The following is a 57,671-nucleotide window of genomic DNA, read 5'->3' as shown; positions in this document are numbered from 1 at the left end:
CCAGGAAGTCGAACGCACCCCGGTTCATCGCCGTACGGATGTTCTGCATGTCGCCATAGGCGGAAACGACCACCGCCCGGGCGTGCGGGGTCACGTCGCTGATGTGGGGCAGCAGCGTGAGGCCATCCATGCGGGGCATGTTGATGTCGGTGAGGACAACATCGATATCGGGGTGATTGCGGAGCTCGGCGAGGGCGCTCTCGCCGTCCGCGGCGAAGACGAAGTTGTAGATGCCTTCGCGGATCTGGCGGCGAAAGCACTGCTTGATCAGGGCGGAGACGTCGGGCTCGTCGTCGGCGATCAGGATCTTGGCCGGGCGCCGCTCGTTCCCGGCGGCCAGCGCGGCGAACGCGGCAGCCATCTCGCGCGCCGACCGGAAGCGCAGTGTCGGGTCCTTGGCCAGCGCGCGCTCGAAGAAACGATCGAGCTCGGGCGACAGCCCGGGGACGAGGCTCGACGCGTGAGGGAAAGGCTCCGTGCAGATGCCCACGACCAGCCCGCCGAGCGTCTTCGCGGCGAACGGCAGCTCGCCGGTGAGCGCGCAGTAGGCGAGGACGCCCAGCGACCAGAGGTCGCTCCGGTGGTCGACGACGGAGCCGCGCATCTGCTCTGGGCTCATGTACGTCGGCGTGCCGATGAGTCCGCCGCCGCCGGTGAGGCGCAGATCGTCGCTCTTCGACAGCATGGTGACGACGCCGAAGTCGAGGAGCTTCACGACCTCCTCGGCCTCGGTCCGAGCGAGGAACACGTTCCCGGGCTTCAGGTCGCGGTGCACGATGCCCGCGGCGTGCGCGGCCGCGAGGCCCCGCGCCGCCTGCGTCACGATCGACGCGACCGCCGGGAGCGGGAGCCGCCTCACGCGATCGAGGCGGCGCTGGAGATCCTCGCCCTCGAGCAGCTCCATCGCGATGTAGGGCCGCTCCTCGTCGAGCCCGCGGTCGATCCCGTAATCGTAGATGTGCACGACGTGCTGATTGCGGAGCTGCGCAATCGACTTGGCCTCGCGATCGAAACGGGCGCAGGACTCCGGCGACTCCACCTGCTCGGCGCTCATCAGCTTGAGCGCGACACGCCGCTGAAGGCGCAGATCCTGCGACTCCCAGATCTGCCCCATACCGCCACCGCCGATATGCCGTATCAGCACGTACTTCCCGGCGATGGTAGGTTCTGCCATGGCGGCCCAATGTTACAGCGGTGGAATACGGGAGTCAACGGAGCAGCGTGCGCTCGTGCTCGCTCTCGCGCGCGCGCTCTGCTCGACATCCATCATCCTCAATACACCGCAACAATCAGCGCGCGGGAGCGTCCCTGTGGGCTCCGGGCGGCTGGCTCGACCGAGGCGCCTACGCGGCCCCGAGCTCCGGGCCTCGCACGCGCTTCGGGAGCGTCACGATGAACTCGGTGAACTCCCCTTCTTCCGTCTCAAAGGTCAGCGAGCCCCCGTTGCCCTCGACGACGATGTTATGACAGATCGAGAGCCCGAGCCCCGTGCCCTCGCCCGGCGGCTTCGTCGTGAAGAAGGGGTTCATGATCTTGTCACGGATCCCCGCCGGGATGCCCACGCCGTTGTCATGGACACGGAGCTCGACATGCCCTCCGAGATCGCGTGTCATGACCCGGATACGCGGTGAGGGCCCCTGTCCGGGCGCCGCGCCTCTCCTGCGCACGGCGTAGCAAGCGTTGTCGACGAGGTTGATCACCACGCGGCTGATCTCCTGCGGGACGAGGCTCACCAGGCCGATGGAAGGGGAGAGATCCAGGTCTATCGCGATCTCGGCCGACGAGGCGCGCGCGCGGGCGCCGTGATAACCGATGCTGACGTAGGTCGCCACGAGCGTGTTGAAGTCGACCTCCTGGGGCTCCCCGCGCTCTCCCCGCGAGTGGTCGAGCATCGAGCGGATGATGCCCTCCATGCGGCGCCCGTGCTCGCCGATCTTCTTCACGTTGCTCGTCAGGTCGCCGAGCGCGTCGGTGAGGTACTCTTCGCGGTCGTCGTCGAGCCCCCGCGCGAGGGTCGATATGTCACCGCCGATGTCGTCGATGAGGCGGGCCGAGAGCTCGGCGAAGTTGTTGACGAAGTTGAGCGGATTCCGGAGCTCGTGGGCGATGCCGGCCGTGAGCGAGCCGAGCGAGGCGAGCCGGTCTTGCACGATCATGCGGTCCTGGGCCTCGCGCAGGCGCTTCAAGGTGGCCGCGAGCTCCTCGTTCTTCGCCTGCAGCTCCCGGGTGCGCGCCTGGACCCGCTGCTCCAGGGTGTTGTAGAGCGCGGCGTTCTCGAGCGAGATGACCGCCTGCGTCGAGAGCATCTGCAGGATGCGCATGCGGGCCGGGGTGAAGGCACCTTTGACCAGGCTGTTCTCGAGGTAGACGATGCCGCGCCGGCCTCCCGGGCGGCCGAGCGGGAAGCAGAGCACCGAGCCGACCCCGTGCGCGGCGATGTGCGGGTCGCGCCCGAAGCGGGGGTTCGCGGCGGCGTCGTCGAGCACGACGCTCTCCTGCGTGCGGGCGACGTAATAGACGATCGAGGTGGGCAGACCCCGGCGCCCCCGGGGCGCGAGATCGGCGATCGGGATCGACCGGAGGACCTTGGCTTCCTCATCGACGGCCTTCTCGCCCTCCACCGCCCACTCGCCGCCCTGCTCGAGGAGCAGGTACCCGACCTCGGCGCCGCTCGTCTCCAGGAGGATCTGCATCAGCCGGGCGAGGAGGCGGTCGAGCTCGATCTCGCGCGAGAGGTCCTGCGAGGCGTTGAGGACGCTGATCAGGTCGAGGACGCTGAAATCGAGCTCGCGGCCGGCCGTCTCCGAGAACTTCGACGCCGCGAGGATGCCCGAGGCGACGTGCGGCACGAGCCCGGGGTGCTGCTTCTCCAGCGCCTTGGCCTTGGCGACCGCGCCCCAGCGCAGGTAGGCCTCGTGCGCGTCGCGCAGGTGCTGCCGCGCGAGCTTCTGGTCGCCCCGCGCGAGGTAGAACCGCCCGGCGACCTCGTGGGCGATGGCGGCCTCGTGCTGGTAGCCGCTCTTCTCCGCGAGCTCCGCGCCGCGCTCGAAGGCGTCGCGGGCCGCGTCGTCCTGGCCGAGCACGCGCGCGCGCTCGGCCCGGATGAGGAGCAGCTTGTGCTCGTAGGTGGCCGGGCAGTGCTCGCGCCACTTCTCGAGCTTGGCGATGTTCCGCTCCATGAGCGCGAAGGTCCGCTCGCGCGCGGCGCTGTCCGCGTGATCGTACACCGCGAGGTGGGCGAGCGACTCGAGCAGCATCCACGGGGCGGCCGACGTCGACCTCTCGACGATGGCGGCGTAGGGAGCGGCGGCCTCTGCGGTCGCCGCGGCCTGCTCGTGCTCGCCGAACACGTAGCAGAGCAGCGTCTTGCAGAAATGGTAGTTGAACATCGCCCCCATGTCGCCGGCCGCGCGCTGCTGCGGGACCCGCTCGGCCTCGACGTACGCGGGGCCGGCGAGCACGACCTGGTCGGCGGTCTTGCCGCGCAGGTTGTGCACGGTCTGCTGGTAGATCTGCATCCAGCCGAGGACCATGGTCTGGCGGAGCTTCGCGATCCCGTGCGCGTACTGCTCCATGTCGGCGGCGAGCGTCCCGAGGTCGACGCCGGCGAGCAGCCGCGTCATGCAGACCGTCACCCCCGCGTTGGCGGCCTGGAACGGCGTGCCGGCCTCGAGCGCGAAGCGATAGGCATCCGAGAACAGCGGCGAGAGCTCGTGGAGCGGTGTCTTCACGTGAATGACCATGAAGCCGCTATAGAGATAGGTGTGCGCGCGAGACCCCTTGTCGCTCAACCGATCTGCGAGCCGCAGCGCCAGCCGACCGAAGCGGTAGGCCTGATCGAGATCGTCCCGGGAGAGGAGGAGGAAGCCGTAGTAGGCGTACCCGAAGGGGGATTGTGGCGCGACCCCGCAGCGCAGCGACATCCGGACGAGCCGGCCGACCGCGATCGAGAGCAGCCTCGCCCCCGTGATCACGGCGATGTTGATCACGTGGTTGAGGAGGGCCATCCTCGCCCGGTCCGCCGGATCGCTGCACTCCGGCAGATCGGCGAGCTCCTCGACCGGCCGGTCGCCGAGGGCCTCCGCCGTGAGGGCGAGCTCCCGCTCGACGTCCTCGGCAGCCGCGTTCTCCGGCATCTCGACGTCGAGCCGCCCGAGCGCGTCAAGGTATACCCGCATCGCGTCGGCGAGCCGCTGCTGCGAGTAGAGGGCGTGCCCCTCCAGGTCGAGGAGCTTCACCTCATCGAGCGCGCTGGTGACCCTCGGCCGGACGACCTCGCACAGGGTCTGCGTCGCGTCGAAGTCGCCCTGGGAGAACGCGGCCTCTGCCGCGGCGAGGTGGATGTCGCGGGCGAGCTCGTAGTGCGCGCTCCAGTCCTCGGCGGCGCCGAGGAGCGCGATGCCCGCCTGACCGTAGACCTGCGCCTGCTGCCCCGCGCCGGCCTGGAGCGCCCTTCGCGCCGCCTGCAGGTTGAGGCGAGCGAGATCGATGATCTCCTCGGGCTGCTCGATCGCCGCCCGCCCCTGGTTGAGCAGCCCCACGATGTCGAACAGCCGGCCGGCCGACTCCTCCGCGCTCGAGCGCTCGAGCAGCCGCCTGCCGACATCCCGGCGGAGGCGCGGCTGCGCCTCCTCGTCCAGCATCGAGACGACGGCCTGCTGGATGCGATCGTGCGCGAATCTACAGCGGAGGGAGGGCCCCGCCGCCGCCATCTGCACGGCGGAGCTGACCTGATCCATCGGGATCAAGAGCCCCTCTGTGGCCGCGCTCCACAGGTCGCCTCCAACCTCCTCCACCGGCCGCTCCGCCGCGATCGCGAGCGTGCCGAGGTCGAACATGCCGCCGAGGCAGCCCGCCACCTTGAGCAGGTCCTGCGCAGCCGGCGAGAGCTTCTGCACCCGGGCCACCATCAGCTCGACGACGTTGTCGGTGATCCCGCGCTGCCGGATGCGATCCAGGTCCAACCGGAAGCCGTCGGCGCTGCGCTCGATCAGCCCGTCGGCGTACAGCGAGGTCAGGAATGCGCGCACGAAGAACGGATTGCCCGCGGTGCGCGAGAGCAGGAGATCGGCGAGCGGGGCGGCTTCCTCGGTGGAGATGCCGAGTGCGTCGCCGACCATCTCTTTCATGTGGTCGAGCCCGAGCGGCGCGAGCGAGAGCCGCTCGACGCGCGCGCCGCGCGCCGCGATCTCCCGGACCGTCAGCGAGAGGGGATGGACGTCGGTGACCTCGTTGTCCCGGTAGGAGCCGATCAAAAAGAGCGGCAGATCCTGCGCGGCGTTGAACAGCTCCTCCAGCAGCTTCAAGGCGTCGAGGTTGGCCCACTGGAGATCGTCGAAGAAGATGCAGAGCGGGTGCTCCGGCGTGGCGATGGCCGCGACCAGATCGCGCACGGCCTGGTTGAAGCGCTGGCGCGCCTCGGTGGGCGGCAGAACCGGCACGTCGGACTGCGGCCCGAGCACGAGCTCGAGGCTCGGGCACGCGTCGATGAGGACCCGCGCTCCTGTTCCCAGCGCCTCGCGCACCCGCGCGCGGAACGCCGCGAGGCGATCCTCGCTCTCGGTGAGGACCTGCTCGACCAGCGCGTGGAGGGCCTGCGCCAGCGCGGCGTGCGGGGCGTCGTCGCGGTACTGGTCGAACTTGCCCGCGATGAAGGCGCCGCGCCGCGCGGTGAGCGGGCGATACACCTCGTGGATGAGCGCTGATTTTCCGACGCCGGAGTAGCCGGACACGAGCATGAGCACCGCGCCCTGATCGACCCGCTCGAACGCTGCCATGAGCGCCTGGACCTCGGCGTCACGGCCGTACAGCTTCCGCGGCAGCTGGAACCGCTCGGAGCGGTCGTGTCGCCCGAGCGGGAACGGAGCGACGGCGCCGTGCTGGCGGAGCTTCTCGAGGCAGCCCGCGAGGTCGGCGCGGATGCCGCGCGCAGACTGGTAGCGATCGTCGGCGCTCTTCGCCATCAGCTTGAGCACGATCTGCGCGAGGACCTCGGGGATCGCCGGGTTCGACGCCCGCGGCGAGGGAGGCTGCCGCGCGATGTGCGCGTGCACCAGCTCGAGCACGTCGTCCGCCGTGAAGGGGAGACGCCCGGTGAGCAACTCGTAAAGGCTCACCCCGAGCGAGTAGTAGTCTGTCCGGTAGTCGACGGACCGGTTCATCCGGCCGGTCTGCTCCGGGGACATGTACGCCAGCGTGCCTTTGAGGCCGCCGGGGCTCGTGAACGAGGTCGACTCCTGCGGGAGCATGGAGGCGAGGCCGAAATCGATCACCTTCACCCGCCCGTCGGCCGGGTTCATCACGATGTTGGAGAGGTTGAGATCGCGGTGGACGACGCGGCGCTGGTGGATCGCCTCCAGGACACACACCACGTCGATGGCCAGCGCGAGGGTCCGCTCGAGCGAGAGTGTCCCGGCGGCGTTCATGGCCTTGAGCGAGGTGCCGCCGAAGTCCTCGATCAAGAGGGCATATCGCCCGCCGTCCTCCTCGACGCCGTGGCTGCGCACGACGCCGTCCACGTCCTTGAGATCGCTCAGGATAGCGTGCTCGTGACGGAGCGACGCGATCTGCGCCTGCGACGGGTGCTGCTCCTTCAGGACCTTGAGCACCAGAGGGAGGCCGTCCGAACGCCGCCTCGCACGGTAGGCGGTCGAGCGGGCACCCTCCCGGAGCCGCTCGATGATCTCACAGCCGCAGATTTCCATCGTCCTTCTCCACCACGACGGGTCAGGCGACCCTCGTCCTGCTCAGATCCCTGCGCGACCGCCGTCGGGGAGGCGAGAGCCGGCCCGCGGCCCCTGCGCCTCTCGACCCGGGGGGTCGGGATCCTCGTCGGGATCGGGGCCCGGGTCACCGATCCAGGCGCACCGGCTCCACGCCCCGCCCGCGATCTCCGCCTGCGCATCGGGCGAGCGCGATCGCGCGAGCGCCGCGCGCTCCTCTTCCGTGAGCGCCAGGTCCTGCCCGCCGGCCGTGAACGCGGCATGCTCGAAGGGGTCGACGCTCAGCTCGGTGAGCAGCTTGAAAACATGATCCATGAGTCCTCCTCTTTCTCTCTCTCTCATTTCTTGGTGGGCTTGGCGGGGCCTGCCGTGTTGCTGCCGGCCTGCGGGGACAGGGAGCGGACAGCGCTCCACGTCGGGTCAAAGGCGACGAGCCCGATGGCCTCGACGGACAGGCGCTCGCGCGACAGCGTCTCGAGCACCGTGCCGTCGCTGCCGGGCTTGTCGAGCAGATCGAGCCCGAGGAGCATCACCTGGATCTCGGACCTGGCAAATTCGAGCACCCTTCGCGTCTGCCGGATGAGCGCCGGCGCGTGCGGGTCGCCCAGCCACTTGAGCCCGACGGCGACGAGGTAGCGGGAGACGACATCCTCCGGATCCTTCTGGAGGCCGGACGTCCCGATGGCGACAGACTGCTCGAAGTGTCCGGCGCTGTGCAGGAGCGTCGCGAGCGGGCGATCGAGCACGAGCCGCCGGTTGACGTCGAACAGGAGCGCCTGGAGCAAGGTATTGCGCGCCTCTTCGAAATCCTTGGGCGTCCCCTGGTTCGCGGTGGCGACGAGGCCGAGGAGGATCGCCTTGAAGGCGTGCGCCCAGGCATAGCGCCGGTTGAGCTCGAACGCCCTATCGAAGCTCTCTCTCGCCCGCTCCGCGGTGATGTTGCCGGAGCCCGTCGTGTTCGGCGCCGCGTGCGCGGCGCTCAGGTCGAGCCTCGGCGCGAGCTTCGGCATCATGTCGAGCCAGTATCTGAACGTGTACGCTGCGCCGCGATGGGCGAAGGTCCAGGCGCTCCCCGGCGAGAGCGTGATCGCCGTATCGAAGAGCTCGATCGATCGGTCGACGAGGCCGTGCAGCTCGTCCCAGCTCTGGCTGGACATGTTGTAGATGGCGTGGGTCCTGAAGGCCTCTGCCCAGTGCCCGACGGCCCAACCGTATCCTGGTTGCAGATTCACCGCGGCCTCGAAATCCTCGCAGCAGCGCTCCCAGTCGTCGATGGCTGCGCGGGCGGCGCCCCGATGAGCGTAGGCCCAAGCGTACTTGCCGTCGATCGCGAGCGCGTCGGTGAAGCACTGGATCGCCGTGCTGTATTCGCCGTTCGTGCGGTGCACCTCGCCTTGCTGGGCGAGGCCAATGAGCTTCGTGCGTTCGTTGTTTGTCATGAGCTCCCTTTCAGTTCACAAGCGCTGGAACCGCCCAGGGCGCGGCGTCGCCATCGCACCCGATGCGCTCCATCGCGTCCGGTGCGCACGTCCCCCAGGATGCGGCCTCCTGAACGCGGATTCCCACGACGACGAGAGATCCATCGGTTGACATGCGCTGTGCCCTGTGCCGGCGTTCACGCGTCGGCCGCACGGGCGATCTATCGCGGCTCCCCCGGACCCCATGGCTCCATGTTTCCCTTAACGTGGCGTCGCTCCAGGATCAATCGAGCGTGCGTCGGTCCCGCGGGCGCCGTGAGCGCGCTCGCGCTGGCCAGCGCCCGCCGCTGCCCAGCGCGCGACCGCGCCGGGCTCGCCCCCCCCCGACCCGCATCGTCCGCGCGGTACGGGCGCGACCGCTGTCGGTGTCACGCGGGCGCCTCGCCGGCGTCTCAGGGCGCGTCGTCGGCGCGTCCCTGGCGGCCGGATCACCGCGGCGCGTGGTGCCGGTCTGCTTGGAAAGCGTGCGGGCGCTGGTCCCGGAGGTCGGTCGAGTCGGGATCCTCGTCCTCTTCGGACTCCGGATCAGGGCCGGGATCGGCGAGCAGAGCGCATTGGGTCCACGCGCCGCCGGCGATCGCGACCTGCACCTCGGGCGAGCCCGGCTGCTCCAGCGCGGTCCGCTCCTCATCGGTGAGCAGCTCGTCCTGCCAGTCAGCCTCCGCCGCGGCCTGCTTGAAGGGGTCGATGCTCAGCTCGGTGAGCAGGTCGAAGAGACGATTCATGAATCCTCCTGTGGTTCAGTCGTTCCTGGATTAAGGCTCTCGACGTTCGCGCGGCGAGAGCGGCCTCGTGCGGAGATCACGCCACGTGGGATCGAAGGCGACGAGCGCGATGGCCTCGACCGACAGGTTGTTTCGCATGCTCGCAATAGACCTGCCGACCTCCCGGCCTTCGAGCACGTCCAGGCCGCGAAGCATCGTGTCGATCTCGCTCCTTGTGGACTCGAGCACCTTCCGGGTGTGGTCGATGACCACCGGCGCGAGGGGGTCATTCAGGTGCTTGAGCCCGACAGCGATGAAATAACGCGAGAAGACATCCGCAGGGTTCTTCTCCGTGGCGCGGAACGCCGAGGCGATGGACTCACGGAAAGTCCCGGCGCAGCTCAGGAGCTTTGCGGCGGCGGCGTGGATCGGCAGCCGCTTGTCGGCGTCGAGCGCGAGCGCGTCGAGCATGCAGTCGCGCGCCTCGAGGAGCCCGGGCGTCATGTCGGGCTGCTCGCGCGCGATGAGGGCGAGGACGCACGCCTTGAACGCGCAGACCCACGCGTACCTTGGATTCAGCGCGCGAGCCTTGTCGAGGTCCTGCAGCGCCCGCGCAGCGGCGTGGCTGCCCCTGGAACTCCGCGCCACCGGCGCCGGCGTGGGGCCGTTGTCCAGCTCCAGGGCCGGCAGCAGCCTGGGCATCACCTCGAGCCAGTACTTGTACGTGTACGCCGCGCCCCGGTGGGCGAAGGTCCAGGCGCTCCCCGGCGACAGCTCGGCCGCTCGCTCGAGGAGCTCGATCCCGCGATCGATGATCGCGTGCTGCTCGAGCCAGTCCGGGGGTGTGTCGGTCCTGCCCAGCCTGTGGCTCGCATGCGTCCGATGGGCCTCCCCCCAGCGCGCGTACGCCCATCCATAGTCGGGCTTCAGCTCCACCGCCTTCTTGAAATCCGCGCAGCAGGGCTCCCAGTCATCGAGCGCCGCACGGGCGGCGCCCCGGTGGGCGTAGGCCCACGCGTACTCGCCGTCGAGCTCGAGCGCCTCGGTGAACAGCCGGATCGCGTCCGTGTGCTGGCCGTTCTTGCGGCGCGCCTCGCCCTCCTGGGCGAGGCGCTTGCTTTGCTTGCGCTTCTCGTTCCTGTCTTCGCCTTCATCCGCCATGAGGTCACCTCGTCAGTGCACAAGCGGTGAATCCACCCCGGCTCCGCCGCCGTCCCAGCCGATGCCCTCCAGCACCTCCGGGTCGACCCGCGCCCGCGCGACCGGCGGCACGTACAGCGTCGAGATGTCGTCCACCGGCGCCGCCGAGAGCGCCGAGAGCGCCACCCGGTCCAGGCGAGGCGAGGCGAGCGGGTGCGCGGCCGCCTCGTAGATCACCACCTCGTGCGCGGCCGGGTAGGTCCGGCACAGGCGCTCGCCGAGGGCGCCGAGCCCGCGGCGGATGCGCGCGGCGTCCGAGGGGTCGAACACGCCGGCGCAGCCGACCCCGCCGATCTGGCAGAGCACGAGCGGCGTGCGGGCGTCGACCTCCCGCCCCCGGATGAGAAAGTCGGTCGCCTCGAAGAGCTGGAGCCCGTCGCGGCCAGGATCCAGCCCGAGATCGGCGAAGAGGCAGTCGATGGACGAGACGCCGGGCAGCATCCGGGCCGAGAACCCCTCGTCGCGCGCCTGCCGGACCGCCTCGTGCGCCGCGCTCGCGAGCACGCCCGGGTGCCCGTAGAACACCGCGCAGACCTTGAGCCCTTTGCGCACCTCTCCCAGGATGCGCTTGACCATCTCCGCGTAGATCGACCGCCGCGGCGTCTTGCCCTGCCCGTAGGGCAGCGACTCGGCCGCCGGGTTCAGGCTGCGCACCCAGCGCGCGGCCCACGCGTCGGCCACCGCGAAGAGCACGCGATCCGCGCGCTGGATGGCGCGCTGGGCTGCGAGGGTCGTCTGGCCGGCCCACTGGATGCCGATGCCCACGACGACGAGAGATCCATTGGTTGACATGCGCTCTGCCCCGTGCCGGCGTCCACGCGTCGGCCGCAGGGGCGATCGATCGCCGTTCCCCCCGACCCCATGGCTTCACATTTCCCTTTAACGTGACGTCGGCCCCGGATCAATCGAACCTGCGTTGACCCCGGTGGCGCAGGGGCGCGCTCGGACCGGCCTGCGCGCGCCGCTGTCTCGGGCGCGCTCGCTCGACCTTGCCCGCGCCGCGACCAGCATCGTCCACGCGGTACGGCCGCGACGGCGGTGGGCGTCACGCGGGCGCGTGGTCGGCGCGTGGTCGGCGCAGGGATTGCTCCGGGGCGCACCTGGTGCGCGCGACCACGGCGAGGCGGCCGGGCTCAGGGAGAATCGGTGCAGCCAACCGGGCGCAGTTCGGCCAGAATTACCGCCAGGGCGGGCAGGGCCTGCGCCTTGCAATGCGCACTTGCCCCAGAGAGCGAGGAGGGTACGCCAGTGTCCGTAGCAGCGAGCCATATCAGCCAGAACTCGGTCCATTCGGAGCCGCCTCCGCCGGTCTCGATCCCCGGTCTCCGGTCGACGATCGCCAACGAGAAGCTCAGGCAGTGGATCGCGGAGGTCGTCGCGCTGTGCCAGCCGGACAACGTGCACGTGTGCGACGGCTCGAAGGAGGAGTACGACGCGCTCTGCGAGCAGATGGTCAAGGCGGGCACGCTGATCCGCCTGAACCCGGAGAAGCGCCCGGACAGCTACCTCGCGCGCTCCGACCCGAGCGACGTGGCCCGCGTCGAGGACCGCACGTTCATCTGTAGCCGGCGCAAGCAGGACGCCGGCCCCACGAACAACTGGGCCGACCCGCAGGAGATGAAGGCGACGTTGCGCCGGCTCTTCGCCGGGTCGATGCGGGGCCGGACGCTCTACGTCATCCCCTTCAGCATGGGCCCGGTCGGCTCGCCCTACGCGCACATCGGCGTGGAGCTCAGCGACTCGCCCTACGTCGCCGCGAGCATGCGCATCATGACGCGCATGGGGAGCAAGGTGCTCGAGGTGCTCGGGGACGGCGACTTCGTCCCGTGCCTGCACTCGGTCGGCATGCCCCTCGCGCCCGGGCAGAGCGACGTGCCGTGGCCGTGCAACGCGGAGCATAAGTACATCGTCCACTTCCCGGGAGAGCGGGCGATCTGGTCGTTCGGGAGCGGCTATGGCGGCAACGCGCTGCTCGGCAAGAAGTGCTTCGCGCTGCGCATCGCCTCGGTGCTCGGGCGCGAGCAGGGGTGGCTCGCCGAGCACATGCTGATCCTGGGCGTCGAGTCGCCGAAGGGCGAGAAGACGTACGTCGCCGCGGCGTTCCCGAGCGCGTGCGGCAAGACGAACTTCGCCATGCTCATCCCGCCGAAGGCCTTCGCGGGCTGGAAGGTCACGACGGTGGGCGACGACATCGCCTGGATGAAGCCCGGGCGCGACGGGCAGCTCTACGCGATCAACCCGGAGGCGGGCTATTTCGGCGTGGCCCCCGGGACGTCGGACAAGTCGAACGCGAACGCGATGGCGGCCATCCGGAAGGGGACGATCTTCACGAACGTGGGGCTCACGCCGGACGGCGACGTCTGGTGGGAGGGGATGACCGACGACCCGCCGCCGGAGCTCATCGACTGGCAGGGCAAGCCGTGGACTCCGGACTGCGGGCGCAAGGCGGCCCACCCGAACGCGCGCTTCACGGCGCCTGCGTCGCAGTGCCCGTCGCTCGATCCGCGCTGGGACGACCCGAACGGGGTGCCGATCAGCGCCATCGTCTTTGGCGGGCGGAGGGCGACGACGGTGCCGCTCGTGGTCCAGTCCTTCAACTGGAGCTTCGGCGTCTACACGGCGGCGACGATCGGCTCGGAGATGACGGCGGCCGCCGCCGGCACCATCGGCCAGGTCCGCCGCGACCCGATGGCGATGCTGCCCTTCTGCGGCTACCACATGGGCGATTACTTCAACCACTGGCTGCAGATGGGGCGCCAGATCGTCAATCCGCCCCGCATCTTCTCGGTGAACTGGTTCCGCAAGGACGACCAGGGCAACTTCCTCTGGCCGGGCTTCGGCGAGAACATGCGGGTGCTGAAGTGGATCGTCGATCGCGTGCACGGCCGCGGCTTCGCCGAGGAGAGCCCGCTCGGCTGGATGCCGCGCTACGAGGACATCGAGTGGCGCGGGATGGATCGCTTCTCGAAGGAGAAGTTCTATCAGCTCATGGCCGTCGATCGGGAGGCGTGGAAGGTCGAGTTCGGCTCGCACGGGGAGCTCTTCGAGCGGCTGTATGACCGGCTGCCCAAGGAGTTCTTGCTGATGCGCGAGCTGCTCCTGTCGCAGCTGTGGCGCTCGCCGGAGCGGTGGGAGCTCGCGCCCGAGCGCTACCTCGACGAGCACGACGACGAGCACGACAACGACAGCGAGCCGATCGCCTAGACATCGCGCCAGGCGAGCCCCCCGCGCCGGCGCCGGTGAGGGGTGAAGCAAAACTGCCCCTCCTCACTTCTCGGCGAGCCGAGCGCGCCGCCGGGCTGAGCGGCGCTGCCAGCGGGCGCGGCCGGATCAGCAATGATCCTCCAGCAACGCGAGCAGCGCGTCGACGTCGATCGGCTTGCTCAGAAGGGCGATCGGGCCCATCTCGCCGATCCGAGCGCTCTTCGCTCCTGCCGTCATGACGACGACCGGGATCACCGAGAGCACGGGATCCCGGCGTTGTTCCATGCGGAACGCGTAGCCGTCCATGACGGGCATCATCATGTCGAGCAAGATGATGCTGGGCGCCTCGTGCTGGGCGAGGTACGCGAGCGCCGCGCCCCCGTGGGGGGCAGTCACCACGCGATACCCCTCGTCCGAGAGCAGCGTCGTGAGGGCATCGACCACCCCTGGATCGTCATCGACGATGAGGACCGTGCCGGGACGAGGCCTTCCCGGCGCTCCGCCGGCGTCCTGCTGCTCGTCGCTCACGCGATCCCCCTCGACGGCGGGCGGTCGCGCGGGTCAGCGCGACGGCGCCGGAGCGCGCGGCAGCGCCACACGAAACGTCGAGCCTTCCCCGGGCGCGCTCTCGAGGTCGAGCGTGCCGCGGAGCGCTACCACGATTTTACGCACCAGCCAGAGCCCGAGGCCGAACCCGCCGCGGTGGCGCGCGGTCGGTGAGAGCTGGACGAATTGCTCGAAGATCCGGCCCTGATCCGCGGGCGCGATGCCGGGCCCATGATCGCGGACCGAGAGTACGGCCTGCCCGTCCCGTTCGGCCACGCTGACCTCGATCGGCGCCCCGGGCGCGTGCTTGACAGCATTGGCGAGGAGGTTCACGAGCACCTGTTCGACCCGCATCCGGTCCCAGGTGCCGACGATCGGCGCGTCCGCGCGCAGCGACAGCGTGCAGCCTGCCTGGCGCAAGCTCTCGGTGAACCGCTGCGCGGTCGCCCGCGCGAGCTCAGAGAGGTCCATTTCCTCGCAGGAGAACGCGAGCTGGCCGGACGAGGCGCGGGAGAAGTCGAGCAGGTAGTCCACGAGCCTCTCCAGCCTGTCGCACTCCGTCTTGGCCTTCGCCAGCCGCTCGACGAGCTGCCCGGCGGCCGAGGATCCTCTCGCGCTGGCCCGCAGCAGGCTCTCGACGTAGAGCTTGAGCGAGGTGAGCGGCGTCTTCAGCTCGTGGGACGCGATCGAGATGAAGTCTTCGCGGATCCGCAGCGCCTCCTCGAGCTCCGCCGTGCGCTGGCGGACGCGCTCCTCGAGCTCCTCGTTGAGCCTGCGGAGCTCCTGTTTGGCGGCCCTGAGCGACGAGCTCTCGATGAGCTCCCACTTCCGGTCGCGCCGGATGATCGCGAACTGATGGCTCCGCACGGCGTCGAGGACGCTCTCGGGGCGGCACTGGCCGAGGCAGTAGGCGCAGAGGCCGACGATCCGGCGCCCCTCGAACGCCCCGTTCAGCCTCGCCTCGTAACTGGCGAAGCTCTTCCAGTCGCACACCTCGACGAAGGACGTGTTCCCGCTCGCCCGCAGCCCCGAATAGCCGCGCTGGAGCGCGAGATCTTGCCGCTCGATCCACATCCGGTGAAGGGTCTCTGTGGTGAGCCCGCCCGTCTTCAGGTACCAGTCGCGATAATCGATGATCTCGAGCTGCCCGCTTCGCTCGAGCGCGTCGACGTCGAGCATGGCCGCCCTGAGCAGGTCGCGCGCCTGCGCCGCGTGGAGCGGCGCTGCCGTGACCCACGTGCACTGCGCATTTCCGCGGATCCCCGCGAGGAAATACGGGACGAGCGTGTCGGCGAGATCCTGCCGCGACGCGTAGAACTGGCAGATGTGCGAACCCCATGGGAGAAAGCCGACTCCCGGGATGCCGCTGTCGACGTTCGCTGATTCCATGAGCCCGTTGGCACCCCCACGCGGCGCGCTATGGCGCCGGCACGGGGCGCGCGCAAGCCTAGCGACGGGCAATTCCGTTTCCGGTCGAGGCGGCTTGATCGGGGCACCCAGACGCCGCGCTGGCGCCTTGTCGTGCGGCACGTGGCCGAGGAGCTCTCCGCGCGCGCGCACGACGCCGAGCGCCGCCTCGATGGCGGCGACGCGCTCCCTTGCGGCGGTACGAACCTGCCAGCGCCGGTCCGCTCAGCCGGGCCACGTCCTGGACTGATCGAGCAGGCGCACGCTGGCGATGCCTCGACCTCCGCGGCCGCGCCGCAGCGCCGGGTGGGCGCGGACGGGCTCGCACATGAGCCAGGGATCCTTGCTCGTCGGCGCCTGAGGGGTTCACCGCAGCGCTGTCGGGCCCCTGCCGTGGTATCTATCGATAGAGGGGGCCTCGGATGGCGCGACCGCGGGGGACCGTGACAGGGAATGCGGTGCCCGGTCTGCGCCGTGCGCTCACGCCGGCCGTGCGGCTGCGTCGTCTCGGCGAGGCGCGCGGACTCGACGAGGCGCGCGGACTCGACCGTTCCGGCGTCGACAGCTCTCATGTCCCACGGAGCCGCTGGGCGCCGGCGCTCCACCGCGTGTCCTCCCCAGGGAGATGCTCCCCATGGAGGTGAGCCTGGACTTCCCCTACGCGATCACCGAGACTCTCCACGAGGGCCAGAAGACCAGCCTGCTGCGCGCGATCCGGAGCGCCGATAGCTGCCCGGTGATCTTGAAGGTCCTCGACCCGAGGCGCAGCCGCCCGAAGGACGTCGAGCGCCTGAAGCACGAGTATGCGATCGGCAAGGCGCTGAGCCACGAGGCCATCGTGGCGCCGCTCGCCCTCGAGACGTACGACGGGCTGCCGGCGCTCGTCCTGGAGGATTTCGGCGGCGAGTCGCTCGACCACTTCATGGACGCGCCCATGAACATCGAGCGTTTCCTCGACCTCGCAGTTCGTATCGTGACCGACGTGGCGGAGCTCCACCAGCGGGACATCATCCACAAGGATCTCAAGCCCCAGAACATCCTCGTCAACGCAGCTACCGGGCAGGTCAAGCTCGCCGACTTCGGCCTCGCGTCCCGCCTCTCCCGCGAGCAGTCGCCGGCAGGGCCTCCCCGGCTCATCGAGGGCTCCTTGCCGTACCTGGCTCCGGAGCAGACGGGGCGGATGAACCGAGCGATCGACAGCCGCACCGATCTCTATGCGCTCGGGGTCACGTTCTACGAGATGCTCGCCGGGCGGCTGCCGTTCGAGGCGCGGGACCCGCTCGAGTGGGTGCACTGCCACATGGCCCGCGTCCCGCCGCCGCCCTCCGCGCTCGTCCCGGAGCTGCCCGAGGTCGTCTCGGCGCTCGTCCTGAAGCTCCTGGCGAAGATGGCGGAGGATCGGTACCAGACCGCGCGCGGCCTCAAGCACGACCTCGAGCGGTGCCTTTCGGCGTGGCGAGCCACCGGCCGGATCGAGCCGTTCCCCTTGGCCGAGCACGACGTCTCCGATCGCTTCGAGATCCCTCAGAAGCTCTATGGCCGTGAAGAGGAGGAGATCGCGCTGCTGCGCGCGTTCCAGCGCGTGATGGGCACGGGAGTCCCGGAGCTCGTCCTGGTCTCCGGCTATTCGGGCATCGGCAAGTCGGCGCTGGTCCACGAGCTGTACAAGCCGATCGTCCAGGAGCGAGCGTTCTTTCTTTCGGGGAAGTTCGATCGATACAAGCGCGACATCCCTTACTTCACGCTCGTCCAGGCCTTCAGGGAGCTCGTGCTGGAGATCCTCGCCGAGGACGAGGACCGGATCGCGGCCTTCCGGCAGCGGCTGCTCGGCGCCCTCGGGACCAACGGACAGCTCATCGTGGAGGTCATCCCTCATCTCGAGCTCGTCATCGGCCGGCAACCGCCGGTTCCTGAGCTCCCGCCGACGGAGGCGCAGAACCGGTTCCGCATCGTATTCCAGCACTTCATCGGGGTGTTCGCCCGGAAGGAGCACCCCCTCGCGCTCTTCCTCGACGATCTCCAGTGGACCGATTCTGCGAGCCTCGGGCTCCTTCATGATCTGGTGACGCACCCCGAAACGCGGTATCTCCTCGTCATTGGCGCGTACCGCGACAACGAGGTGACCTCCTCGCATCCGCTCCTGCGGGCGCTCGATCAGGCGCGGAAGGGTGGGGCGCGCGTCACGGACATCCTGCTCGGCTCGTTGTCCCGGGATCACCTCGCCGCGCTCGTCAGCGACGCGCTGCGCTGCCGCCGCGAGGACGCCGCGCCGCTCTCGAACCTCGTTTATGAGAAGACGGCCGGCAACCCGTTCTTCGCGATCCAGTTCCTCTCCGCGCTGCACGAAGAGCGGCTGATCGAGTTCGACGCGCGCGCCGAGGCCTTCCGGTGGGATGTGGCGAAGATCCGCGAGAAGGGGTTCACCGACAACGTGGTCGACCTGATGCTCGGCAAGCTCGCGCGGCTCGTTCGGCGCACTCAGGGAGCGCTGACGCAGCTCGCCTGTCTGGGAGGCACCGTGGAGGTCACCCTCCTGACGATCGTCCACGGCGGCTCGGAGGAGGACGTGCACGCGGATCTCTGGGACGCAGTTCATGAGGGGCTCGTCTTTCGCTTGAACGGCGCGTACAAGTTCCTCCACGACCGCGTCCAGGAGGCGGCCTATTCGCTCATCCCCGAAGGCGAGCGGGCGGCAGTCCATCTCGGGATCGGCCGGCTGCTCGCGTCGCATACGCCGCCCGAAGCGCTCGAGGAGAAGATCTTCGAGATCGTGAACCAGCTGAACCGCGGCGCCCGGCTCATCACGTCGCGGGGCGAGCGAGAGCGGGTCGCGGAGCTCAACCTCATCGCGGGCAAGCGCGCCAAGGGGTCGACCGCGTACGCCTCGGCGCTGGCGTACCTCGCCGCGGGCGCGGCGCTCCTCACCGAGGAGAGCTGGTCGCTTCGTTCCGAGCTCACCTTCGCGCTCGAGCTCCACCGCGCCGAGTGCGAGTACCTGACCGGCGAGCTGTCGACAGCGGAGGAGCGGCTGGCCGTGCTCTCGCGCCATGCCCGGAACGTCGTCGACTTCGCCGCCGTCACGTGCGTGCGCATGGCCCTTTACATGACCCTGGACCAGAGCGACCGCAGCGTGGAGGCGTGCCTCGAGTACCTCCGGCGCGTCGGCGTCGCATGGTCGCCGCACCCGACGGACGCCGAGGTCCGGCAGGAATACGAGCGGATGTGGCGAACGCTCGGGGACCGCCCGATCGAGGAGCTCCTCGACTTGCCCCCGATGACCGACCCGGACTGCCGCGCGACCATCGACGTCCTCTCGTCGTGCGATGTGCCGGCCTTGTTCTCCGACAAGAACCTGCTGAGCCTCCTGGTCGCTCGCATCGTGAACCTCAGCCTCGAGCACGGAAACAGCGACGCATCATGCCTCGCCTACGTCCGGCTCGGCTCGCTCCTCGGATCGCACTTCGGCGATTACCAGGCGGGGTTTCGCTTCGGCAAGCTCGGCCTCGATCTGATGGAGAAGCGCGCGACGCTCCGCTTCAAGGCCCGCGTCTATTTTGTCTTCTGGTACACCATCAATCCCTGGACGAGGCACGCGCGCACCAGCTTCGATCCGTTACGACGCGGCTTTCACGCGGCGCAGGAGATCGGCGATCTCACGTATTCGTCCTATCTGTCCGCCGTCCTGGTGACGCTCCTCCTCACGAAGGGAGATCCGCTCGACGAGGTGCAACGAGAGGCCGAGGGGGCCCTCGAGTTCACGCGGAAGGCGAAGTTCGGCCTCGTCGTCGACCTCGTCACCGGGCAGCTCAGGTTCATCCGGACGCTCCGGGGGCTCTTGCCCGATTTCGGCTCCTTCAACGATGACTGCTTCGACGAGCGCCGGTTCGAGCGGCGCCTAGAGGGCGATCCGCGCCTCTCGATCGCCGCGGGCTGGTACTGGCTCCACAAGCTGCAAGCGCGCTGCTACGCGGGGGATTACGCCTCTGCCCTCGAGGCCGGGGCGAAGGCGCAGCGGCTCCTCCGGACGTCGCCGGTGTTCCTCGCGCTCACCGAATACCATTTCTATGGTGCGCTCGCGCTGGCGGCGCGCCACGACGCGGCACCTGCATCCGCCGACGAGCGGTCGCAGCACCTCACGGCGCTCGTCACCCATCACCAGCAGCTCGAGGTCTGGGCCTCGAGCTGCCCGGAGAACTTCCGCAATCGCGCGGCGCTGGTCGGCGCCGAGATTGCGCGCATCGGCGGCGAATGGGACAAAGCACAGCATCTGTACGAGCAGGCCATCCGCTCCGCGCGCGAAAGCGGCTTTGTCCACAACGAGGCGCTCGCCTACGAGACCGCGTCGAAGTTCTACCGGACGCGAGGCTTCGACCTGATCGCCGACACGTACCTCTGCGAGGCCCGCGCCTGTTACGACCGCTGGGGGGCGGACGGCAAGGTCAAGCAGATCGACCAGCAGCACCCGCACCTCTGGGACAAGACGCCGCTCGCTCCAGCCGCTTCCATCGCGGTGCGGTCCGAGCAGCTCGACCTGCTCTCGGTGACCAAGGCATCGCAGACCCTGTCGAGCGAGCTCGTCCTCGACAAGCTGTTGCGTACGCTGCTCGCAGTCGTCCTCGAGCAGGGCGGCGCGCAGAGGGTTTGCCTCCTCCTGTACCAGGACGAGCGCCTCTCCATCGAGGCGGAGGCCACCCTCGAAGAGAGAGGGGCGGCGACGACGATCCTCTCGCCTTCGACGGATTCGACGGAGGATTGCTCGCGGTGCGTCCCCGTGTCGCTCGTCCGCTACGTGCAGCGGACGAAGGAGCGCGTCATCCTGAGCGACGCCGCCGCGGACGCGGGCAAGTTCTCCGGCGACGGCTACTTCGCGCGGTACAGGCCCAAGTCGCTGCTCTGCGTGCCCATCCTGAGGCAGGGCGAGGTGGTGGGCCTGCTCTACCTCGAGAACAACCTCGTCGAGGGCGCGTTCACGCCGGAGCGGCTGACCGCCCTCTCGCTGCTCGCCACACAAGCAGCGATCTCCCTGGAGAACGCGCGGCTGCTCGTGAACGAGCAGACCGCGCGGACCGCGGCCGAGGCGGCGGGGCGGCGCGCGGCCTTCCTGGCCGAGGCCGGGGACATCCTCTCCAGGTCGCTCGATTATGGCGAGACGCTGTCGCGTATCGCGCAGCTCTCGGTACGGTCGCTTTGCAGCTGGTGCGTCATCGATGTCGTGGAAGGTGGAGAGATCCAGCGACTTTCCTGGGCGCACCGAGATCCCACGCGGGAGTCGTCGATCCAGGAGCTGGAGCGGCGGTATCCCCCTGGCCGGGACTCGCCCCACCCCGCGGCCAGGGTCCTGCGCAGCCGCGAGCCGCTCCTGCTCCCCGAGATCTCGGAGGCCCTGCTCCGGGAATATTGCGAGGACGACGGGCACGTGAGGCTCCTCCGCGAGCTCGGGACCCATAGTGCCATCATCGTGCCGCTCGTGGCGCGGGGACAACCGATCGGGACGCTGACCGTCGTCTCGTCCGTGCCGGAGCGCCGCTATGGGGATGCCGATCTCGAGCTGGTGCAGGAGGTAGCGCGCCGGGCGGCGATCTCGATCGACAATGCGCGGCTCTACCGCGCTGCCCAGGAGGCCATCCGCGCGCGGGACGAGTTCCTCACCGTGGCGACGCACGAGCTCAACACGCCGATGACGTCACTGACGCTCTCGCTCGAGGCCATCGCGCGGGTGCTCCAACCGGGCCGAGCGTGGGAGCCGCAGGCCATCGCCAGGCAGGTCGACCGCGCGCTGCGGCAGGCGGCGCGCCTGACCCGCCTGAACAACGAGCTCCTCGACGTCTCGCGGATCCACGCGCACCGGCTCTCGCTCGAGGTCGCGGAGGTCGACCTCGGGGCGGTCGTCCGTGACGTGATCGCGCGGCTCAGCCTGGATCTGGAGCGCGCCGGGTGCTCGGTCTCCCTGTGGGACTCCGGCCGGATCGTGGGCTTCTGGGATCGCGCGCGCATCGACCAGATCGTCACGAACCTCCTCGCCAACGCGATGAAGTTCGGCGCGGGCAAGCCCGTCGAGATCTTCGTCAGCGAGGAGGCCGGGACGGCGCGGCTTGCGGTCAAGGATCACGGGATCGGGATCGACCCGGCGCGGCAGGAGCAGATCTTCGAGCGATTCGGGCGCGCCGTGTCCGAATGGCACTACGGCGGGCTGGGGCTCGGCCTCTACATCAGCCGCAGGATCGTGGACGCGCACGGCGGCTCGATCCGCGTCCGGAGCGCGCTCGGCGCCGGCGCCACGTTCCTCGTCGAGCTGCCGTGCGCCGGGCCGCCGCGCCTCGGCGAGTCGAGCGCGCCGCCCGCGTGAGCGGCCGCGCGCGGCGCGGGCGCCCCCTTCACGCCGCCTCGTCGCGCCCGGGGTCGATGTGCACGAGCACCTCGGCGTCGGGCTCGACGGCGAGGATCGCGTCGCGCGCGCGGTCGCTCGTCGCGTGCGCGCGGGCGAGCGGGAGGTCGCCCGGGAGCTCGATGTGCACGTCGACGAACAGCGTGCGCCCGGCGAGCCGCGTGCGCAGCGCGTGGTGGCCGAGGATCTCGCCGCGCCCGCGCATGGCGTCGAGCGCGGCCTCGATCGCGCCGACGCGCTCCTCGGGGGCGCTCGTGTCGATGAGGTCGCGCACGCCGAGGCGGAGGAGGGAGCCCGCCGAGGCGAGGACGTAGATGGCGACCGCGATCGACAGGATGCCGTCGACCCGGGCGAGGCCGGTCGCGTAGGTGAGGGCGACGCCGGCGAAGATCGCGAGGTTCGCGGCGATGTCGGTGCGGTAGTGGACGGCGTCGGCCTGGATGGCGCTCGACCCGGTGCGCGCGGCGACGCGGCCGAGGTAGGCCACGAGCGTCGCGGTGATCAGCGCGGACGCGGCCATCGCGCCGAGCGTGACGGCGGCGAGGCGGAGCGGCTCGGGCGAGAGCAGCCTCCGGACGCCCTCGACGAGCAGGTAGACGCCCGAGCCGCCGATCAGCAGGCCCTGACCGGCGGTCGCGAGCGTCTCGATCTTCGCGTGGCCGAACGGGTGCGAGCGGTCGGGCGCGGCGTGGGCGAGCTGGATGGCGAGCGCGTTCGCCGAGGAGGCGAAGAGGTCCGTGAGCGAGTCGACGGCGCTCGCGGTGACGGCCATGGAGTGGCCGAGCTGGCCGGCGACGAGCTTGCCCAGGGCGAGGCCAGCGGCGGTCAGCGCGGCGATGCGCCCGGCGCGCAGCGCGGCGCGGGCGCGGTCTTCCGGGGCGGGGCGGGTTTCGGGGCCACGGCGGCCGGCGTGGGGATCCAGGCTGGCGCCTGGATCGGGGAGGGCGCCAGGGTCGGCGTCGCGGGCGGCGGGGAGCGATCCGCTCATCGCGGGAGGCTAACCGCGGCGCCCGCGCGCGTCATGCCCGCCGCGGCGGGACGCGCCTCACCGGCGGGGGGCGGGCGCCTCGTCGGCCGGCGCCAGCGACAGGCCCATGACCAGGTCGTCCACGAACGCGCCGTCGTCGCCGCGCACGAAGCCGCGGCGCGTGCCCTCGTGCGCGAACCCGACCGATCGGTAGAGCGCGATCGCCCGGGCGTTGTCGGCCCGCACGTAGAGCTCCACCCGGAGCACCCGCCCTCCGTCCGCGTCGCGGTGCGCGCGCGCCCACTCGAGCAGCCGCGAGAGCAGCGCCCGGCCCACCCCGAGCCCCTGCGCCTCGGGGTGAACGCCGAGCCCGAGGATGCCCACGTGGCGCACCATCCGGAGCTTGAGCCGGAGGAGCGTCGCCTCGCCGACGAGGCCGCCCCCTTCCAGCTCGGCGGCCAGGCACATCGCCGAGCCGTCCGTCGCCGTGAGCCCCGCGCGATCCCGCTGCTCGGCGTAGGCGGCCGCGTCCGCGGGCAGCTCGTCCTCGTGCTTCACGATGCCCTTCCGCGCGCGGACGATCGCCCGCTCGAGGTCGAGCTGGGCGGCGGCGTCCTCGCGCGAGATCTGCCGGATGGTGCAGTGACGGCCGCCCCGGAGCGGGGCTCGACGCGGTTCGAGGTGCATGGTGGGCTCCGAGGCTAGCGGCCGCTGCGCGCCCGGTTCGAGCGGGAAATCCCGGGTTCGAGCGGGAACGGCCCCCGCCTCGCGATGACGCCGACGGACGAGCCCGGCCCGCGGCGCTGGACGCGCGCCACGGCGCGCAGCGGGCTACGCGACGGCGCGGTTCAGCTGCGCAGGTGTCCCCGCCGCCGACGGGCGGAGCTCGACCTTGACCCACCCGGCCTCTCGTCGGTCGAAGGCCTTGTAGGCGTCGATCGCGGACTCGAGGGGTGCCTGCTTGGTGATGATCGTGGTGGGGTCCACCTGGCCGGTCTGCACGAGGTCCACGAGCTTCGGGATGTACTTCCTGTGGTTGCAGTTGCCCATCTGGAGGGTGAGGTTCTTGTTCATGGCCTCTCCGATGGGGAACGTGCGCGACGTCTGCGGGTAGACGCCGATCACCGCGATCGTCCCCGCCTTGGCCACGCACCGGACGGCCCACTGCAGCACCTGGGACGGCCCGTCGCCGGCGCGGAACGTGTCGCCCTTGGTCCGCGCGTCGGGGGAGATCTGCTTGACCTCGAGGTCGAACGCCTTGGCGTCCTGCTTCGCCTGCTTGTGGGCGGGGCCGTCGTGCGGGCGCTCGGCGTCGACGCCCACCGCGTCGATCGCGCGGTCCACGCCGATGCCGCCGGTGAGGCGCATGATCGCCACCAGCGGATCCTCGGCGGAGAAGTCGACCGTCTCGGCGCCCTGCTCGCGCGCCATCGCGAGGCGGTCGGGCACCTGATCGATGGCGATGATGCGCCCCGCGCCCATGAGCTTGGCGCTCGCGATCGTGAACAGGCCGACGGGGCCGCACCCGAAGACGGCGACCGTGTCGCCGGGTTTGATCTCGGCGAGCTCGGCGCCGAAGTACGCGGTGGGGAAGATATCGGAGAGCAGGATGGCCTGATCATCGCTGACGCCGTTCGGCAGCTTGACGAGGCCGACGTTGGCGAAGGGGATGCGCGCGAACTCCGCCTGCAGACCGTCGAAGGGGCCTGACATCTTGGGGCCGCCGAAGAACGCCGTGCCCGCGTGCTTGCCGTTCGGGTTCGCATTGTCGCACTGGGCGTAGTACGCCGCGCGACAGTACGAGCAATAGCCGCACGCGATCGTCGACGGCACGACGACCCTGTCGCCCTTCTTCAGGTTCCGTACGTCGTCGCCGAGCTCCTCGATGACCCCGACCGCCTCGTGGCCGAGCACCGTGCCCGGCTCCATGCCGGGCATCGTCCCGCGGATGAAGTGGAGGTCGGTGCCGCAGATGGCGCTCGCCGTGATCCGGATGATCGCGTCGGTCGATTCCTTGATCTTCGGCTCCTTGATGTCGTCCATCCGGATATCGCCGATGCCGTGAAAGACTACCGCCTTCATGAGTCCTCGCTTTCTCCCTTCGGGGTTGGACCGGTGCGCCAGGCCGCTCGCCGAGGGCGCGGCACGAGGCGTGGCGCACGAACGTCTGGGCGCCTGGACGGCGCTGTCTGTGCTGGTCCCGTGCCAGCGCGGGAGAGGCGCGCGGAGCGCCGCGGACTGAAGAGCGCTCGAGAGGCGAGGCGGTGGAGCGCGGGGGTGGACGCGGCAATGGCGCTCTGCCGAGCCCGGTTGTGTGGGCTGCCCTTCCGAGAGGGGCGTTTGTGGCGAATTGTCCCGGTTGTGGCCAGGTGGCGCTTCTTCGGTGAAGTGTCTGGTCGCTCGCCTGGTAGTCTCGGCCATGCCCAACCTCCCGCCGGGGCCGAGCAGCAAGCTCGGGACGCTGATCCGGTACCTCCGCGATCCCATCGGTTGCATGGTGCCGCTCGCGCAGAGGTACGGCGATCCCTTCTCGTTTCCCGGCGATCCCCCGCTGGTGTGCACCGGCGACCCTGCTGGCATCAAGGCCATCTACACGGCAGAGCCCGACACGTTTGCTCCGCTGTCGGGGGACCTGTCCGTGTTCCTGGGCCAGCGCTCGCTGATCCTGCTCGGCGGCGCCGGGCACCGCCGGCTGCGCAGGCTCACGATGCCGCCGTTCCAAGGGGCGCGCATGCGCGCGTACGGCGAGGCGATGTGCCGCCTGGCCGAGCAGCGCGCGGCGGACTTCCGGCGTGACCAGCAGGTGACCGTCCACGAGGTCGCGCAGCAGATCTCGCTCGACATCATCCTGCAAGCCGCCTTTGGCGTGAGCGAGCCCGCGCGCATGGCAGAGCTGGCCAGGCTGCTCCTGGATCTCATCGACGGGATTTCACCGCTCATCGCGCTGTTCCCGTCGCTGCGGCGCGAGCTCGGCGGGGTCGGTCCCTTCGCCGCGTTCCTGCGGCGGCAGCGCCGCCTGCACGAGCACCTCGACGCGCTGATCACGGCGGCGCGCGGGGCCGGGCCGCGCGACGACATCCTGAGCCTCCTGGTCCATGCCCGCGACGAGGAGGGCCAGCCCATGACCGACGAGGAGCTCCGGGACCAGCTGATCTTGCTGGTGGTCGCCGGGCACGAGACCACGGCCATCTCGATCGCGTGGGCGTTTTACGCGCTGCACCGGCCCGAGAACGCCGCGGCGCTCGAGCGGCTGCGCGCCGAGCTGGCAGCCCTGGGGCGCGAGCCGGAGGTGGAGGCGCTGGACAGGCAGCCGTACCTCGAGGCCGTCTGCCAGGAGACCCTGCGCCGCTACCCGCTCGCGCCGGCGCCTGGCCCGCGCAAGCTGCTGCGCCCGCTCGAGCTGATGGGCTACACCCTGCCGGCCGGCGTCGGCGTGGCGGCGGCGATCGGGGTCGCGCACTTCCGTGAGGACGTCTATCCCGAGCCGCTGCGCTTCCAGCCCGAGCGCTTCCTCGAGCGTGGATTCACGCCGTTCGAGTTCTTGCCTTTCGGCGGCGGAGCGCGGCGCTGCCTCGGCGCGGCCATGGCCTCTTACGAGATGCGGCTGGTGCTCGGCACGATCCTGCGGCGCTACCGGCTGCGCCTCGCGTCGCTGCGACCCGATCCGGGGAAGGTGCGCGCCGCCAACGTCGGGCCGGCGCACGGCGTGCGCATGATCGTCGAGGAGCGGCTGGCCTAGCTTTCCGGGATCGATCAGCGCGCCTCTCGGGTCACGAGCGTCGGTGGATCGTGACATCGACGATCTCCGGCCAGGACGGCGGCCTTTCACCGGATCGCCGTCGAGGGCAGGGCGCCCCGGGCCCGCTGGATCTCTGCCTATCCCGGGTCGCCCGCGCGCACGCGGACCACCTTCCCATCGAACGCTACGGCCATCGCATGGACCGGCGCAGCGCCGCCAGCGCGCAGCTCGGCGGCGTAGTCGCGCGCGCGGATCTGCGCCAGCCCCTCGTCGAGCGCCTGGTCCAGGCTCGCGCGCGGCATGCGGGCGACCTTGAGCTCGAGCACGACGCCGGGCCGGCCGGGCTGCGCCGGCCGGATCATCACGTCGGGCCGCCCTTGCCCGGACTCGCGGTTCGAGCGCACCTGATACGTCGGCTCGAGGGCCGCGAGCAGCCCGGCGACGAAACCGTGATAGACGGCTTCCGGGTCGACCCTCGCCGCGTCGTGGTACGAGAGTACGTCGGTGACGAAGGCCTGGAGCTCGACCTCGAACCCGGCCGCGTCGCCCGAGAGGAGCGCGGCGAGGAGCCGCTGCATGCTGCCGCCCTGGCGCCTGAGCCGCGCCTCCGCCCAGCGGCGGAACGTGCCTGTATAGAGCAGCCGCACCTCGCGGTTCGGGATCTTCAAGGCGTGCGCTGGCTGCTCCCCGGGGCCGCGCGAGCGCTTCTCGGCGCGCAGGTATCCCGAGAAGACCAGCAGACCGAACAGCGCGTCCTCGTTCTGGGCGAGGTCGCCGACAGCCACGTTCTCCTCGAGCACGCGCTCGATCTCGCCTCCTTCCATCAGGACCTCCAGCGCGGGCTGCAGCGTCACGGCGTGCTCCTCGATCACCTTCTGGATGAGGTCGTTGGAGCTCGTGCCGAGCCAGAACGGGAGCGGGTCCTTGTCCTCCCCCTCCAGGAAGCAGAGGATCGACCAGGGGTTGTAGATCACCGCGCCGCCGAAGTCGTACCCGTTGTACCAGCCGCGGATCACCTCCAGCAGGCCGCGCCGCCCTGCCTTGTCGAGCAGGGCCTCCACCTCGGCCTCGGTGAACCCGAAGCAGGTGCTGAAGTCCGAGCGGAGCAGGGAATAGGCCACCACGTTGTTCAGCCCGGAGAAGATGCTCTCGCGCGCCACCCGCAGGATGCCGGTGAGGACGGCCCGGTGGAGGTGCGGATTGCCCTTGAGCCCCTCGGTCAGGAACGTGCGCACGAAGTCGAGGATCCTTGGCGCGTAGCCGTGGAGATACCCGGCGTGGATGGGCTCGTCGTACTCGTCGATGAGCATCACGACGCGCTCTCCATGGAGGCGGTGGAGATGGCCGGACAGATCGAGGAGCGCCCGGCCATACACCGCCTCGGAAGCGGTGCCGTCGAGCACTTCCCTGTACCGGCGCTGCTCGACCTCCCCGAGCTGGCCGCTGTCGAGCACATGGCGGTGCTGGTTGAAGAGCTCGATGATCTTCTCCCGCAAGGCCGCCCAGCAGCGCTCGAACGTCTCCTGCTTCGCTCCCTTCAGCGTCAGGTGGATGACGGGATATCGCTGGAAGTGCGCGCGATAGCGCTCTCCGGCCCGCCAGATCGAGAGATCTTCGAAGAGGTGCGACAGGTCCTCCTGCCGCTTCTCGAAGAACCACCGCAGCATGGACAGGTTCAACGTCTTCCCGAACCGCCGGGGGCGGGGGAGGAGGACGACCTGGACTCCCTCCTTGTCGATGAGCTCGCGGATGAGGTGGGACTTGTCGACGTACTCCAGCCCGGACTCGCGGAGCTGGCGGAAGTCGTCGATGCCGAGCGGGACGCGGAGGGCCATGGGGTCCCAGCCGTATGCGGCCCGCCCGGCGGGAGGTCAAGCGAGCGCCACGGCCCTCAGCGCCCGGTTGCCGCGGCGGCTCCCTCGCCCTGCGCTCGCACCCACGGCCCGGCCGCCGTGAGCACCTCGGCCGGCGTGCGCCGCGGCGATGGTGCGGTGTCCTGGGCGGACCCGATCATGCAGTGTCTCGGGGGACCCGATCAGCGCCCTTCGCGCCGCTGATTCGCTGTCTGTCCCCGCGCGGGCCCCGCGGCGTGGACCGCGAGCGCGCGCCGGACCGGGCCGCGGTCGCTGCCGCCCGCCCGCACGGGATCGGCTTCGCCGACCAGGACCGACAGCGCGCGCGCCTGCGTCCTCGCCGCGGCCGCGAGGGCGGCATCGTCGGCCTGCGCGGCGAGCGCCGAGAGCCGCCGCGCCACGCCGAGCGCCGCCGGCAGCGCGCCCGCGGCCACGTACGCGGCCGCGAGCTCCTGCAGCAGCGCGGCGTCGTCGCCCCGGAGCGCCACCGCGGCTTCCAGGTCGGCGATCGCCTCATCGCGCCGCCCCTGGCGCGACCGGAGCGCCGCCCGGGCGCGGTGGCCCTCGACGAAGCCGCTCACGTGGTCCAGCCCGACGGTGTACGTGCGCTCCGCCTCGCGCAGATCGCCCGTCCGTTCATACAGCGCGCCGAGCCCGAGGTACGCCGGGCCGTAGGTGGCGTCGAACCGTACCGCCTCCAGGTACCGCGCCAGCGCCACGTCGGGCTCGCCGGCCGCGGCGCGGGCCTCGGCCTGCCGCGTCAGCTCGGCGGCCTGCGCCGTGGCCCAGCCGACCGCTTCCGCGCGGGCCATCGCCGCCCCGTGCAGCAGCGAACCGGCGAGCGCGAGCGTGAGGGCGAGAGCGCGGGCGCGCGCTCGCCGCCTCGCGCTCGCTGCACCTCCGGACCGCCCCGCGCGCACTGCCCCGATCGTAGTGGCGGCTGACCGGTCGAGCAATCGCCGCCCCGCGCGGCGCGCCCACGTGCCACGCTCCGCCCGCTCGCGGCGCGCGCTCCGCCCGCTCGCGGCGCGCCCGCGTGCCACGCCGCAGCGCGCCGCGGACGCCGCGGGCGGGCCCCGCGGACGCCGCGCTCGTGTCCGGAAGGCAGCCGCCGGGCGCGAGTTCGCGTAGGATGCGCGCCCATGGGTGAGGACCTGCGCTTCCCGGACGCGTTCCTGTTCGGCACTGCCGCCTCCGCCACGCAGGTCGAGGGGCACTGCGCGCAGAGCGACTGGGCCGCTTTCGCGCGCGAGCCGGGGCGTGTCCGCGGCGGGGACACCCCGGATCAGGCGTGCGACCAGCTGCACCGCTTCCGCGAGGACGTCGCGCTCCAGGCGCGGCTGTGCATGGGGGCCCACCGGCTCTCCATCGAGTGGGCCCGCATCGAGCGGGAGCCGGGCGAGTTCGATCCGGCGGGGTGGGACCACTACCGGGACGTGCTCGGGGCGCACCGCGAGGCGGGGATCACCCCGATGGTCACCGTCCACCACGTCACCCTGCCGCGCTGGGTCGCGCTGCGCGGCGGGCTCCTCTCGCAGGAGCTGCCGGCGCTCCTCTCGCGCTTCGCCGAGCGCGCCGTCGAGGCGCTCGGCGACCTCTGCGAGCTCTGGGTCACCATCAACGAGCCCAACATGCTCGCCCTCCAGGCGCACCTGCTCGGCGTCTGGCCGCCGGCGCGCAGCTCGCCTGTCGAGGCGGTGCGCGCCCACCAGAACCTCTTCCGCGCCCACGCCGCCATGTACCGCGCCATGCACGAGGCCGCGGGCCGCCGCGGGCACTCCATCGCCGTCGGCGTGGCGCACCACCTGCGCGTCATCGAGCCGGAGCGGTTCGGGCGCCTCGCCGACCGCATGTGGGCGGCGCTCTTCGAGCGGCTGTTCAACGACGCGTTCGCGCGCGCCGTCTGCGACAGCGGCCTGCACGACTTCTTCGGGGTGAACTACTACAGCCGCGATCTGGTCCGCTTCTCGCCGGCGCACGCGCGCGCCGGGTTCTTCCGGCGGCTCGTCCCCGAGGGGGCCGAGGTCAGCGACCTCGGCTGGGAGATCTACCCGGAGGGGCTCGGCTACGTGCTCGACGCCTGGTGGCCCCGCGCCCGGGTCCCCATCTACATCACCGAGAACGGGATCGCCGACGCGGACGACGACCAGCGCCCCCGGTTCCTCGTGCGGCACCTCGCGGAGGTCGCGCGGGCGATCGAGCGCGGCATCGACGTCCGCGGGTACATGCACTGGTCGCTGCTCGACAGCTTCGAATGGGCCGAGGGGTACGCCCCGCGCTTCGGCCTGGTCGAGGTCGACCACGTGACCCAGGAGCGCAGCCCGCGGCCGAGCGCCGAGCTCTACGCGCGGATCGCGCGCGCGCGCCGCATCGACGCCGACGGCGCCGCCTTCGTCGATGCGCCGCGCGGCACGTCGACCGAGGGCAGCGCCGCGCCCGCCTGACCGACACCACCGAGAGGCAGGAACCATGCGCATCGCGCTGCTCTACCCACCGCCCTGGAAGATCCCCGCGCCCGGGGAGGCGCCCGACACGGGCGGGGACGGCCCGCCGGCCGACTACCGGGAGGGAGACCTCGACCCGGACTTCCACCAGACCCCGTACGGGCTCTTCTCCCTGGGCGCGCAGGCCATCCGCGCGGGCCACCAGGTGAAGGTGCTCAACCTCTCGTCGTACCCGTTCTCGCAGGTCGAGCGGATCGTGCGCGAGCTCGACGCCGACGTCTTCGGCCTGTCGTGCTGGACCGCGAACCGGCGCGGCGTGGCGCTCACCGCGCGGTGCGTCCGGCGGCTCCACCCCGCGGCGCACATCGTCGTCGGCGGGCCGCACGCGACCCCGCTCGCGGCCGAGATGCTGCGGCACCACCCCGAGATCGACACGGTGACGCTCGGCGAGAGCGAGCACTCGTTCCTGGAGCTCCTCGACCGCCTCGAGGCCGGCGGGCCCGCGCTCGGCATCGCCGGCACCGCCTACCGGGTCGACGGCCGCGTCGAGCTCGGCCCGCCCCGGGCCGCGATCGAGGACCTCGACGCGCTCGAGTCGCCGCACGACCACTTCGCCACGCACATCGTGATGACCTCGCGCGGCTGCGCGTGGGCCTGCACCTTTTGCGGCGCCGAGGCGACCTGGGGCCGCGGCTTCCGCGGCCAGTCGGTGCCCTACGTGCTCGACGCGCTCGAGGCGGCCGTGAACAAGCTCCCCGTGAAGATGGTCCAGGTCAAGGACGACACCTTCACGACGAACAGGAAGCGGGTCATCGAGATCTGCCGCGGCATCCGCGAGCGCAAGATCTCGTTCCTGTGGAGCTGCGACACGCGCGTCGACGTGCTCGGCGAGGACCTGCTCCGGGAGATGCGCCTCGCCGGCTGCCAGCGCCTGAGCCTCGGGGTCGAGTCGGGCTCGCCGTCGATCCTGAAGAACATCGACAAGAAGATCACGGTCAAGAAGATCATCGAGTCGACGGAGCTCGCGAAGAAGTACGGGATCCAGGTCCGCTACTACATGATGCTGGGCAACCGCGGCGAGACGGCGGAGACGTTCCGCGAGACGCTCGCGTTCCTGGAGGCGGCGAAGCCGCACCAGTACATCTTCTCGTGCCTGTCGATCTACCCCGGGACGCGCGACTTCGACGACGCCGAGGCGGCCGGCTGGCTCGAGCGCGACGTCTATTTCCGCGGCGATTTCCAGGAGCTCAAGACGCCGTTCGACGCGTCCCAGGAGGACACGGCGCTGATGAGCGCCTGGTTCGAGCAGAACAAGGGCTTGCGCGAGCTCTACCGCGAGGGGGTGGAGGAGCGCCGGGCGATCCTCGCGCGGCTCGGCGATCACCACGCGGCGCACCTGGAGCTCGGCGTCGCCTACCTCGACGCGGGGCAGCTCGATCTCGCGGAGCGCCACGCCGCGCGCGCGCTGGAGCTCGGCCATCCGCTGCCGGGGCTCGTGTACAACGCGCTCGCGTGCGTCGCGGCGGCGCGGCGCGACTGGCAGGCGATGCAGGATCACTTCACGGCGGCCGCGAAGCGCGACCCGCAGCACGCGGTGCTGATCCGCAACGTGCAGGCGGCGCGGGCGTGGTACGCGAAGGGCGGGCCGGACAGGGGCCTGCCGCTCGACCTCGTCGCGCGCTGCGACTTCCAGCTCCTGGAGCGGACCGCACAGCCGTCGCTCCCGGGGCCGCTGCCGGAGGACTTCGCTGCGTGGCCGCCGGCCGTCGCGGCCCGGCCTGCGCCGGCGCGCGCGGCCGAGGCCGGCGGGCGCGAGGCGGCGCCGCAGCGCGGGCGGCTCCGGGTGGTGCCGTCGTAGCCGGATCCGGGGAGGCGAGCGCGGCGAGCGCGGCCGTGGAGGCGAGCGCGGCGAGCGCAGCGAGCGCGGCGCCCGGTTCCGGCGATCTCCAGAGCGTGCTACCCGCCCCCGTATGAGCACAGATCACGGCCGGCCTGGCGCCGGTCCGGAGCGCGAGGCGGAGCACCCTGTCCAGAGCGCGCGCGCGCCGAGCCACGCCGAGCGCTGCCGCACCCTCGCGGAGCGGGCCCGCGCCGCCACGCTGTGCACCCTCGCGCGGGACCCGGCTGGCTACCCTTACGGCTCGCTCGTCACCGTCGCCGTGGACGCGCACGGGCGCCCGCTGCTGCTGCTCTCGGCGCTCGCCGAGCACACCGGCAACCTCAAGATCCATCCCGAGGCGTCGCTGCTCCTCGCCGAGGCCGCGGGGGGCGGGGTGGATCCGCTCGCGCTCGGGCGGATGACGCTGATCGGCGCGTGTCGTCCGCTCGAGGGCGCCGAGGCGGCCGCCGCCCGGACGAGGTTCCTCGCGGCGCACCCGCGTGCATCGTACTACGTTGATTTCACTGACTTTTCCTTCTATCGGCTCGACCCGTTGTCGATCCGCTATGTCGGCGGGTTCGGCCGGATGTCGTGGGTTGATGCCGCCGACTACGCGGCCGCCGAGCCCGATCCGCTCGCGCCCGACGCCGCGCGCATCCTCGAGCACATGAACACCGATCACGCCGACGCCATCCTCGCGTACGCGAAGGCGCTCGCCGGGATCAAGGACGCCACTGGCGCCAAGATGACCTCGGTCGATCGCTACGGCTTCGAGCTGGACGTCATCACGCCGGCGGGGCCGAAGGCGGCGCGGCTCGGGTTCGACGCGCCCGTATCGACGACGGACGAGGTGCGGAAGGCGATGGTGACGCTGGTGCGCGAGGCGCGCGGGCGCAGCGCGTAGCGGCCGCCGCGTCGACGCTCCCGCGGCGATGAGGACGGGCCGCCGCCCGCCATGGCGCCGCCAGTCTCGCAGTACGCATCGCTCGCTGGAATCACGCTGGATTCCGCCTCTCCGGCCCATGGCATGCGATCTGCCGATGGCGCGCCGCATGGGAAACGCCGACATCACCTTGCGCCACATCGCCCGGAGGCGCCCCGGAGACCTGGCGCGCGTCTTTGCCCCCGAGGACCGCTCGGTCGAGGTACTCGGCTGGATCGACACCCAGGTAACGAAGCTCGAGCGACGCCTCGACAAGGCGCTGCGCCTGCGCGTCGGCGGCGAGCTGCGCGTGTTGCACGTCGAGTTCTGCTTCGCGTGGCGCGACGACGTGCCCGATCGGATCTTCGAGTACCTCGGCTTCCTCTTTGCCGCGCTCCGCACCGAAGCCCCAGGAGACCCGGTCCCGCCCATCGAGAGCGTCGCCGTCGTCCTCTCGGGCCCCAGGCAGCGCCTGCCCGCGACGGGCAAGCGTCGCACCGCCTGGCCGGAGCGGCGGTTCAGCGGCACGCACTTCCACATCGACGCGGTCTACCAGCGCACGATCGCTGAGCTGCAGGCGCGGGGCAGCGTGTTCTGGCTGGCGTTCGCCCCGCTTGCTCGGGACGCGACCGCGGCGGCAATGCGGGGAATCGTCGAGGAGATCCAGGCGCGGGCGACCGGCGAAGAGAGGATCGAGCTATACATTGCGCTCCTGGTGATGGCAGCCATCGATCCTTGGGGACATGATCTACGGAGGGAGCTCGTCATGCTGGTAGAGGACGCGGAGGACGTGGAGACGGAGAAGAAGCTGCTCAGGAGCATACCGGCCATCGGAGCGATGATCGCCGAGGCCGAGCGGCAAGCCGCGCAGCAGGCCGCGCAGCAGGCCGCGCAGCAGACCGCGAAGGCCATCGCCGAGCTGCTCGGCCGTCTCTTCGCGCGGCGGGTCGGGCGCGTGCCCACGGTCGAGGAGGAGCGCTCGATCGTGGAGCGCGCACAGGCGATCGGGCCGGTCCAGGTGGAGGACGCCCTGCTCGATCTCGAGGGCGATGCGCTGCTGCGCTGGCTCGCCCAGCCGACGCGCCGCTGACGAGCTCCGGGAGGCGCGGCGGTCGAGGGGCCGCGCCCGGCTGCCCGTGACAGGCAAGCGCTCCGGCGCCCGTCACACCTCGCGGCGCCGCGCGCTGACCGGCCTCCGGTCGCGGCGCGAGCGCCCGAGCGCGTGGTGGAGCCCGCTCTGGAGCGAGCGCAGCGTGACGAGCTCCTGGAGGTCGATGCCGATGCCCACCATCGTCTGCGCGACCTCGGGCCCGACGCCGGTGAGGATGACCTCGGCGCCGAGCAGCTTCACCGCCTGCGCCGCCCTGATCAGCGAGTCAGCGATCTCGGCGTCCACCAGCGGCACGCCGGTGATGTCGAGGATCACCGTGGTCGCGCGCTGCGCCACCACCCCTTGCAGGAGCCGCTCGAGGAGCTGCTCGATGCGCACCCGGTCGAGCCGCCCGACGAGGGGCATGACCAGGATCCCCGCGTCGAGCGGGATGAGCGGCGTCGAGAGCTCCCGGATCGTCGCCTCCTGCGCGTGGATCATCTGCTCCTGAAGGGTGGCCCGCTCCGCCTCGGCCCGCCGGAGCTCGCTCACGTCGTACCCCTCGGCGATGATCACGAGGACGCTCTCGCCCGACGCGTCGAGGATCGGCTTGATCTTGAGCTCGAGCGTGGCCACGCGCCCGCCCGGCCCGTGGATCTGCGCCTCGCACGCGGAGGGCACGCCCGACGCGGCCTTCTGGACACACGCTTTTACGTGCCGGTCCGCGCCGCCCCAGAACGGCGCCTCCCAGAGCGGCTCGCCGAGCCCCTCGCCCTGACGAGCGCCCGTGAAATCGGCCATCGTCCGGTTGCGCTCGAGCAGGCGCCCCTCCGGCGTGAGCAGGCTGATGAACATCGATGTCTCATCGAAGATCGCCCGGAACTTCTGCTCGCTCTCGCGCAGCGCCCGCTCGCGCCTCAGCTGCTCCGTGATCGGGCGCGAGAAGGCGGAGAAGAACTCCTCATCACCGATGCGGATGAGATGAGAGCTGACCTCCACATCGATGGCGTGACCGTCCTTGTGGATGTGCCTGGCGACGAAGCGGTGCGCGCCCTTGGCCTTGATCTCGGCGATGGCCGGGGCGACTTCTTCCGGCGGCCGCGCGTCGATCTGGCCGATGTTCATCGTCAGGAGCTCGCTCCGCGAGTAACCCACGATGCTGGCGAAGGACGGATTGCAGTCGATGATCTCGCCGTTCGGCCCGACGACATGGAATCCCTCGATGGCCGCCTGCAGGATGAGCCGCGTCCGCTCCTCGCGGCGCCCGAGCTGCTCATGCAGTCTCTCGATCTCCTTGCGCAGTCCGGCGTTCTCCGCGCGGAGCCGCTCGATGCTGTCCTGATCTGTCGCCACCTTCGCTCTTCCTTCCGCCGTCCTTGCCGCGCTCGCCCGGACGCCCCCCGGGACGCTCTCCCGTCGTGCGCCGCGGCGACTCCGGACGATAGCCGATCCTGGCAGCGGGCCGAGCGCGCGTCGGCGCGAGCGCGCCTTTTCGGCCGCGCGGGCGCGGCGGACAACCTCTGCTGATCGGAGGAAACCTGCGCCAGCGCCGCCTCCCCGGAGAGCTCGCCCACACCCTGCCGGCGCGGCGCGCCAATGCGGCCCCAGGTACGGGCGCACCTCTGCCCGCGCGCCGCCGGAGGACGGCGAGGGGCCGGGGCGGAGCGCGCCGCCGGCGCGCCGCGCGGACGAACTGGCCCCGGGCTCCTCGACGCCATCGCCCCGAGAGGCCCGGGGCTCCCCAGTTCCTGTGGTCTGGATTACGCCTATTGAGTTTGAGTCAACTGCGTGGATGTGGCTGCGATCACGCTGGTTGTTGACACCTCCCGTGACAGGGAGTCCAATGTTTTCCGCGGAACGCGACGTTGCGGCGTTGTGACGTCGCGAGGCTCAAGGAACGCGAGGCATGGGATCCCCTGACAGCACCCCTCGATGTGAGCGCGCCGAGCTGGTGGAGCTCCTCGGTCGGACGCTCGGCAGCGCCGCGGCGGCGGAGATCGTCGAGCGCGAGGGGGAGCGGCTCGGGCTGAAAGACGCGAGCATGCCGCTCGAGGCCGCGTACGAGGTCCTCGACTCGCTGGCGGCGATGCCCGGCGTCATCGGCACCGCGGCCAGCGTCGCGCGGACCGAGCTGCGCGTCGCGGCGGTCCGGCGTCGTCTCGAGCAGCGGAATCGGCGGTAGACCCCGGGGGGCCCGCGGCCGGGCCGGAGCGACGTGAGAGGAACTTCATGCTTTCGGAACCAGTGAGTCGACCCATCCTCGTCGTGGACGACAATCCGGACATCCATGTGCTGATGGAGCGGATGCTCGTGCCCAGGTCGATCCACGATGCGGAGATGACCCGCGGGCTGCAGGCGCTCGAGTCTCGCCTGTTCGGCGCCGAGCTGCCCGAGGAGCCCCCGGACGTCCTCCACGGGCTCAGGTTCTCCATCGACTCGGCCCACTCGGGCAGGGATGGAATCGCCCTCGTCCAGGCGAACCCGAGCAGGTACTTCCTCGCCTTCGTCGATATGCGCATGCCGCCGGGCATCGACGGGATCCAGACGATCAAGGGCATCTGGAGCGTCGCGCCGGACATCTACACGGTGATCTGCACCGCGTACTCCGACTATAGCTGGGACGCGATCGCGAGCGAGCTCGGGTGGGCGCCCAACCTGCTCATCCTCCGCAAGCCGTTCGAGGCCATCGAGGTCCGGCAGATCGCCGCCACGGTCGCGCGGATGTACGACTCGCTCTCTGGCGTGAAGACGTCGGTGAACCAGCTGGAGGAAGAGCTCGTGATCGCGATGGAGAGCGTGTCGCAGCTGGAAGAGCGGTCGAGGGCGCTGCTCGCCGAGATCGCCGATCCCTGCCTCCTGCTCGACCGCGAGGGCGAGATCCTCGGCGCCAACCCGAGCGCCCACGACCTGTTCGGCGTGGACGAGAAGCTCCTCTACGGGCGCGACGTCGCGTCGGTGCTCGTCGACGTCCAGCCCCCGCTCCCGAGCGCGCGCGCTGTCGCGCGGAGCCGCCTGGTCAGCCCCCACAGCCGCGCGCTCGAGGCCAGCGTCACGCTGACCCCGCTCGGGTCGCCGCTCGGCGAGGCGGGCGAGTTCATCGCCCGCATCCGGGTGACGCAGGACGCGAGCGCGCCCGGCGGCGCGGCGACGTGAGGGCGCGGCGGCCCGCGGCGCCGCGCCGCGGACGCGCGCGGCGCCGTCATGACTCGATATCTCATCACGCGATCCACGCGATTCACGCGATTCACGCGATGGCGCCATGGCTCGAGCGTGGCAGTCGCGCGACCTGCGCGCGGCTGCCCGGTCACTCCGGCGCTACCCTGTTGACCGCGCGCGCGCCGTCGCGACACGGTGGATGTGTCGCGGCGGAGTTGCGCGCATGTCATGGGGGCGCGACGGAAATGCGCGATACGAGCGCCCGCCCGGGCAACGGACCGGGCGCCATCGTGCGATGACCGTCCTTGCCAGCGACAAGCCGCCTTCCGGGGCGAACGAGCGCTCCGGCGCGGGCGCGACGCAGCGCTCCCGCGCGGGCGCCGTCGCGCTGAAGTGGCTCGGCGTCGCCGTGGCCGCGGCGGCGATGTGGAGCACGCTCCGGGGCGCGGACTTCCCTGGCGTGGCGGCGCTCATCGCGTCGGTGGGCGCGCCGATGATGGCGCTCGCGCTGCTCCCCAACCTCGCCGCGCGGCTGTTCCAGGCGGAGGCGAGCCGTCGCATCTTCAACAACACGGGCGCGGGCCGCCCGACCGCCGCGCCCGCGCGGTTCACGCGGTACCTCTCGCTCACGCTGGCGACGGAGGCGCTGAACATGAGCGTCCCCGCCGGGGCTGCCCTCTCCGAGTCGGTCACGTTCTACCTGCTCCAGCGGTGGTGCGGTGTCCCGGGCCCGCAGGGTATCGCCGGCATCGCGGCGCGGCGGTCGCTGATCCTGCTGGCGAACGCGGTTTACGTGGGGATCGCCCTCGCGCTCGGCTTCGGGCACCTGGAGCGCGCCTCGATCCCGCTGCTCGGCGCGCCGGGGCTCCCCTGGCTCGTGGTCCTGTCGGGGCTCGGCCTGCTCGCCTCGGCGCTCGCGCTCGCGGGCGCGCTCTTCTCGGGCACGGTCGCGTCGCGGGTGTTCGCGCAGCTCAGGCGGCTGCCGGGCCGGCGCGTGAGGGACTACGTCGAGGCGAGGGCCGCGGCCTTCGCCGCGACCGACCGGCACGCGGCCGCGCTCGGCGAGCGGCGCGGCGCGCTCGCCGCGGCGGCGCTCCTCCTCGTCGGGATGTGGCTCGCCGAGGGGCTGGAGACGCTCTTCATCCTCCGGCTGCTGGGGGTCGACGTCTCGCTCGCCGAGGTCCTGTCGTTCGAGGTCGTCCTCGCGTTCCTCCGCGCCGCCGCCTTCATGGTCCCGGCCGGGCTCGGCGTCCAGGACGCCGGCTATGTCGCTTTCCTCGGCGCGCTCGGCGTGCCGGGCGCCATGACGGTGGGCGCCGCCTTCGTCCTCCTCAAGCGCGCCAAGGAGATCGTCTGGATCGGGCTCGGCCTGCTCGTTTTCTTCGGCGGGCGGGCGGTCTTCCGCCCGGCGCCCGAGGAGCCCGAGGGGCCAGAGCCAGGGCGCCTGTCCCGCCGCGCGTCCGTTCCCTGAAGTAACATGACGTGGACGACGTGGACGACGGCGATGGCGCCGGCGCGGTCGAGGCGCGTGGCCAGGCAGCACCGCCGGGGAGAGCGTGTGCCCGTCCAGGCCGGGTGGCGGTGGTCGGCATCGGAGGCCTCGGCCACCTCGCGCTGCAATACCTGGCGAAATGGGGCTGCGAGGTGACGGCGATCTCCTCGTCGCGCGACAAGGAGGAGCTCGCGCGCGGGCTCGGGGCGACGAATTTCATCGCCACGAAGGGCACCGGCGAGCTGAGGAAGGCGGCCCAGTCCTTCGACTTCGTCCTGAGCACCGTCTCCGCCGACCTGCCCTGGGACGACGTTCTCGGGATCCTGCGACCCCAGGGGAAGCTCTGCATCGTGGGCGTCCCCGAGAAGCCGATCGCGCTCGCCCCGTTCTCCCTGCTCACCTCCGAGAAGGTGGTCGCCGGCGGGATCCCGGGGGCCGTCGTCGAGACGGCGCAGATGCTGGCCTTCACGGCGCGGCACGCGATCAAACCCGTCGTCGAGCTGTTCCCCATGGCCGAGGCGAACGAGGCGCTCGACCACACCCGCCAGGGCAAGGCGCGGTTCCGCGCCGTGCTGGTGGCGTGAACGACCGAGGGGCGCCGCCCTACCACAGATCGCCGGGGCGCAGCGGCTCCACGGGCGTCGTGATCCGGCGCGTCGCGCTCAGCGACCGGTATTCGTGAAAGGTTTGCATCCGCGCCTCGAGGCGAGCTCGGCGCGGGATGCGTGCTGGAAGGGGAGGCGTGGAGGGGGAGGCGTGGAGGGGGAGGCGTGGAGGGGGAGGCGTGGAGGGAGGCGCGCAGTCGCTACCCGACGAGGCTCAACCGCGGTGCTTCCGCGGCGAGCACCGACGACCGGACCATCACGCAGCTCTCGCCGTCCGAGTCGGTGTCCGACACGGGGACGCTCACGGCGTGCGCGAGGGCGTACTGCAAGAGCTCGTGCGTCCACGGCTCGAACAGCGCGAACACCTCGTCCGCGAGCGCCTTGTATCGCGCGCTCGTCTCCTCGTCGAGCGGGATGCGCGCGAGCGCGGCGTGGTCGGCGTCCACGGTGTGGCCCGACTCGCGCTCGAAATGGAACGTGCCGCAGTAGCGCAGCTGCGTGCCGAGGCGCTTCTCCATCTCCTCGGCCAGCGGGAGCATCGCGGTGAAGAGGACGTTGCCCGTCTCCTCGATCGCCTCGATGATGACGAGCCGCTCCAGGCCCGTCGTGCCCTTGAGGAGGGCGGTGAGCCGCGCGGTGAGGATCCGGTTCTGCAGCGTCTCCTCGCCCCAGAGGAACCGCAGCCATTCCGTGCCCCGCGCCTCGGCGTCGAAGCCGAGCTTCTCGAGATCCTCCAGGTACCACGGCCAGTGGTGGTCGTCCTCGTGGCTGTGGACGTTCACCATCTCCTGGTACTTGTCCGCCGGGGGCTCCTCCCGCAGCACGAACCTGTTCAGATCACCGAAGCTCAGGATGAAGAAAGCCATGCACGGATAGAAGGCGAGCCGCTCCATCGGATCCAGCCGTTCGTCACGCATGTGCTCGAACAGGGGTAGACGAGCGTACGCCTGCTTCTTCTCGAAGATGTGCCGCAAGACCTGCCGCATAAGCGATCTCCTTTTTCGGCTAGTGGTGTCGGTTGATCGAGCTATCCCTCTATCTGCAATGACCCGGGCGCTCCGTAAGCGCCCCGTGAGGTCTCGAGCCAGGACCACGGCGTGGTGAAATGGATGCTGCTAGATCTCACCCGGGCTGAAATCGTGCAGCAACGCTGCCCGCCGTGCATTCCCCTACTGCATTCCGAGCTTGCATTTCTGAAAGTTTCTATCGAACCACCCCAGATGTTTCGCAACCTTGGGGGGTGTTCTCACTCGGTGAAGCCACTCTAGCGCAAGTTCGGCGTAAGCTGCATCCGCTATCTTCACAGATCTCCATTGCGGAGTTGAAAACATCGGCCTTGGTGGGCGAATGGGCGCCGATGTGTGACATCGATGCTCGGCACCGGTGTCGGCTGGCGCCTCATTCTAATGAGGGGCCCGCGAGCGCCCGGCGCCTCGACCCGCCGGTCGTGGATGTGGACCGCTGTCGTCGCCCCGTTCGCGTCTCCATGGACCTCACGTGGGCCCATGTCGCAGCACGCATGATTGCGAGGTCGGGTCTGGCCGACCCCACACGCTCGCACCTGAACGATGGCAGCGGATGGACGGCGCCGACGAGCGCGGCCACGAATGCGCAACCAAACAGCTTGAATGCCGGCAGGTGAGGCATGTAACTTGCCGAGTTGTGCCGTGAAAGACCAATACGACCCTGCCTTGGTGACGGAACCTGAGAGCCGCGCGATCCCGAAGAGCTTACCGGTGCGGGAGGAGGTCGTGCGGCTTGTCCGTGAGAAGCGCTACGAGGAGGCGCTGGCGGTGCTGTACCGGGCGCGCTCGGAATCACCGGGCGATCGCGAGCTGCAGACGAGCATCGAGCGGATCAAAGAGTTTCTCGCCGGCGCCTATGCCAAGCGGCTCGGCGGCCTGGATCAGGTGGCGGGGCCCATCCCGGTGTCCGCGGGCCGCTCGCCCGACGCGCTCCTCGTGGCGCGGTACATCGATGGCGCCTCGACATTTGACGATATCGTGCAGATGTGCCCGCTCGGGCGGCTCCGCACGCTGCAGGTGCTGGTCGGCCTCTACACGGGGAGGGAGGTGGCGTCGCCTTTCAGCGAGCGGACGCCCGCGTCCTGGCGGCGAACGCTGGACACGATGCCGTCCGAGGGGGTAATGGAGCCGCCTCCGCCGACCGTGCCAGAGCGCGGGCTGGAGCGGCGATCGCATGAGCCTCCTCCCGACAGCGCGCCCTTCAAGCTGCAGGTCGTCGAGTCGGAGGAGGATCGGCGCTACCGCGAGGCGTTCGCCCGCGGCACCGCCGCGTTCGTGCAGCGCCGATTCAACGACGCGGTCGATGCGTTCGAGGCCTGCGCGCGCATGCGCCCGGGCGACAACGCGGTGGCCGTCATGCTGCGCCGAGCGCTGCGCGACCGCGACCTCGGGGGCTGACGGGATGCCCATCGTCGTGGTCGCTGAGCCCGATCTGCGCGAGCGCATGCGGTGCATTCGCGTCATCGCCGGGCAGACGGCGGTGAGCGCCCTCGGCGCCGCCACCTGGGAGGAGCTCGAGCAGGCCCTCGACGGCGCGCAGCACGTGGAGCTCATCATCTACGCGCCGTCGCTCCCGGGCGCGCCGGAGGACGCCGTCGCGCAGCTGCTCCGCCGCACGGCGCGGCTGGTGCTCGCCGCGAACGAGGGCGTGGAGGTCCCGGGCGCGGTGAGCACCACGCGCGTGGCGTGGCCCATCGCCGAGGAGACGCTCATCCTGATGGCGCACGCCGCGGGCGCGCAGTCGGCGCCGGTCGGGATGAACTTCGTCACCGTCGACTTCTTGCAGATGATATGCATGTCCGGCGACTCGCACGTGCTCGTGGTCAGCAACGAGAGCGCCGACGTGGGGCTGATCGAGGTGCGGCGCGGCCAGGTATGGACGGCGTTCGACGGTCTCGGCGTGGGCGAGGAGGCGTTCGCGCGGCTCGTCCGCCCGGAGATGCGGGTGCGCGTCACCCCGGCCCTGGGCTCGACGAAGGAGCGCACCATCTTCAAGAGCCTCGCGGAGCTGGTGCTCGACTCGCTGCGCCGCCTCGACGAGGGCAGCGTCGAGATGCCGCCGCCGATCTCGTCGAGGCGGCTCGAGGTCGCGCTCGCCTCGCCGGAGCAGGTCGCGATCCGCATCAAGCAGCTCAACAACGACGCGCGGCGCCTCTTGATGGAGCGCAGCTACAGCGAGGCGGCCCGCGTGCTCAACGACCTCTCGGCGCTCGACCCCGCCTCCAGCCTCGTGCGCGCTAACCTGGAACAGCTACGCAAGCTCGGATACCCAAGATGACACGATCCATCGCATACGCCAGCCTCAAGGGCGGAGTCGGAAAGACGACCGTGGCGCTCAACTGCGCCTTCGCCTTCGCGCGCCGAGGCGCGCGGACCCTCCTCGTCGACACGGATCTGCAAGGCGCCATCGGCATGTCGCTCGATGGCGTCGGCGACCGCGCCGGCCTGGCCGCGAACCTCGCGCGCGGCGGCCCTCCGCTCGAGGGCCTCGTGAAGACGCGGGTCGCGGAGCTCTGTCTCCTGCCCATGGGGCCCGTCGACGCGCTCGACGAGGATCGCTTCGCCGTCAACGCGCGCGAGGCCGACATCGTCCGGCGCATCCTGCAGAGCAGCGAGCGCGACTTCGACCTCGTCATCTTCGACACGCCGGCCGGGCTCGGCGGGATGTCGCGCCTCGCGCTGGAGGCCGTGGACAGCGTCATCGCCGTGGTGCAGTGCGAGCCGCTCGCGCTGCGGGCGCTGCCCCGGATGCTCGAGCTCCTGGCGCGGCTCCGCGAGGGGGGCTCCGACTGCTCCCTCCTCGGCGTGGTCGGCACCATGAGCTCGTTCCGCGATCCGGTGATGCTGGCCTCGCTGGAGGAGCTGTGGTCCCTCTACCGCGATCAGGTCTTCGACACCGCGGTCCCGCGCGACAGCACGTTCCTCCAGGCGAGCCGCGCGGGCGTGCCGCTCGGCCTGCTCAGCCGCCGCCCGCCGGCGGTCTCCGCAGTGTTCGACAAGCTGGTGGCCGAGATCGAGGAGCGCATGGGCACCACGGCAGGAGGGGAGAATGACGGTCCGATCCGTCTCGTGGACTGACGCGCAGCGGGTGAGCTCGCTGCTCGCGCGGGTGGCTCCGACGCGGCCGCGCGAGCCCGCGGGGCTCGTGAGCGCGATGGGGGCGGTGCGCGCGCCGGCGGTGGCGGCGCCCGCGCCCGCGCCGGTGAAGGCCGCGCCCAAGGCGCCGAAGGAGGTGCCGCGCCTCGTGCAGACCTCCGACAACCCGGCCGACCGGCTCGACACGCTCGTCGCCTGGACGCTCGATCATCACGCGTGCGCGGGCGCCTTCGTCGCCGACGACAACGGCCTCACGCTGGCGGCGCACGGCATCTCCGAGGCGCACGTGTCCCTCGTGGGTCCGCTGCTCTCGGCGCTGGTCGGCGTCCGCAGCATCCCCGGCGTCGACGCCACGGCGGGCGCGCTCTGGCTGGGCGCGCAGATGATGTCCTGGGTCGAGGCGCGCACGACGCGGGGCGGCTTCTGCCTCGGGACCGTGGGCGACGAGGCCCTTACCACGCGGGCGTTCGAGCAGCTCAAGGAGGCGCTCGAGACGACCGTGCGCGGGCTGTAAAGAATCCGGTTTCTCAACGCGGGCGCGCGCGCCCAGGAGCCACGGAAGCACGATGATCGATACCAAAGTCCTCGAGGCCGCAGTCCATGATCTCCGCAGCATCCTTCGCGACGGGCTGCTGGCCACCGACATCTGGGAGCGCGCGGCGGGCCTGTCGCTCGCCGGCTTCAACCAGCAGCCGGTGGCGGTGGCCCTCTTCACGCGCATCACCGAGGAGCTGGACAGCTCGCTGCGCGACTCGAATTTCCCGCCGCTCGGGCGGTATTACCTGATGGACATGGCGGGCAACCACACCGTCGTGGTTCTCAACCACGGCAAGCTGCTCCAGGGCATGCTGGTTGACAACAAGCGGGCGAACCTCGGGATCCTCATCTCCGTGGCCATCCCGCGGATGATCGAGACCATCGCGCAGGCGATCGGGCGCTGAGCTGCTCGGGCCCTCGTCGGCAGCGTGGAGCAGGCCGTCGCTGATCGGAGCGAGCGCGACGTCCGCGACGTCCGCGACGTCCGCGACGTCCGCGACGTCGAATTGCACGGCGGCGCCGCGCTCGCGAGCCGCGCGCTGAGAGGCGGGCGAGGGGCCGCCATGCCGTTGCGCGCGGCTCGCGAGGGCCGACGGTGAGCGCGCGCATCATCCTGGTGCGACACGGCCGCTCGGGGCACGTCCACACCGGCTGGATCGACGCCGCCGGGTTCCAGCGGTGGCGCGACGCGTACGACGCCGCGGGCCTCTTGCCGGGGGAGCGGCCGCCGCCCGCGCTCGAGGCCCTGGCGAGGCAGGCGGGCGTGGTCGTCGCGAGCGATCTGCCGCGCGCCCGCGCCTCGGCCGAGCTGCTCGTCCCCGGTGCGGAGATCCCCACGTCGGCGCTGCTGCGCGAGATGGAGCAGCCGATCCCGCCGCTCGGCGACGCGCGGGTGCCGCTCGCCGTGTGGGCGCTCGCGATCGGGCTGAGGAAGGCGCTCGGAGCGCTCCGCGGCGAGGCGCTGCCCGCCGCGGCGCTGCGCCGGGCGGGCGAGGCGGCCGGGTGGCTGATCGAGCTCGCGGCGGAGCGCGGCGACGTGCTCGCGGTCACCCACGCGTGGTTCCGCGAGGTGCTGGCGGCGGCGCTCGTCGAGCGCGGGTGGCGCCGCGCGTGCGCGTCGGGGCGCCACGCGCGCTGGACGCGCTACGCGCGCTGGAGGCGCTACGCGCACTGGAGCGCGTGGGCGCTGATCGACGCGCGTCAGCCCGGACCGTAGCTCCGAGGGCATGACCGCGAGGAGCCGTCGTGCATAGGGCACGCTGGCGCGAACTACCTCGTCAACGACGTCGACGAGGCGGGGCGCATCCTCACGAGCGCGATCGACCGGGGCAGCGCCACGAAAGAGGGGCTGCGCTTCTTCGAGGTGTTATACGGGCGGGACGCGCGCCCTCCGTGGGCACTCACGTCCACATCGAGGGACTCTCACGGCCTGTGGCTAAGTTGCATCGCTGGACACGACATCCTATTCGAGGAGTTTCACCCAGCTGCTATGTCCGGATCACGAACCAGGTGCCGTACATGGGGATGACCGAGGTGGTGCTCTACGGCCGCAGGTGAGCGCGTCCGGGCGGCCTCGGGGGCGCGGGTGAGGCCGCCTGATCGGCCCGGTTCCACGCCCGGGCCGCCTGATCGGATGTCAGCTCGCGGTAGACGGGGCAGCGGCGGAGAGCGACGCCCCCTGGCGGAGGATGATCATGTCATCTTCCTGGCTCAGCCGATACGTCCCGTCGTCGGTCCGACACCGCGCGGCGTGCTCGCGGATCTTCGCATCGAGCTCGCGCGCCTCGGTCTCCGTCATCGCGGCGAGCTGCTCGGCGGAGACGCAATCCGCGAGCACGAAGAAGCGACACAGCGTGACCATGTCCTCGAAGGTTGCCGCTGTGTACGCGTTGTGGCTCCCGATCACGTCGAAGGCGAGCTGTTTGCCGCGCAACGTCTTGATGAGCAAGGAGCTGTCGATCACGGTCGACGTGAAGTCTCGGTGCATCTCGTAGTTCTGTCCCCGGTCGGCGCCGAGGACGACGGCGCAGTACCCCGCCGGGCGCACGAACGCGAGCAGCCTGTCGATGAATCCGCCCCACTGCGCGACGGGTACGTGATACAGCACGTGCGAGCACAGGACCAGGTCGTACCGCCTGGACGACTCGAATCGCTCGAACACGTCGCGGATTATCTCCGCGCCGGCCGGCGCGAAAGAGCCCAGCTGCGCCGCGTTCGGCTCGATCAGGGTCATGGCGCCGAAGCAGGGCGCGAGCCGCTCGGCGACGGCGCCTGGACCGGCGCCGACGTCCAGCAAAGACGGGCTATCGGGCAGCTCGGGGACGATGCGCTGCCGGATCGCCTCCGCGATGTTCTCCGGGTGCCTGGAGGTCTCGGAGAGGAGGCGGAACGCCGTGGCGTAGTCCTGGGGCGACATGGTGATTCGCATGCTGCTTCTCCTGGGGTGAGAGAGGTTCCGGTCGTGTCGGCTCGCCACGCGGGGAGGGCTGGAGGGGTCTCGCGGGCGGCACGGCGCTCGGCAAGGTGGGAGATTGGACACCCCCGGTCGCACGAACGCAAGGTCTACCGCGCTGAACCGAAACGGCGGGAGCTGGGATCATCTTCATCGGGCTGACGCGGCGCCAGACGCCTTGCCCGGCGCGGGGCCGCGACCGAAACCCCCGCCGATCGGATCGAAAGCCCCGCCCTGTCGAGGCCGCACGATCGGCGCTACTCCTTCACAACAGGCGATCCGTCGACCGTCAGCCGACCGTCAGCCAGGGAGAAGGCGTGATGAAGACGCACGAGCACGGAAACCACGCAGCGACGTTCGGGCGCGAGCGCGCCTTGAGCTACGACGCCAGTGTGCACCGCATGTGGGCGGGCTATGGCGCCATGCACCAGGTCATTGCCGAGGTGATGGCCGCAGCGCTCGCCGACAAGGAGGCCGCGTCGCTGCTGATGGTCGGGATCGGGACCGGGAGCGAGGTGAAGCCGTTCGCGCGCTACGCGGGGGCTGGCGTCCGCTTCACCGGCGTCGATCCGTCGCTGGAGATGCTCGCCGTCGCGAGGGAGAAGCTCGCGGCGGAAGGCCTCCTCGAGCGCGCGAGCCTGCACGCCTGCGAGCTACGCGATCTCGCGCGCGGGCCCTTGTTCGACGGCGCCCAGATGATCGGCGTCCTGCACCACGTCCCGGGGGACGAGGCGCGCCTCGAGCTCTTGCGGGAGATCGCCGGGCGGCTCACGCCGGGGGCGCCCTTCGTGATCGCCTGTCGGACTGGAGACGATCCGCTGCTGAGGGCCGTCGAGGACCGGCGGGCCCTCGCGGAGGGGCGGCCGCCCGAGGCGGCGGAGCAACGGCACAAGGCCCTGGCGTCGTTGCGGGTCCCCGCCTCGGATGCCGAGGTCTTCGCGCTCCTGGCCCAGGCAGGGTTCATGTCGCCTCGCTTCATCTTCGGCGAGCTGCAGATCAAGGCCTGGGTGACGCGCTACGAGCCATCCACGATCGGCGCGTGACGTGGCAGGGCGCGGGGCCGCGGCACCGCCGGGGCAGGGTGCGGTGGGGTGTCAGCGCGCGGGCTCGTCGAGCAATGCGCGGACGCGCCCCTCCACGACCGCGAACTCGGGGGTATCGGGCTCCAGCTTGCCCCCGAGGTGCACGTGCCGCACCAGCCCCGCTCGATCGAGGAGGAAGCTGACGCTCGTGTATTCTCGCTTCGGGTGGCCATCCATCCACCACCGCTTGAGCGTGCGCCAGTCCGGGTCGATCGCGACCGGGAAGCTGTACCCGAAATGCGCCAGGTAGCCTTTGACGGCCCCGGGATCGAGGGGCTCGGGATCCTTGTGGTGATACATCCCGACGACGACGAGCCCTCGTTCTCGATAGCGCTCGTCCAGCGCCTTGAGCGCCGGGGCGGTGGCGCTGCAGAACGGGCAGCTCGGCGACATGAACCAGCGGACGAGCACGACCTTGCCGCGCAGCTCCGCCGGGGTGAGCGGCGGTGAGTTGTACCAGGGCCCCACGTCCCACGGCGGCGGGGGCTCCCCGACGACGCCCGACACATCGTGGTCGAAGCCCGGGTCACCGCCCGACGTGAGCGCGGCGCTCCCCGGAGGCGCCGCCGGCGCGGCGGGCCCCGCCGGCGCGGCCGCGGGCTCCGGGGAGGCGCACGCGAGGGCAAGCGCGGCGAGGGGCAGCGAAAGCAGGCGAGAGAGCACGGCGACGTTCCCTCGCGAGACGATCGCAGCGCGGCGCGTGCGAGTCAATCCGAGCCGGCCAGCGTCCTTCTCGGGAGGAGTGAGCAGCGAGCTCGGGACGCCGGCCCATGAACGGCTCCGCGCAGGCGCGCATCACAGCGCGCATGCGGAAAAGCACAGGGCGGTCGGTTTCCTTCAACAATGGGCTTGCATCGCCCGGACCGGGAGGACGGTGGGCGGCGATCCTGCTCGGCGTGGTGGCCGGGTGTACACCGAGCGTAGACGGCGACGGGGGCGTCGGCGGCTCTGGCGGCGACACAAGCGTCAGCAGCTCGGGCTCGGGCGGATCGGATGGTGGCTCCGGCGGGTCGGGCGGCTCCGGCGGGTCGGGCGGCGACACAAGCGTCAGCAGCTCGGGCTCGGGCGGTGACGGCGGTGACGGCAGTGACGGCGGCGGCGGTGATGGCGGTCAGGGTGGCGGCGGCGTCGTCTGTACCCCCGGCTCCCAGATCGCCTGCCCGTACTCGGGCCCACCGGGCACGCAGGGCGTCGGACGCTGCACGGCCGGGCTGCGGACGTGCGACGAGTCGGGGACCGCCTACGGCCCGTGCGAGGGCGAGGTGCTGCCGTCGCCGGAGGACTGCTCGGCGGCAGCGGACGAGGACTGCGATGGGCTGTCGGACGGAGAGGACGCCGACTGCGTCTGCGTCCCGGGAACCGAGGTGATCTGCTACTCCGGCGACCTCGATACTCTCGGCGTCGGCGCCTGCGAGGCCGGCAGGGCGCGGTGCAGGGAGGACGGCAGCGGCTTTGGCCCCTGCCTCGGCGAGGTCCTGCCGGCCGCGGAGACCTGCCTCACGCCGGCGGACGACGACTGCGACGGCCAGGCCAACGAGGAGGGCGCCGGCTGCGCCTGCCTCCCCGGCGAGGTCATCCCTTGCTACTCCGGTCCTCCCGGCACCGAGGGCGCCGGCCGCTGCGCCGGCGGCACGGCGCGCTGCGACGCCCAGGGCACGGGCTTCGGGCCGTGCGAGGGCGAGGTGGTGCCGGCCCCGGAGACGTGCGCCACGCCGGTGGACGACGACTGCGATGGCCAGACGAACGAGGAGGGCGCCGGCTGCGCCTGCCTCCCCGATGCGGTCGTCCCCTGTTACTCCGGCCCTGCCGGCACCGAGGGCGTCGGGCGCTGCGCCGGGGGCACGGCGCGCTGCCGGTCGGACGGCACGCAGCTCGGCCCCTGCGTGGGCGAGGTGCTGCCCGCGACGGAGACGTGCCTCACCCCTATCGACGACGACTGCGACGGCCAGGTGAACGAGGAGGGCGCGAGCTGCGTCTGCCCGCCGGGCCAGCGCGTCTCGTGTTACTCCGGCCCGCCGGGCACCGCGGACGTCGGGGAGTGCGCCTCCGGCACGGCGCTCTGCGACGCGCAGGGCACGAGTCTCGGGCCGTGCGAGGGCGAGGCGCTCCCGCAGCCGGAGTCGTGCGCCACCCCGGTCGATGACGACTGCGATGGCGAGGTGAACGAGGGCGGCAGCGACTGCGCTCCCGGGATCACCGCCCAGTGGGTGAAGCAGCTCTCCGGTATCTCGATCTCGGCCGTCGCCGTGGACGCCTTCGACAACACCATCATCGCCGGCTCGTTCAGGAGCCCCGTGGACCTCGGCACCGGCCCCCTCGCGCCCCGGGACATCGGTCTCGAGGCGTTCGTCGCGAAGTTCGATCCCAGCGGAGAGGCCCTCTTCGCGTTCACGTTCGATGGCGATGACACTGCGGCCCACGATATCGCCACGGACGCTTCGGGGAACATCGTCCTGCTCGGGAGGTTCTCCAAGCCCGTGGCCGTCCACCTGGGTGTCGTGGTCTACGAGGATTATCACCGCATCGTGAAGCTCGACCCGTCAGGCGGGTTCCTCTGGAAGAGCGATTTCAAGGTGGAGGTCCGCGACTCCCGCGGGACTGAGTACCAGGAGTTCAACAACGCGGTCGCGATGAACGCCGCAGGAGACGTGTTCGTGGTGGGCGCGAGCCGGGAGCCCGTCATGGGGTCGGGCGATGGCTTCGTCCGCAAGCTCGACGGCGCGACAGGGGCCCTCGCATGGCAGAAGACAGTCGGCGATCGCCGCCTCGATGAAGTCCGCCTCGACGACGTGGCCACGCGTGAGAACGGCGAGATCGTGACCGTCGGGAGAGCGATCTTCATTCAGTACCTCCCCACGGATATCCTCCGCGAGGGCTGCGCGGAGCTGATGACGCTCAGCCCCGCTGGCGAGGAGCTCGACCGGACCTGCGTTGGCACTGGAGAGGAGGCCTGGCAGCTCGCCCTCGACCCGTCGGGGAATGCCGTGCTCGGCAGCACCGTCCGGCACAGCATCGCCGACCCCAGAAGGGGTCGAGTCAGCCAGCTCGACGGCGCGGCGACGGCCCTCTGGAGCCGGGATGTCTCGCCGGTGCATCACCTGTATCTGGGCGTCGACGGGCTCGGGAACGTCGTCGTCGCGGGCTCGTTCACCGGTACGCTCGGCCTCGGCGGCAGCGGGCTCACGAGCGCCGGCGCAACGGACATGTACCTCGCCAGGCTGGACCCCGACGGCAACGTCGTCTTCAGCGAGAGCTACGGCGACGCGGGCGACCAAAGCCTGATGCATCTCGCCGTCTCCGCGGACGGCGCGGCGGTCATCGCCGGCACCTTCGCGGGCGCGATCACCCTGGGAGAGAGCACGCTCGTCGCTGCGGCACCAGACGACGCCTTCCTGGCCAAGGTCGGCTTCTGAGCCACGCCTGAGCTCGCCCATTCGCGGGCAGAGAACTGCGGATCGCAGGGCGCTCCAGGAGCACGGCGAGTCAGCTGTGGGGTGCCCAACAGATTCGGCCTCGGACACACATTGTTACCAAAAACATAATTGTTGAATGATCCTGGATTTTCTCCTAGGGATCTATGCCTATGGCCACGCACCGTGAAGCTGTGGCTTGCGGATGGCGTCCGGTCTACTGTCGCCGCGGCACCACCTCGGGTGCCGCCCGTGTGCGGTGTGTACCCGGCGATGATCAAGGCACCACTACGCGGGAATTGGTTCGAGATTTTCCCTTCGGAGGATTCCAACATGAGGTCAGTACCCCTTACCCTTCTACTCTCGGCGTTCCTGTGTGCCACCGGCTGCTCGGACAGCGGCGGGGAAGGGGAAACCGGCGGCGCGGGCGCGACGAGCAGCACGGCGGGCACGACCGCCGGCACGGGCGGCGCGGGCGTCACGAGCAGCGTGGCGAGCGGCACGGGCGGCGCGACGGGCGTCACGAGCAGCGTGGCGAGCGGCACGGGCGGCGCGACGGCCGTCACGAGCGGCACGGGCGGCGCCGGCGGCGGCACGGGCGGCGCTGGCGGCGAGGAGGCCAGGGTCCCTGCCGCGAGCGCCAGCACGCTGAGGGAGGCCGGTGAGAAGGCGAACCCCCCGATCCTGATCGGCGCGGCCATCTCTGGCGGTGGTCTCAATAACAATGATTACAAGAGGGTCGCTGCTGCCGAGCACAACTACGTGACGGCAGAGAACGAGATGAAGTGGGACTCGGTGGAGCCGAACGCGGGGCAGTTCAGCTGGGGCGCCGCGGACAACATCGTGAACTGGGCCGTGTCGAACCGGATGCAGGTCAAGGGCCACACCCTGGTGTGGCACAATCAGCTGCCGGGATGGGCGAACTCCCTGAGCGGCGCCACGCAGGTGGAGCAAGCCATGCGCAGGCACATCGAAGGCGTGATGGGGCACTTCAAGGACCGGATCCACAGCTGGGACGTGGTCAACGAGGCGGTCATCACCGATAGCGATACAGGCGTCGGCAACCCCCGCATGAGGCCCTCGGTGTTCTTCAACGCGCTGGGGGACAGGTTCCTCGACCTCGCCTTCGAGATCGCGAGAGAGCAGGACCCGACCGCGAAGCTCTACTACAACGATTACAGCATCGACGCGCTCAACGACAAGGCCGACTACGTCTACGAGATGGTGAAGGGGATGGTCGAGCGGGGCGTCCCGATCGACGGCGTCGGGTTCCAGATGCACATCGGGCCGCCGAACAACGAGGCAGGCGGAGCGGACGTGGAGGCGAACCTGCGGCGCTTCTCCGAGCTGGGCCTGGAGGTGCTGATCTCCGAGATGGACATCAACCGTTGCAGCAATCAGGTCACCGCGGAGGAGCAGCTCGCTTACTACCACGACATCGTCGCGGCCTGCTTCCAGCTGCCCAAGTGCGTCGGCATCACCTTCTGGGGGATCAACGACGGCAGGTCGTGGCTCAACAGCTGGAGCGGGGCGCTGTGCAACGGGCAGAGCTCTCAGTCTCTCCTCTTCAATGACCAGTATCAGAAGAAGGAGACCTACAACAAGGTGATGGACGCCCTCCTGGGCCGTTAGCACCTCCCGCGAGCCGCGACCGGCGCTGGTCGCGGCTCGCCGGCGCTGGTCGCGGCTTCACGGAGCGGATCCTCTCGGCTCCTGTGCGACCGGCGTCTCCGGCCTGAAAACGCAGCGAAGCTCCACGCAGAACGCAGAACGGCCCGGCCACGCCTTCACGTGACCGGGCCGCGGAACGGGCCCGGCACCTTCTCTCTGGTGACCGGGCTACGCCTCACCCCTGCAGGCTTGCTGTCACGGGAGCGTCGGGGCCGTCCAGTCCACCCACTTGGCCTGATCGAGCGCGTTCTTCGGCTTCCAGATGTCGGTGCTCGCGCTGGCGTCTTCGAGCAAGAACTTCTTGACGAAGGCCTCGATCGCCTCCTGCTCGCCGCCCGCGTAGTCCGTCCCGCAGTGGGTGTGCCCGCTGTCGACGTACCCGATGTTCTGCTTCGCGCCGAGGGCCTCGTAGATCATCCTGGCGGCTCCGCCGGCCTGGTCTGCGTTGTTCGTGCTCAGCCACTCGTAGTTGAGGTTGCCGAGGATCAGGAGGCCGCGCGGCGCCACCATGCCGACCAGCTCGTGGTGGTCGAGCGGGAGCTTGGTCACCGCGTTGCCGAATTGCTCGATGGTCTTGCTGAACCACTGCTGCTCGCCATAGGTCCTGCTGAGGTTCTGGACGCCGGAGCTGCCGGTCCTGCCCATGTTGTCGACCTCCGAGACCCTCCACGCCGCCACGCCACCCGAGCCAGACTCCTGCGGAATGGTCAGCGCGATGCGCGAGTCCATGGCGCCGATCATCAGCGCCCCCTTGCCGTTCCGCGAGCAGCCCGTGATGGCGAGCCGCTTCGGATCGATCTGCGCGTCCGGCGTGGACTCGAGGGCGTCGATGATGCGGCTCGCGCCCCAGGCCCAGGCGATCAGCGCGCCGCTGTTCGCGTTCCCGTGGAACTTGGAGAAGATGCCGCCGCTTCGGTCCCCCTCGGGCTGCACGCCGTTGTGGTTGTAGTTGATGATCGCGACGCCCATCTGCTTCAGGCGGTTGTTGTTGAGAGAGCCGCCGCTGAGCCCGATGAGCGCGGGGTAGGGCGGCGTGCCGGTGCTGGGCAGGGAGATGTCGACGCTGAAGGAGACATCCTGCGCCCCACCGCTCACGTTGATCGTCAGCTTGCCGCCAGCCACGCTGCCCGTGACGGTGGCCTCCTTCACCTGCTTCGGGCCGGTCTCGTAGTGCTGAACCATCTCGGAGATTTCCCGATGCCGGCAGACCCACTGCGCTCGGGTCGTCACCTTCGTCCCGTCCATCATGGTGAACGGGTCGGGCAGCTTGTCGTTCGCCCTCAGCTCGCCGAAGGCGGGCAGGCTGGGGACGGTGCAGTCCGCGCCCGGGGTCTCGATCCCGGTCAGCTCCGTGTCCCCGCCCGCCGGGGCACCGCCAGCACCGCTGCCGGTGCCTGTCGTCGCGTCCGAGCCGCCGGCGCTCGAAGCGCTCGTCGTGGAGCCGCTCGCCCCGGGGCCTGTGCCGCCGGTTCCACCGCTGCTCGCGCCGCTCCCGGACGACGTGGTGCCGCCCGACACGGTGCTGCCGGTTGCTCCGCCGGTGCCGCTGGTGTCTTCCCCATCATCGCTCGAGCCGCACGCGATGAGCAGGGGGAGGAGGACGGTTCCAGTGAGGAATTGGGCGTATCTCGATCGAAACGACATGGTGGGCCTCGCTGAGTCTAAGGGGCTCGGCATGGTCATGCTCGAAGCGGTCGTGCTGCGTTCTCTTCCGGCGGAAACACGGCCGAGCGTGACCGCATGTACATTCCCGGCGGAAGGCAATTCGATCAGATTCCTTGTCATCGCAATCACCGTTCACACGATGCTTGCGTCGAACGCAGTGCGACCCGCACGAGCGAAGGCCTCCGCCGGAACGACCCGTCGGCTCCCGTGCCTTCGGCGCGCTGAGCGCCGTCCCTGAGCCGCCCTGCGGCCGGTCGGATGGCGATGCTTCTTCTGCTTACCTGGCGACGCTGCGCAACGTACGTGACTCGTGCTGTCTGCTTGCGCTGGTGGTTGGGGACGAAGCGACGAAAATCGTGGGCGCGACAGGCCGCATCCGGACGATCGGATGCGGTCTGGAGGCGGCGCGCCGCCACACGTCGAGATGCCCGCTGCGCAGCGCACGTGCCGCCTGCTGCTCTCCTCGATCCGGGTACCACACCGGGGGCCGAGAGAATACACGTTTCACGGCTGGCAGAGCGCGCGCGTGACCTCGCTCGGCGACGTCGCGTTACCATCGGTAACACGCAAACGACGTTGCGCTACGATCGGTAACACGCGCACCCCGACGCGTTGCGATCGGTAACGGGAGTGGGTCTGGCTGCGCCGCGTCATGGCGCACCTGCCGTGCGAGGTGTCGAGCCAGAGAAGGTCGGTGCATGCTGGCGCTCTATGCGGTGCTCGTCGCCTGTGCTCTCTTCATCTGTACGATAATTCTACGACGAATACCATGTGTTCTTGCTTACGGCGCGACCCCGCTGAGGGCGCTCGGTCGTCAGGCTCTCCGAGAATCCTGGCGGAACGATTCCGCGAGGGCGAACCGTCGCCACCCGTCACGTCACCCGGTCGGTTGCTCGAGCTGGCGGCGGTACCGAATGGCTCAGCGCGCGCGAAGGTGGACAGTCGCTGATTCGCCTTCCCACGCCTGAGGACGCAGCTGCCGCTCCGGTCCATGAAAAGGAGGTAGTGGCGGCCTGGTCCAAGAGCCAAGGAGGCCTGCGGCTGGTCGGGTCAAGCTCAGAAATGGCACCGCGTGATGACGCCGGTCGAGCTGCTGGCGCGGCTCGCTGCGCTGGCGCCGCCGCCCCGATATCCGCTCGTGATCTACCACGGCTTGCTCGCGCCACACGCCACGCGGCGCAGCGCGGTGGTGCCCAAGCCGCCGGGCGTTGTGAACGCTCACGACCTTCCGGCGAGCCGGAGTGGGACTGTGAAGCGCGATGCGGCAACGCCAAGGTGGTCCCGTAGACGATCCGGATGGATCACATCGACTACAAAATTGCTGAACATCTGCGTTCTGACCGAACGCTGCCCGCCGGTCGTACGATTCCCAGTGATAAGCGTGATCGATCCGCCCTCCGCTGGGAATGGTCGTCTGATGGTGTCGTTCCGGCCAGCCTTCTCCAGACCGCTCCCCGTGACGGCCCTCCTCCCCTTGTTCGTCCAGCGTCACCAGCGCGAATAACGCCTAGACTTCCCTATCGTCTACCATAGATACGTCGGTTTTCGCGTGTCACGTATACGTGTCATGCACGCGTGTCGCATTCCGCCACTGTACTCGAAACATGGAGGACTTCATGTCTGTCCGCTCTCGTGCCTCGCGCAAATTAGCCGCTCTCGCGATTCCCGTACTCGCCCTCTTGAGCTTCCCTGGCTGTTCTTCAGAAGTAGGATCCGGCGGTACCGGGGGAGATGCTTCGGGCGCAGGCGGCGGGACACCCGGCGCGAGCGGGGGAGTCACCACGGGCGGAGGCTCCCCCTCCAGCGGTGCTTCCGCGACCAGCGGAGTCGCCAGTACGGGCGGCGGTGCTCCGACGGGTGGATCCGGCACGGGCGGCTCCTCGACCGGCGGGGCTAGCGGGACTGGCGGGACCACCGGGACCAGCGGGACTGGCGGCGGCGCCTTCACGTGTACCCTGCCCACGTTGCCCGAGCCGAGTGGTCTGACCGAGGTGAACCTGAAACTCCCGGATCCGTTCACCTTCTTTGACGGAACGAAGGTCACCACCAAGGAACAGTGGGAGTGCCGCCGCAAGGAAATCCTGGCAATGGCGGCCAAGTACCTCTACGGCCCAGTCCCCTCCGAGCCGGATGAGGTGACCGGAACCGTATCCGGAGGTACCGTTTCAATCACCGCCAAGGTGGGTGAAAAAACAGAGAGCTTCTCGGCGAGCATCAGCGGATCCGGCGATGTGATCGCTCTCAAGTTGTCGGGTGGGATTTTCCCGTCGGGCAGTAAGACGCTGTCGTTTGGAAGCGGCTTCGAAGGCAAGATAAGAAACCTCTTCGGCCTGTCCGAGCTCAACACCAACATCGCCAACGGATGGATGATCGACCGGGTGATGGACGTGTTGGAACAGAACCCTGGCAGCGGACACGACCCCACGAAGGTGATGGTGTCGGGATGTTCCGGATGTGGAAAAGGCGCTTACCTGGCGGGTGTCTTCAGTCGTGCGCCGGTGGTCGTCATCGTGGAATCGGGCGGTGGTGGTGTAGCCAACCTGCGCCAGGCAGAGTGGTTCAGGCACGGTGAAGGTGGTTCTGTTTGGCAGTGCTCGGATTCCAAGCCTCAGAGCATCGATAACCTCGAGGACAGCGGTATCTGCGGACCCTGGGTGACCGGCGCGGCCCGCTGGCTCCGAAGCGACCCCTCGAAGGTATACAACCTCCCCTTTGATACGCACATGATCCTGGCGACCATCGCTCCACGGCATCTGGTGCACTTCACGAATTCCAATGGCAGGAACTCATGGTGTCACCTGGGTGGAACCTGCGAAGCGCTCTCCGCATGGGCAGCAAAGCCGGTATGGAAGGCGCTCGGTGTCCCGGAGCGCATGGGTTTTCAGATGTACAGCGCGAACCACTGCGGCGCGTCGGGCTCTCAGACCGCCCTTGCTGGCG

General features: G+C 70.4%; 40 protein-coding genes (2 of these 40 running past the window's edge). 21 read left to right on the top strand and 19 right to left on the bottom strand.

Going from position 1 to position 57,671, the window contains the following annotated elements:
* The 7 genes from WME85_RS26260 to WME85_RS26230 form a co-directional block, all read right to left on the bottom strand.
* Positions 1-1,174 carry the 5' portion of a protein kinase domain-containing protein gene (locus tag WME85_RS26260; RefSeq protein ID WP_437842127.1) on the bottom strand. The gene continues 806 nt to the left of window position 1, outside the view, so 1,174 of the gene's 1,980 nt are visible here — the first part of the coding sequence; the start codon lies at positions 1,172-1,174; the stop codon falls past the left edge of the window.
* Positions 1,175-1,343: 169 nt separating this feature from the next.
* Complete coding sequence (locus tag WME85_RS26255; protein ID WP_437842125.1) at positions 1,344-6,704, bottom strand: trifunctional serine/threonine-protein kinase/ATP-binding protein/sensor histidine kinase; 5,361 nt, start codon at positions 6,702-6,704, stop codon at positions 1,344-1,346.
* A gap of 42 nt (positions 6,705-6,746) precedes the next feature.
* Positions 6,747-7,037 (bottom strand): hypothetical protein, encoded by a 291-nt coding sequence (locus WME85_RS26250; protein ID WP_437842124.1) that lies wholly within the window; start codon positions 7,035-7,037, stop codon positions 6,747-6,749.
* Between the two features lie 23 nt (positions 7,038-7,060).
* Positions 7,061-8,161, bottom strand: a complete 1,101-nt coding sequence (locus tag WME85_RS26245) for a tetratricopeptide repeat protein (RefSeq protein ID WP_437842122.1) — start codon at positions 8,159-8,161, stop codon at positions 7,061-7,063.
* A 467-nt stretch (positions 8,162-8,628) separates the two neighbouring features.
* Positions 8,629-8,925: a hypothetical protein gene (locus tag WME85_RS26240; protein ID WP_437842120.1), complete on the bottom strand. Its 297-nt coding sequence runs from the start codon at positions 8,923-8,925 to the stop codon at positions 8,629-8,631.
* A gap of 30 nt (positions 8,926-8,955) precedes the next feature.
* On the bottom strand, positions 8,956-10,065 hold the full coding sequence (locus WME85_RS26235) for a tetratricopeptide repeat protein (protein ID WP_437842119.1): 1,110 nt from the start codon (positions 10,063-10,065) through the stop codon (positions 8,956-8,958).
* Between the two features lie 12 nt (positions 10,066-10,077).
* A complete protein-coding gene (locus WME85_RS26230; protein WP_437842117.1) occupies positions 10,078-10,896 on the bottom strand; it encodes an SAM-dependent methyltransferase in 819 nt (272 codons plus the stop codon).
* 522 nt (positions 10,897-11,418) lie between these two features.
* Between WME85_RS26230 and WME85_RS26225 the strand changes: the two genes are divergently transcribed.
* Positions 11,419-13,308 carry a phosphoenolpyruvate carboxykinase (GTP) gene (locus tag WME85_RS26225; protein WP_437842360.1) on the top strand — a complete coding sequence of 630 codons (1,890 nt, stop codon included), beginning with the start codon at positions 11,419-11,421 and terminating at the stop codon, positions 13,306-13,308.
* Between the two features lie 126 nt (positions 13,309-13,434).
* Here WME85_RS26225 and WME85_RS26220 read toward each other — a convergent pair whose 3' ends face one another.
* Together WME85_RS26220 and WME85_RS26215 are read right to left on the bottom strand one after the other, a co-directional pair.
* Complete coding sequence (locus tag WME85_RS26220) at positions 13,435-13,836, bottom strand: response regulator (RefSeq protein WP_437842115.1); 402 nt, start codon at positions 13,834-13,836, stop codon at positions 13,435-13,437.
* Positions 13,837-13,869: 33 nt separating this feature from the next.
* Complete coding sequence (locus WME85_RS26215; protein ID WP_437842113.1) at positions 13,870-15,243, bottom strand: MEDS domain-containing protein; 1,374 nt, start codon at positions 15,241-15,243, stop codon at positions 13,870-13,872.
* Between the two features lie 652 nt (positions 15,244-15,895).
* On the opposite strand from WME85_RS26215, the gene WME85_RS26210 reads away from it, so the two are divergent.
* Positions 15,896-21,607, top strand: a complete 5,712-nt coding sequence (locus WME85_RS26210) for an AAA family ATPase (RefSeq protein ID WP_437842112.1) — start codon at positions 15,896-15,898, stop codon at positions 21,605-21,607.
* Positions 21,608-21,635: 28 nt separating this feature from the next.
* On the opposite strand, the gene WME85_RS26205 is transcribed toward WME85_RS26210, so the two are convergent.
* From WME85_RS26205 to WME85_RS26195, 3 genes are all read right to left on the bottom strand, one after another.
* Entirely contained in the window at positions 21,636-22,634 is a 999-nt protein-coding gene (locus WME85_RS26205; RefSeq protein ID WP_437842110.1) for a cation diffusion facilitator family transporter, read from the bottom strand.
* A 57-nt stretch (positions 22,635-22,691) separates the two neighbouring features.
* Positions 22,692-23,300, bottom strand: a complete 609-nt coding sequence (locus WME85_RS26200; protein WP_437842108.1) for a GNAT family N-acetyltransferase — start codon at positions 23,298-23,300, stop codon at positions 22,692-22,694.
* A gap of 144 nt (positions 23,301-23,444) precedes the next feature.
* Positions 23,445-24,695, bottom strand: coding sequence for a zinc-dependent alcohol dehydrogenase (locus WME85_RS26195; protein ID WP_437842106.1), 1,251 nt, complete (start codon positions 24,693-24,695; stop codon positions 23,445-23,447).
* Between the two features lie 337 nt (positions 24,696-25,032).
* On the opposite strand from WME85_RS26195, the gene WME85_RS26190 reads away from it, so the two are divergent.
* Positions 25,033-26,352, top strand: coding sequence for a cytochrome P450 (locus tag WME85_RS26190; RefSeq protein WP_437842104.1), 1,320 nt, complete (start codon positions 25,033-25,035; stop codon positions 26,350-26,352).
* Between the two features lie 137 nt (positions 26,353-26,489).
* On the opposite strand, the gene WME85_RS26185 is transcribed toward WME85_RS26190, so the two are convergent.
* Entirely contained in the window at positions 26,490-28,187 is a 1,698-nt protein-coding gene (locus WME85_RS26185; protein ID WP_437842103.1) for an AAA family ATPase, read from the bottom strand.
* Positions 28,188-28,387: 200 nt separating this feature from the next.
* A complete protein-coding gene (locus WME85_RS26180; protein ID WP_437842102.1) occupies positions 28,388-29,017 on the bottom strand; it encodes a tetratricopeptide repeat protein in 630 nt (209 codons plus the stop codon).
* A gap of 330 nt (positions 29,018-29,347) precedes the next feature.
* On the opposite strand from WME85_RS26180, the gene WME85_RS26175 reads away from it, so the two are divergent.
* The 4 genes from WME85_RS26175 (at position 29,348) to WME85_RS26160 (ending at position 34,540) form a co-directional block, all read left to right on the top strand.
* Positions 29,348-30,649: a glycoside hydrolase family 1 protein gene (locus WME85_RS26175; protein WP_437842101.1), complete on the top strand. Its 1,302-nt coding sequence runs from the start codon at positions 29,348-29,350 to the stop codon at positions 30,647-30,649.
* Between the two features lie 25 nt (positions 30,650-30,674).
* A complete protein-coding gene (locus tag WME85_RS26170; RefSeq protein WP_437842100.1) occupies positions 30,675-32,507 on the top strand; it encodes a radical SAM protein in 1,833 nt (610 codons plus the stop codon).
* Positions 32,508-32,619: 112 nt separating this feature from the next.
* A complete protein-coding gene (locus tag WME85_RS26165) occupies positions 32,620-33,432 on the top strand; it encodes a HugZ family protein (RefSeq protein WP_437842098.1) in 813 nt (270 codons plus the stop codon).
* Between the two features lie 148 nt (positions 33,433-33,580).
* Positions 33,581-34,540 carry a hypothetical protein gene (locus WME85_RS26160; RefSeq protein ID WP_437842097.1) on the top strand — a complete coding sequence of 320 codons (960 nt, stop codon included), beginning with the start codon at positions 33,581-33,583 and terminating at the stop codon, positions 34,538-34,540.
* Positions 34,541-34,612: 72 nt separating this feature from the next.
* On the opposite strand, the gene WME85_RS26155 is transcribed toward WME85_RS26160, so the two are convergent.
* Positions 34,613-35,893: a PAS domain S-box protein gene (locus WME85_RS26155; protein WP_437842096.1), complete on the bottom strand. Its 1,281-nt coding sequence runs from the start codon at positions 35,891-35,893 to the stop codon at positions 34,613-34,615.
* A 553-nt stretch (positions 35,894-36,446) separates the two neighbouring features.
* Between WME85_RS26155 and WME85_RS26150 the strand changes: the two genes are divergently transcribed.
* The 4 genes from WME85_RS26150 to WME85_RS26135 all read left to right on the top strand — a co-directional run bounded on the left by WME85_RS26150 (position 36,447) and on the right by WME85_RS26135 (position 39,772).
* A complete protein-coding gene (locus tag WME85_RS26150; RefSeq protein WP_437842095.1) occupies positions 36,447-36,722 on the top strand; it encodes a hypothetical protein in 276 nt (91 codons plus the stop codon).
* Between the two features lie 47 nt (positions 36,723-36,769).
* Complete coding sequence (locus WME85_RS26145) at positions 36,770-37,693, top strand: PAS domain-containing protein (RefSeq protein ID WP_437301750.1); 924 nt, start codon at positions 36,770-36,772, stop codon at positions 37,691-37,693.
* A 298-nt stretch (positions 37,694-37,991) separates the two neighbouring features.
* Positions 37,992-39,167, top strand: a complete 1,176-nt coding sequence (locus WME85_RS26140) for a lysylphosphatidylglycerol synthase domain-containing protein (protein ID WP_437842094.1) — start codon at positions 37,992-37,994, stop codon at positions 39,165-39,167.
* Between the two features lie 11 nt (positions 39,168-39,178).
* Entirely contained in the window at positions 39,179-39,772 is a 594-nt protein-coding gene (locus tag WME85_RS26135) for a zinc-binding dehydrogenase (protein WP_437842092.1), read from the top strand.
* A gap of 221 nt (positions 39,773-39,993) precedes the next feature.
* Here the strand turns inward: WME85_RS26135 and WME85_RS26130 are convergent, their stop codons facing one another.
* Positions 39,994-40,779, bottom strand: coding sequence for a hypothetical protein (locus WME85_RS26130; RefSeq protein ID WP_437842091.1), 786 nt, complete (start codon positions 40,777-40,779; stop codon positions 39,994-39,996).
* Positions 40,780-41,487: 708 nt separating this feature from the next.
* Between WME85_RS26130 and WME85_RS26125 the strand changes: the two genes are divergently transcribed.
* The 6 genes from WME85_RS26125 (at position 41,488) to WME85_RS26100 (ending at position 45,667) form a co-directional block, all read left to right on the top strand.
* Positions 41,488-42,216, top strand: a complete 729-nt coding sequence (locus tag WME85_RS26125) for a TRP-like protein (RefSeq protein WP_437842358.1) — start codon at positions 41,488-41,490, stop codon at positions 42,214-42,216.
* A 4-nt stretch (positions 42,217-42,220) separates the two neighbouring features.
* The gene (locus tag WME85_RS26120) at positions 42,221-43,096 is read left to right on the top strand and encodes a DUF4388 domain-containing protein (protein WP_437842089.1); all 876 of its coding nucleotides are present in this window, start codon (positions 42,221-42,223) and stop codon (positions 43,094-43,096) included.
* Positions 43,093-43,896 carry a ParA family protein gene (locus WME85_RS26115; RefSeq protein WP_437842087.1) on the top strand — a complete coding sequence of 268 codons (804 nt, stop codon included), beginning with the start codon at positions 43,093-43,095 and terminating at the stop codon, positions 43,894-43,896. Before WME85_RS26120 ends, WME85_RS26115 begins: the two co-directional genes overlap by 4 nt.
* A complete protein-coding gene (locus WME85_RS26110; RefSeq protein ID WP_437842085.1) occupies positions 43,868-44,428 on the top strand; it encodes a hypothetical protein in 561 nt (186 codons plus the stop codon). Before WME85_RS26115 ends, WME85_RS26110 begins: the two co-directional genes overlap by 29 nt.
* 52 nt (positions 44,429-44,480) lie before the next feature.
* Positions 44,481-44,855: a hypothetical protein gene (locus WME85_RS26105; protein WP_437617382.1), complete on the top strand. Its 375-nt coding sequence runs from the start codon at positions 44,481-44,483 to the stop codon at positions 44,853-44,855.
* Between the two features lie 191 nt (positions 44,856-45,046).
* Positions 45,047-45,667: a hypothetical protein gene (locus WME85_RS26100; protein ID WP_437842083.1), complete on the top strand. Its 621-nt coding sequence runs from the start codon at positions 45,047-45,049 to the stop codon at positions 45,665-45,667.
* A gap of 420 nt (positions 45,668-46,087) precedes the next feature.
* Here the strand turns inward: WME85_RS26100 and WME85_RS26095 are convergent, their stop codons facing one another.
* The gene (locus tag WME85_RS26095; RefSeq protein ID WP_437842081.1) at positions 46,088-46,879 is read right to left on the bottom strand and encodes a class I SAM-dependent methyltransferase; all 792 of its coding nucleotides are present in this window, start codon (positions 46,877-46,879) and stop codon (positions 46,088-46,090) included.
* A 344-nt stretch (positions 46,880-47,223) separates the two neighbouring features.
* Here WME85_RS26095 and WME85_RS26090 point away from each other — a divergent pair, with 344 nt between their 5' ends.
* Entirely contained in the window at positions 47,224-47,946 is a 723-nt protein-coding gene (locus WME85_RS26090; protein ID WP_437842079.1) for an SAM-dependent methyltransferase, read from the top strand.
* Positions 47,947-47,997: 51 nt separating this feature from the next.
* On the opposite strand, the gene WME85_RS26085 is transcribed toward WME85_RS26090, so the two are convergent.
* Positions 47,998-48,648, bottom strand: a complete 651-nt coding sequence (locus WME85_RS26085) for a redoxin family protein (protein WP_437842078.1) — start codon at positions 48,646-48,648, stop codon at positions 47,998-48,000.
* Positions 48,649-48,791: 143 nt separating this feature from the next.
* On the opposite strand from WME85_RS26085, the gene WME85_RS26080 reads away from it, so the two are divergent.
* Together WME85_RS26080 and WME85_RS26075 are read left to right on the top strand one after the other, a co-directional pair.
* Positions 48,792-51,398 carry a MopE-related protein gene (locus tag WME85_RS26080; protein WP_437842077.1) on the top strand — a complete coding sequence of 869 codons (2,607 nt, stop codon included), beginning with the start codon at positions 48,792-48,794 and terminating at the stop codon, positions 51,396-51,398.
* Positions 51,399-51,728: 330 nt separating this feature from the next.
* Entirely contained in the window at positions 51,729-53,027 is a 1,299-nt protein-coding gene (locus WME85_RS26075; RefSeq protein ID WP_437842075.1) for an endo-1,4-beta-xylanase, read from the top strand.
* 234 nt (positions 53,028-53,261) lie between these two features.
* Here the strand turns inward: WME85_RS26075 and WME85_RS26070 are convergent, their stop codons facing one another.
* Positions 53,262-54,710, bottom strand: a complete 1,449-nt coding sequence (locus WME85_RS26070) for a glucuronyl esterase domain-containing protein (protein ID WP_437842074.1) — start codon at positions 54,708-54,710, stop codon at positions 53,262-53,264.
* Positions 54,711-56,722: 2,012 nt separating this feature from the next.
* Here WME85_RS26070 and WME85_RS26065 point away from each other — a divergent pair.
* Positions 56,723-57,671 carry the 5' portion of a glucuronyl esterase domain-containing protein gene (locus tag WME85_RS26065; protein ID WP_437842072.1) on the top strand. It continues 140 nt past the right edge of the window, so 949 of the gene's 1,089 nt are visible here — the first part of the coding sequence; it begins with the start codon at positions 56,723-56,725; its stop codon lies beyond the right edge, outside the window.

The sequence above is a fragment of the Sorangium sp. So ce1153 genome, from assembly GCF_051521595.1.
GTDB lineage: Bacteria > Myxococcota_A > Polyangia > Polyangiales > Polyangiaceae > Sorangium.
The sequence above is the reverse complement of the archived record's forward strand: the minus strand, read 5'-3'. Positions and strand labels throughout refer to the sequence as shown.

What these genes read in the sequence shown, in the direction of transcription:
- WME85_RS26255 (WP_437842125.1), bottom strand. Translation starts at nt 6,704, where the DNA reads ATGGAAATCTGCGGCTGTGAGATCATCGAGCGGCTCCGGGAGGGTGCC.
- WME85_RS26250 (WP_437842124.1), bottom strand. Translation starts at nt 7,037, where the DNA reads ATGGATCATGTTTTCAAGCTGCTCACCGAGCTGAGCGTCGACCCCTTC.
- WME85_RS26245 (WP_437842122.1), bottom strand. Translation starts at nt 8,161, where the DNA reads ATGACAAACAACGAACGCACGAAGCTCATTGGCCTCGCCCAGCAAGGC.
- WME85_RS26240 (WP_437842120.1), bottom strand. Translation starts at nt 8,925, where the DNA reads ATGAATCGTCTCTTCGACCTGCTCACCGAGCTGAGCATCGACCCCTTC.
- WME85_RS26235 (WP_437842119.1), bottom strand. Translation starts at nt 10,065, where the DNA reads ATGGCGGATGAAGGCGAAGACAGGAACGAGAAGCGCAAGCAAAGCAAG.
- WME85_RS26230 (WP_437842117.1), bottom strand. Translation starts at nt 10,896, where the DNA reads ATGTCAACCAATGGATCTCTCGTCGTCGTGGGCATCGGCATCCAGTGG.
- WME85_RS26215 (WP_437842113.1), bottom strand. Translation starts at nt 15,243, where the DNA reads ATGGAATCAGCGAACGTCGACAGCGGCATCCCGGGAGTCGGCTTTCTC.
- WME85_RS26210 (WP_437842112.1), top strand. Translation starts at nt 15,896, where the DNA reads ATGGAGGTGAGCCTGGACTTCCCCTACGCGATCACCGAGACTCTCCAC.
- WME85_RS26205 (WP_437842110.1), bottom strand. Translation starts at nt 22,634, where the DNA reads ATGAGCGGATCGCTCCCCGCCGCCCGCGACGCCGACCCTGGCGCCCTC.
- WME85_RS26200 (WP_437842108.1), bottom strand. Translation starts at nt 23,300, where the DNA reads ATGCACCTCGAACCGCGTCGAGCCCCGCTCCGGGGCGGCCGTCACTGC.
- WME85_RS26195 (WP_437842106.1), bottom strand. Translation starts at nt 24,695, where the DNA reads ATGAAGGCGGTAGTCTTTCACGGCATCGGCGATATCCGGATGGACGAC.
- WME85_RS26190 (WP_437842104.1), top strand. Translation starts at nt 25,033, where the DNA reads ATGCCCAACCTCCCGCCGGGGCCGAGCAGCAAGCTCGGGACGCTGATC.
- WME85_RS26185 (WP_437842103.1), bottom strand. Translation starts at nt 28,187, where the DNA reads ATGGCCCTCCGCGTCCCGCTCGGCATCGACGACTTCCGCCAGCTCCGC.
- WME85_RS26180 (WP_437842102.1), bottom strand. Translation starts at nt 29,017, where the DNA reads ATGGCCCGCGCGGAAGCGGTCGGCTGGGCCACGGCGCAGGCCGCCGAG.
- WME85_RS26175 (WP_437842101.1), top strand. Translation starts at nt 29,348, where the DNA reads ATGGGTGAGGACCTGCGCTTCCCGGACGCGTTCCTGTTCGGCACTGCC.
- WME85_RS26170 (WP_437842100.1), top strand. Translation starts at nt 30,675, where the DNA reads ATGCGCATCGCGCTGCTCTACCCACCGCCCTGGAAGATCCCCGCGCCC.
- WME85_RS26165 (WP_437842098.1), top strand. Translation starts at nt 32,620, where the DNA reads ATGAGCACAGATCACGGCCGGCCTGGCGCCGGTCCGGAGCGCGAGGCG.
- WME85_RS26160 (WP_437842097.1), top strand. Translation starts at nt 33,581, where the DNA reads ATGGGAAACGCCGACATCACCTTGCGCCACATCGCCCGGAGGCGCCCC.
- WME85_RS26150 (WP_437842095.1), top strand. Translation starts at nt 36,447, where the DNA reads ATGGGATCCCCTGACAGCACCCCTCGATGTGAGCGCGCCGAGCTGGTG.
- WME85_RS26145 (WP_437301750.1), top strand. Translation starts at nt 36,770, where the DNA reads ATGCTTTCGGAACCAGTGAGTCGACCCATCCTCGTCGTGGACGACAAT.
- WME85_RS26140 (WP_437842094.1), top strand. Translation starts at nt 37,992, where the DNA reads ATGACCGTCCTTGCCAGCGACAAGCCGCCTTCCGGGGCGAACGAGCGC.
- WME85_RS26130 (WP_437842091.1), bottom strand. Translation starts at nt 40,779, where the DNA reads ATGCGGCAGGTCTTGCGGCACATCTTCGAGAAGAAGCAGGCGTACGCT.
- WME85_RS26120 (WP_437842089.1), top strand. Translation starts at nt 42,221, where the DNA reads ATGCCCATCGTCGTGGTCGCTGAGCCCGATCTGCGCGAGCGCATGCGG.
- WME85_RS26115 (WP_437842087.1), top strand. Translation starts at nt 43,093, where the DNA reads ATGACACGATCCATCGCATACGCCAGCCTCAAGGGCGGAGTCGGAAAG.
- WME85_RS26110 (WP_437842085.1), top strand. Translation starts at nt 43,868, where the DNA reads ATGACGGTCCGATCCGTCTCGTGGACTGACGCGCAGCGGGTGAGCTCG.
- WME85_RS26105 (WP_437617382.1), top strand. Translation starts at nt 44,481, where the DNA reads ATGATCGATACCAAAGTCCTCGAGGCCGCAGTCCATGATCTCCGCAGC.
- WME85_RS26095 (WP_437842081.1), bottom strand. Translation starts at nt 46,879, where the DNA reads ATGCGAATCACCATGTCGCCCCAGGACTACGCCACGGCGTTCCGCCTC.
- WME85_RS26090 (WP_437842079.1), top strand. Translation starts at nt 47,224, where the DNA reads ATGAAGACGCACGAGCACGGAAACCACGCAGCGACGTTCGGGCGCGAG.
- WME85_RS26080 (WP_437842077.1), top strand. Translation starts at nt 48,792, where the DNA reads ATGCGGAAAAGCACAGGGCGGTCGGTTTCCTTCAACAATGGGCTTGCA.
- WME85_RS26075 (WP_437842075.1), top strand. Translation starts at nt 51,729, where the DNA reads ATGAGGTCAGTACCCCTTACCCTTCTACTCTCGGCGTTCCTGTGTGCC.
- WME85_RS26070 (WP_437842074.1), bottom strand. Translation starts at nt 54,710, where the DNA reads ATGTCGTTTCGATCGAGATACGCCCAATTCCTCACTGGAACCGTCCTC.